This window comes from Stenotrophomonas maltophilia group sp. msm4 (genome assembly GCF_032025605.1).
Lineage (GTDB): Bacteria > Pseudomonadota > Gammaproteobacteria > Xanthomonadales > Xanthomonadaceae > Stenotrophomonas > Stenotrophomonas sepilia.
Genome location: NZ_JAVSKK010000002.1, coordinates 888904 through 945401 on the forward strand (window position 1 = coordinate 888904; position 56498 = coordinate 945401).

At 67.8% G+C, this 56498-nt stretch carries 54 protein-coding genes and 1 pseudogene (2 of these 55 only partly in view); 13 read left to right on the top strand and 42 right to left on the bottom strand.

What is annotated here, in order from left to right; all coding sequences use genetic code 11:
* A protein-coding gene (locus ROV93_RS13345) for a M20 family metallopeptidase (protein ID WP_072168610.1) crosses the window boundary here: on the bottom strand, window positions 1-1341 show its 5' portion. It extends 153 nt beyond the left edge of the window; 1341 of the gene's 1494 nt are visible here — the first part of the coding sequence; its start codon is at window positions 1339-1341; its stop codon lies off the left edge, out of view.
* 199 nt (window positions 1342-1540) lie between these two features.
* Here ROV93_RS13345 and ROV93_RS13350 point away from each other — a divergent pair, with 199 nt between their 5' ends.
* From ROV93_RS13350 to ROV93_RS13365, 4 genes are all read left to right on the top strand, one after another.
* On the top strand, window positions 1541-1867 hold the full coding sequence (locus ROV93_RS13350; RefSeq protein ID WP_032953992.1) for a helix-hairpin-helix domain-containing protein: 327 nt from the start codon (window positions 1541-1543) through the stop codon (window positions 1865-1867).
* Window positions 1868-2219: 352 nt separating this feature from the next.
* A complete protein-coding gene (locus ROV93_RS13355; RefSeq protein WP_072168611.1) occupies window positions 2220-3305 on the top strand; it encodes a L,D-transpeptidase in 1086 nt (361 codons plus the stop codon).
* Between the two features lie 17 nt (window positions 3306-3322).
* Window positions 3323-4048, top strand: a complete 726-nt coding sequence (locus ROV93_RS13360) for a murein L,D-transpeptidase catalytic domain family protein (RefSeq protein WP_069139006.1) — start codon at window positions 3323-3325, stop codon at window positions 4046-4048.
* 34 nt (window positions 4049-4082) lie between these two features.
* The gene (locus tag ROV93_RS13365; RefSeq protein WP_072168612.1) at window positions 4083-4691 is read left to right on the top strand and encodes a HutD family protein; all 609 of its coding nucleotides are present in this window, start codon (window positions 4083-4085) and stop codon (window positions 4689-4691) included.
* A gap of 115 nt (window positions 4692-4806) precedes the next feature.
* Here the strand turns inward: ROV93_RS13365 and ROV93_RS13370 are convergent, their stop codons facing one another.
* The 6 genes from ROV93_RS13370 to ROV93_RS13395 all read right to left on the bottom strand — a co-directional run bounded on the left by ROV93_RS13370 (window position 4807) and on the right by ROV93_RS13395 (window position 9812).
* Complete coding sequence (locus tag ROV93_RS13370; RefSeq protein ID WP_180890429.1) at window positions 4807-6411, bottom strand: sulfite reductase subunit alpha; 1605 nt, start codon at window positions 6409-6411, stop codon at window positions 4807-4809.
* The gene (locus ROV93_RS13375) at window positions 6408-7379 is read right to left on the bottom strand and encodes an FAD:protein FMN transferase (protein ID WP_072168614.1); all 972 of its coding nucleotides are present in this window, start codon (window positions 7377-7379) and stop codon (window positions 6408-6410) included. The genes ROV93_RS13370 and ROV93_RS13375 overlap by 4 nt, the downstream gene beginning before the upstream one ends.
* 52 nt (window positions 7380-7431) lie before the next feature.
* Window positions 7432-8235: a DUF4198 domain-containing protein gene (locus ROV93_RS13380; protein WP_180890430.1), complete on the bottom strand. Its 804-nt coding sequence runs from the start codon at window positions 8233-8235 to the stop codon at window positions 7432-7434.
* 75 nt (window positions 8236-8310) lie between these two features.
* Complete coding sequence (locus ROV93_RS13385; protein ID WP_072168616.1) at window positions 8311-8829, bottom strand: DUF2271 domain-containing protein; 519 nt, start codon at window positions 8827-8829, stop codon at window positions 8311-8313.
* A gap of 40 nt (window positions 8830-8869) precedes the next feature.
* Entirely contained in the window at window positions 8870-9508 is a 639-nt protein-coding gene (locus ROV93_RS13390; protein WP_069139011.1) for a PepSY-associated TM helix domain-containing protein, read from the bottom strand.
* Between the two features lie 166 nt (window positions 9509-9674).
* Window positions 9675-9812 carry a hypothetical protein gene (locus tag ROV93_RS13395; RefSeq protein ID WP_180890432.1) on the bottom strand — a complete coding sequence of 46 codons (138 nt, stop codon included), beginning with the start codon at window positions 9810-9812 and terminating at the stop codon, window positions 9675-9677.
* A gap of 165 nt (window positions 9813-9977) precedes the next feature.
* Between ROV93_RS13395 and ROV93_RS13400 the strand changes: the two genes are divergently transcribed.
* The 3 genes from ROV93_RS13400 to ROV93_RS13410 all read left to right on the top strand — a co-directional run bounded on the left by ROV93_RS13400 (window position 9978) and on the right by ROV93_RS13410 (window position 12300).
* Window positions 9978-11267, top strand: coding sequence for a site-specific integrase (locus ROV93_RS13400; RefSeq protein ID WP_080375619.1), 1290 nt, complete (start codon window positions 9978-9980; stop codon window positions 11265-11267).
* 345 nt (window positions 11268-11612) lie between these two features.
* Window positions 11613-11984: a type II toxin-antitoxin system RelE/ParE family toxin gene (locus tag ROV93_RS13405; protein ID WP_033474870.1), complete on the top strand. Its 372-nt coding sequence runs from the start codon at window positions 11613-11615 to the stop codon at window positions 11982-11984.
* Window positions 11977-12300, top strand: coding sequence for a DNA-binding transcriptional regulator (locus tag ROV93_RS13410; RefSeq protein ID WP_033474869.1), 324 nt, complete (start codon window positions 11977-11979; stop codon window positions 12298-12300). The genes ROV93_RS13405 and ROV93_RS13410 overlap by 8 nt, the downstream gene beginning before the upstream one ends.
* An 85-nt stretch (window positions 12301-12385) precedes the next feature.
* Here ROV93_RS13410 and ROV93_RS13415 read toward each other — a convergent pair whose 3' ends face one another.
* Window positions 12386-13276 carry an alpha/beta hydrolase gene (locus tag ROV93_RS13415; RefSeq protein WP_033474868.1) on the bottom strand — a complete coding sequence of 297 codons (891 nt, stop codon included), beginning with the start codon at window positions 13274-13276 and terminating at the stop codon, window positions 12386-12388.
* Between the two features lie 103 nt (window positions 13277-13379).
* On the opposite strand from ROV93_RS13415, the gene ROV93_RS13420 reads away from it, so the two are divergent.
* The 6 genes from ROV93_RS13420 to ROV93_RS13445 all read left to right on the top strand — a co-directional run bounded on the left by ROV93_RS13420 (window position 13380) and on the right by ROV93_RS13445 (window position 17483).
* Window positions 13380-14282 (top strand): LysR substrate-binding domain-containing protein, encoded by a 903-nt coding sequence (locus tag ROV93_RS13420; protein ID WP_033474867.1) that lies wholly within the window; start codon window positions 13380-13382, stop codon window positions 14280-14282.
* 74 nt (window positions 14283-14356) lie between these two features.
* Window positions 14357-14995 (top strand): TetR/AcrR family transcriptional regulator, encoded by a 639-nt coding sequence (locus tag ROV93_RS13425; protein ID WP_180890436.1) that lies wholly within the window; start codon window positions 14357-14359, stop codon window positions 14993-14995.
* 15 nt (window positions 14996-15010) lie between these two features.
* Window positions 15011-15706, top strand: coding sequence for a type 1 glutamine amidotransferase domain-containing protein (locus tag ROV93_RS13430; protein ID WP_033474866.1), 696 nt, complete (start codon window positions 15011-15013; stop codon window positions 15704-15706).
* Window positions 15703-16032: an aldehyde dehydrogenase family protein gene (locus tag ROV93_RS13435; RefSeq protein WP_033474865.1), complete on the top strand. Its 330-nt coding sequence runs from the start codon at window positions 15703-15705 to the stop codon at window positions 16030-16032. Before ROV93_RS13430 ends, ROV93_RS13435 begins: the two co-directional genes overlap by 4 nt.
* 46 nt (window positions 16033-16078) lie before the next feature.
* Window positions 16079-16489 (top strand): organic hydroperoxide resistance protein, encoded by a 411-nt coding sequence (locus ROV93_RS13440; RefSeq protein ID WP_033474864.1) that lies wholly within the window; start codon window positions 16079-16081, stop codon window positions 16487-16489.
* 16 nt (window positions 16490-16505) lie between these two features.
* Window positions 16506-17483, top strand: coding sequence for a zinc-binding dehydrogenase (locus tag ROV93_RS13445; RefSeq protein WP_033474915.1), 978 nt, complete (start codon window positions 16506-16508; stop codon window positions 17481-17483).
* Between the two features lie 103 nt (window positions 17484-17586).
* Here ROV93_RS13445 and ROV93_RS13450 read toward each other — a convergent pair whose 3' ends face one another.
* The 34 genes and pseudogenes from ROV93_RS13450 to ROV93_RS13615 form a co-directional block, all read right to left on the bottom strand.
* Window positions 17587-20010, bottom strand: a complete 2424-nt coding sequence (locus tag ROV93_RS13450) for a heavy metal translocating P-type ATPase (RefSeq protein WP_225546722.1) — start codon at window positions 20008-20010, stop codon at window positions 17587-17589.
* A 107-nt stretch (window positions 20011-20117) separates the two neighbouring features.
* On the bottom strand, window positions 20118-21887 hold the full coding sequence (locus ROV93_RS13455; RefSeq protein WP_033474863.1) for an oleate hydratase: 1770 nt from the start codon (window positions 21885-21887) through the stop codon (window positions 20118-20120).
* A gap of 24 nt (window positions 21888-21911) precedes the next feature.
* Window positions 21912-22778: a 3-hydroxyacyl-CoA dehydrogenase gene (locus ROV93_RS13460; protein WP_033474862.1), complete on the bottom strand. Its 867-nt coding sequence runs from the start codon at window positions 22776-22778 to the stop codon at window positions 21912-21914.
* A gap of 31 nt (window positions 22779-22809) precedes the next feature.
* Window positions 22810-23466 carry a TetR/AcrR family transcriptional regulator gene (locus ROV93_RS13465; protein WP_198421470.1) on the bottom strand — a complete coding sequence of 219 codons (657 nt, stop codon included), beginning with the start codon at window positions 23464-23466 and terminating at the stop codon, window positions 22810-22812.
* A gap of 43 nt (window positions 23467-23509) precedes the next feature.
* A complete protein-coding gene (locus ROV93_RS13470; RefSeq protein ID WP_033474861.1) occupies window positions 23510-23749 on the bottom strand; it encodes a DUF2274 domain-containing protein in 240 nt (79 codons plus the stop codon).
* Window positions 23746-25038: a TrbI/VirB10 family protein gene (locus ROV93_RS13475; RefSeq protein WP_033474860.1), complete on the bottom strand. Its 1293-nt coding sequence runs from the start codon at window positions 25036-25038 to the stop codon at window positions 23746-23748. The genes ROV93_RS13470 and ROV93_RS13475 overlap by 4 nt, the downstream gene beginning before the upstream one ends.
* Before the next feature lie 2 nt (window positions 25039-25040).
* Window positions 25041-26030: a P-type conjugative transfer protein TrbG gene (gene trbG / locus ROV93_RS13480; protein ID WP_033474859.1), complete on the bottom strand. Its 990-nt coding sequence runs from the start codon at window positions 26028-26030 to the stop codon at window positions 25041-25043.
* Window positions 26027-26731: a conjugal transfer protein TrbF gene (trbF, locus tag ROV93_RS13485; protein WP_312540091.1), complete on the bottom strand. Its 705-nt coding sequence runs from the start codon at window positions 26729-26731 to the stop codon at window positions 26027-26029. The genes trbG and trbF overlap by 4 nt, the downstream gene beginning before the upstream one ends.
* A 16-nt stretch (window positions 26732-26747) precedes the next feature.
* Complete coding sequence (gene trbL, locus ROV93_RS13490; RefSeq protein ID WP_180890442.1) at window positions 26748-28136, bottom strand: P-type conjugative transfer protein TrbL; 1389 nt, start codon at window positions 28134-28136, stop codon at window positions 26748-26750.
* Entirely contained in the window at window positions 28133-28459 is a 327-nt protein-coding gene (locus tag ROV93_RS13495) for a hypothetical protein (RefSeq protein ID WP_033474856.1), read from the bottom strand. Before ROV93_RS13495 ends, trbL begins: the two co-directional genes overlap by 4 nt.
* Before the next feature lie 12 nt (window positions 28460-28471).
* A complete protein-coding gene (gene trbJ / locus ROV93_RS13500) occupies window positions 28472-29215 on the bottom strand; it encodes a P-type conjugative transfer protein TrbJ (protein WP_033474855.1) in 744 nt (247 codons plus the stop codon).
* On the bottom strand, window positions 29212-31662 hold the full coding sequence (trbE, locus tag ROV93_RS13505) for a conjugal transfer protein TrbE (RefSeq protein ID WP_033474853.1): 2451 nt from the start codon (window positions 31660-31662) through the stop codon (window positions 29212-29214). Before trbE ends, trbJ begins: the two co-directional genes overlap by 4 nt.
* Window positions 31663-31675: 13 nt before the next feature.
* On the bottom strand, window positions 31676-31945 hold the full coding sequence (locus ROV93_RS13510; protein WP_033474852.1) for a VirB3 family type IV secretion system protein: 270 nt from the start codon (window positions 31943-31945) through the stop codon (window positions 31676-31678).
* Entirely contained in the window at window positions 31942-32334 is a 393-nt protein-coding gene (locus ROV93_RS13515; RefSeq protein ID WP_033474851.1) for a TrbC/VirB2 family protein, read from the bottom strand. Before ROV93_RS13515 ends, ROV93_RS13510 begins: the two co-directional genes overlap by 4 nt.
* Entirely contained in the window at window positions 32331-33377 is a 1047-nt protein-coding gene (trbB, locus tag ROV93_RS13520) for a P-type conjugative transfer ATPase TrbB (protein ID WP_033474850.1), read from the bottom strand. The genes ROV93_RS13515 and trbB overlap by 4 nt, the downstream gene beginning before the upstream one ends.
* Complete coding sequence (locus tag ROV93_RS13525; RefSeq protein WP_033474849.1) at window positions 33374-33838, bottom strand: CopG family transcriptional regulator; 465 nt, start codon at window positions 33836-33838, stop codon at window positions 33374-33376. Before ROV93_RS13525 ends, trbB begins: the two co-directional genes overlap by 4 nt.
* Window positions 33835-35847 carry a conjugal transfer protein TraG gene (locus ROV93_RS13530; protein ID WP_033474848.1) on the bottom strand — a complete coding sequence of 671 codons (2013 nt, stop codon included), beginning with the start codon at window positions 35845-35847 and terminating at the stop codon, window positions 33835-33837. The genes ROV93_RS13525 and ROV93_RS13530 overlap by 4 nt, the downstream gene beginning before the upstream one ends.
* A 235-nt stretch (window positions 35848-36082) precedes the next feature.
* On the bottom strand, window positions 36083-36355 hold the full coding sequence (locus tag ROV93_RS13535) for an EexN family lipoprotein (protein WP_033474847.1): 273 nt from the start codon (window positions 36353-36355) through the stop codon (window positions 36083-36085).
* Entirely contained in the window at window positions 36352-37296 is a 945-nt protein-coding gene (locus ROV93_RS13540) for a LysR family transcriptional regulator (RefSeq protein WP_033474846.1), read from the bottom strand. The genes ROV93_RS13535 and ROV93_RS13540 overlap by 4 nt, the downstream gene beginning before the upstream one ends.
* Window positions 37297-37358: 62 nt before the next feature.
* Window positions 37359-38213, bottom strand: coding sequence for a 3-hydroxyacyl-CoA dehydrogenase (locus ROV93_RS13545; RefSeq protein ID WP_033474845.1), 855 nt, complete (start codon window positions 38211-38213; stop codon window positions 37359-37361).
* A 32-nt stretch (window positions 38214-38245) separates the two neighbouring features.
* Window positions 38246-40231: an alpha/beta fold hydrolase gene (locus ROV93_RS13550; RefSeq protein ID WP_033474844.1), complete on the bottom strand. Its 1986-nt coding sequence runs from the start codon at window positions 40229-40231 to the stop codon at window positions 38246-38248.
* A complete protein-coding gene (locus ROV93_RS13555) occupies window positions 40228-41253 on the bottom strand; it encodes a DUF4105 domain-containing protein (RefSeq protein WP_237761517.1) in 1026 nt (341 codons plus the stop codon). The genes ROV93_RS13550 and ROV93_RS13555 overlap by 4 nt, the downstream gene beginning before the upstream one ends.
* Window positions 41254-41270: 17 nt before the next feature.
* The gene (locus ROV93_RS13560) at window positions 41271-42473 is read right to left on the bottom strand and encodes an acetate/propionate family kinase (protein ID WP_033474841.1); all 1203 of its coding nucleotides are present in this window, start codon (window positions 42471-42473) and stop codon (window positions 41271-41273) included.
* A gap of 17 nt (window positions 42474-42490) precedes the next feature.
* Window positions 42491-43243 (bottom strand): SDR family NAD(P)-dependent oxidoreductase, encoded by a 753-nt coding sequence (locus ROV93_RS13565; protein WP_033474840.1) that lies wholly within the window; start codon window positions 43241-43243, stop codon window positions 42491-42493.
* Between the two features lie 49 nt (window positions 43244-43292).
* Window positions 43293-44219 (bottom strand): annotated as a pseudogene (locus ROV93_RS13570) (bifunctional enoyl-CoA hydratase/phosphate acetyltransferase); the annotation flags it as partial.
* Between the two features lie 17 nt (window positions 44220-44236).
* Window positions 44237-46723 carry a DUF3141 domain-containing protein gene (locus ROV93_RS13575; RefSeq protein WP_081044024.1) on the bottom strand — a complete coding sequence of 829 codons (2487 nt, stop codon included), beginning with the start codon at window positions 46721-46723 and terminating at the stop codon, window positions 44237-44239.
* 22 nt (window positions 46724-46745) lie between these two features.
* Complete coding sequence (locus ROV93_RS13580; RefSeq protein WP_033474839.1) at window positions 46746-47927, bottom strand: acetyl-CoA C-acetyltransferase; 1182 nt, start codon at window positions 47925-47927, stop codon at window positions 46746-46748.
* A gap of 68 nt (window positions 47928-47995) precedes the next feature.
* Window positions 47996-48742 carry an acetoacetyl-CoA reductase gene (gene phbB, locus ROV93_RS13585; RefSeq protein ID WP_033474838.1) on the bottom strand — a complete coding sequence of 249 codons (747 nt, stop codon included), beginning with the start codon at window positions 48740-48742 and terminating at the stop codon, window positions 47996-47998.
* A 5-nt stretch (window positions 48743-48747) separates the two neighbouring features.
* Window positions 48748-49200, bottom strand: a complete 453-nt coding sequence (locus ROV93_RS13590; protein WP_033474837.1) for a hypothetical protein — start codon at window positions 49198-49200, stop codon at window positions 48748-48750.
* Window positions 49201-49243: 43 nt separating this feature from the next.
* On the bottom strand, window positions 49244-50374 hold the full coding sequence (locus ROV93_RS13595) for an ABC transporter permease (protein WP_033474836.1): 1131 nt from the start codon (window positions 50372-50374) through the stop codon (window positions 49244-49246).
* 1 nt (window position 50375) lies between these two features.
* Window positions 50376-53117: a ribosome-associated ATPase/putative transporter RbbA gene (gene rbbA / locus ROV93_RS13600; RefSeq protein WP_033474835.1), complete on the bottom strand. Its 2742-nt coding sequence runs from the start codon at window positions 53115-53117 to the stop codon at window positions 50376-50378.
* 6 nt (window positions 53118-53123) lie between these two features.
* Window positions 53124-54212 (bottom strand): HlyD family efflux transporter periplasmic adaptor subunit, encoded by a 1089-nt coding sequence (locus ROV93_RS13605; RefSeq protein ID WP_033474834.1) that lies wholly within the window; start codon window positions 54210-54212, stop codon window positions 53124-53126.
* Window positions 54209-55717, bottom strand: a complete 1509-nt coding sequence (locus ROV93_RS13610) for an efflux transporter outer membrane subunit (RefSeq protein WP_237761518.1) — start codon at window positions 55715-55717, stop codon at window positions 54209-54211. Before ROV93_RS13610 ends, ROV93_RS13605 begins: the two co-directional genes overlap by 4 nt.
* 1 nt (window position 55718) lies before the next feature.
* Window positions 55719-56498, bottom strand: partial view of an alpha/beta fold hydrolase gene (locus tag ROV93_RS13615; protein ID WP_312540110.1) — the end only. 957 nt of this gene lie beyond the right edge of the window; the window shows 780 of its 1737 coding nt (coding positions 958-1737); its start codon lies beyond the right edge, outside the window; the stop codon is at window positions 55719-55721.

The window sequence follows — 56498 nt, forward strand, 5'->3', positions numbered from 1 at the left end:
GTTCGGGCCGTGCGCATTGGAGTGCGGGCCGAGCACGCCGGTGATCATGAACTGCGCACCCGGGAACTTCTCACCGAGCATGCCCATGAACGGGATCGAGCCGCCTTCGCCCATGTACATTGCCGGCTTGCCGAAGAAGGCCTGGCTGGCATCGTCGATGGCCTGGGTCAGCCACGGCGCCATGGCCGGGGCGTTCCAGCCAGTGGAGGCCTTTTCCAGGTCCAGGGTGACCTGCGCGCCGTTCGGCGGGTCGCGCAGCAGCGCTTCCTTCAGCAGCTCGCCGCAGGCCTTGCCATCGGCGGTCGGCGGCAGGCGCAGCGACAGCTTCACCGAGGTCTGCGGGCGCAGCACGTTGCCGGCCGATTCCAGCGGCGGCATGCCGCCCACGCCGGTGACCGACAGCGCCGGGCGCCAGGTGCGGTTGAGCACCAGCTCGGTCAGGTCCTCGTTCATCGGACGCAGGCCGTCGACCATGGGGAACTTCTCGAAGATCTCGGTATCCACCACTTCGGCCGCGCGCCTGGCCTGTTCCAGCCGTTCGGCCGGAATTTCCACGTTCATGCCGTCGATCAGGATACGGCCGGTGTCCTGGTCCTCGATGCGCGACAGCAGCTGGCGCAGCAGGCGGAAGCTGGACGGCACCACGCCGGAGGCATCGCCGGAGTGCACGCCTTCGTTGAGCACCTTCACAGTGAAGTTGCCGCCGGTCAGGCCGCGCAGCGAGGTGGTGCACCACAGCTGGTCGTAGTTGGCGCAGCCCGAATCCAGGCAGACCACCAGCGAGGGCTTGCCGATCCGCTCGGCCAGGTGGTCGACGTAGGCCGGCAGGTCGTAGCTGCCGGACTCTTCGCAGGCCTCGATCAGCACCACGCAGCGGGCGTGCGGCAGGCCTTGGGCCTGCAGCGCCAGCACGGCGGCCAGCGAGCCGAAGATGGCGTAGCCGTCGTCCGCACCGCCGCGGCCATACAGCTTGTCGCCGCGAAGGACCGGCGTCCACGGGCCGAGATCGTCATCCCAGCCAGTCATTTCCGGCTGCTTGTCCAGATGGCCGTAGAGCAGGATGGTGTCGTCGCCGGTTTCGGCGCCGGTCGCTGGAATTTCCAGGAAGATCAGCGGCGTACGGCCTTCCAGGCGCACCACTTCAACCTTCAGGCCGGGCAGCTGCTGGGCCCTGGCCCAGTTCTCCATCAGGGTGACCGCCTGTTCCATATAGCCGTTCTGCACCCAATTGGCGTCGAACATCGGCGACTTGTTGGGAATGCGGATGTAGTCGACCAACTGCGGGACGATTTCGCTGTCCCACTTGTCATTGACGAATTGGCCGAGCTTGGCGCTGTCCATCTGAAACTCCGGTTGCATGGGCTGATCCGGCCATTCTACGCCTGTGCCACGGGTAGGGTTTTTCCTACATCACGTCGGGTATTTGGCTGGCTTACGGAAATCCGGGAAACCGATAGGCTGTGCACATGTGGTGACGGACACTGTTCCTGCCGACGGGATTGCCGGTCGGGGCGGCCAGAATCACAGGGAGATACACGTCGTGCCTTGGAGTGTCGTGTTGAGGGCACTGGTGCTGGTAGTGGGGATCGCTGGGGCGCATGCCGCCGAACCGATCGACATCAACCGCGCCGATGCCCAGGCGCTGCAGCAGGGATTGACGATGGTCGGGGCCGCCAAGGCCGAGGCGATCGTCGAGCACCGGCGCAGACACGGCCCGTTTCATCGCGTCGAGGACCTGGCGCAGGTGAAGGGGATAGGGAAAGCGATCGTCGAACGGAATCGACAGCGGATCACCGTAGGCAACAGGTTGTTGCCGGCGGATCCGGTACCCGGATCGGTACCGGTGCGGACCGTACCCAGGCGCTGACAGCAGGAATCGTCGGAACCGGCAGGAGGCTGGTTCAGCGGTCGCGGACAGGAAGGCCGTGACCACCGACCGCCGCAGGACGCGGCACCAATCACCAGGATGGTGGCATCACAGACCTGTGGAAGGGGCTGAGATACAAACAGGACAGACGCGGCCGCGTGCAGGATGCAACGCTACCCCCACAGCGCAGGATGCGAGGGGGCGGCAGCAGGCCGACAAGGACGTAACGATTGCCCGGTAAGACACATGGCTGTGTCGCCGGGCAGTTTCATTTCCGGCGCCTGGTTTTGCCGCGGCCACCACGGGCCGATGGTGTACGGTGGCCGCTCTGCATGGAAAGGACCCCCGCTGGATGCTTCCGCACCGCCCCACGACCCTGATGCTCGCCCTTGCACTGGCCCTGCCGCTGCTGGCCCATGCCGCTGCGACGACACCGGCTGCCAAGCCCGCAGCTGCCACCGCCGGCACCGCCGAGGTGCGCGGGCCGACCGACCTGAAGCCGGGCGAATACCTGTGGCATCCGGAAATCTCGCCGACCGGCCCGATCGTGCTGGTGGTCAGCCTCGATGAGCAGCGTGCCTACGTCTACCGCAACGGTATTGCCATCGGCCTGACCACGATCAGCTCGGGCAAGGCCGGGCACGAGACACCGACCGGCGTGTTCACCATCCTGCAGAAGGACAAGGACCACAGGTCCAACCTCTACAACAGCGCGCCGATGCCGTACATGCAGCGGCTGACCTGGGATGGCATCGCCCTGCATGGCGGCAGCCTGCCCGGGCATCCGGCCTCGCACGGCTGCGTACGCCTGCCGCAGGCCTTCGCGCAGAAGCTGTTCCGCGAAACCCAGCGCGGCGACACGGTGGTGGTGGCCGATGCCAAGAGCTCGCCGATGACCCTGGCCTATCCGTCAGTGCTGGCGCCGGTCAATGCACGCGGCCAGGCCCTGCCGGAGACGGAGGGTGGGGCGTCGGCACAGGCCTGGTGGAACGACAGCGCGGCGCCGGCCGGGCAGGTCGGCATCCTGGTCAGCCTGCACGACCAGCGCCTGTACGTGCTGCGCGATGGCGTGATGATCGGCGAGTCGCCGCTGAAGGCCGACGCGCTGCCGGCCTTCCAGGGCACCACCCTGTTCGTGATGGGGCAGGGTTACAGCGATACGCCCAGCCCGCTGGACGCGAACCAGCGCCTGCACCAGTGGACGGCCTACCCGTTGCTGGGCCAGGACCGTGCCCAGGCCACGCCGGACCTGCTGGCCACGCCCTCGCTGCCGATGGCGATGCCGGCCGAGTTCGCCCGCCAGCTGTACCGGGTGCTGGTGCCAGGCACGACCCTGCTGGTGACCTCGCTGCCGGCGGTCCGCCCAAGCCCGGCTGAATCCGGAATGCAGCCGGTCTTGGAATCCGAGCCGCCAGGGTCCACCCTCAAGGGCAACTGAGTCCCTTCGTTGTGCCCATGACTGCATCCCGCCTGTGCCGGCTGGCCGCGTTCGGCTTGCTGGCGACCTCGGCCAGCGCCCCGGCGCTGGCACAGACGCCCGCCCTCGCCACCAGTGCCGATGATCTGGCTGCCTTGCTGTCGCGCAGTGCGCCCAAGGCCGACCGCCACGTGTTGCAGCTGGCGGCGCACGCCATGCGCTGTGCGTTGCAGCGGCCGGAGCTTGGCATCAACGGTGATCGACTGAGCGTTATCGATTACTCGCGGCCGTCCACCGAGCCGCGCCTGTGGGTGTTCGACCTGGCCCACCAGCGCCTGCTGTTCGAGGAATGGGTGGCGCATGGCCGCAACAGCGGCGAGAACCGCACCGAGCACTTCTCCAACCGCGATGGCAGTTTCATGTCCAGCCTCGGCGCGTTCACCGCGCAGGAGACCTACATGGGCGGCAACGGGTATTCGCTGCGCCTGGCCGGGCTGGAACCGGGCTTCAATGACCGCGCGCGCGAACGCGCGATCGTCATCCACGGCGCGCCATATGTGAACCCGGCCACCGCGCAGCTGCAGGGGCGGCTGGGCCGCAGCCTGGGCTGTCCGGCGGTGCGCCTGTCGGTGGCCAAGCCACTGATCGATGCGTTGCGTGGCGGCACGATGGTGTTCGCCTATTACCCCGACCAGGACTGGTTGAAACACTCGCAGCTGCTGGCCGGCGGGTGCGGCGGCCAGGGCACGCTGGCCACGCGGTGATGCACGATGGCGCGCGGCGTGATGCAATGCGCCGATGAACGTCGACTCCCTGCTGCACACTCCGAGCCAGGTCATCTCCCGCCTGGACTACCGCCGCGAACGCTGGCGCAACGGCCTGGGCTGGACGCGCGAGATCCTGCGCCTGCCTGCGCAGGGCGACGACTGGGCGCTGCGCCTGTCGGTGGCCGAGATCGAGCTGGACGCCGCGTTCTCCGCGTTTCCCGGCGTGGAGCGCGAGCTGGTGCTGCTGCAGGGCAATGGCGTGCGCCTGCGCTTCGAGGATGGCCGCGTGGCCGAAGTCCTGCCGCCGCATGGGCGCGTGCGCTTTGCGGGCGAGGAAACGCTGCACGGCGAACTGGTCGACGGCACCACCCACGACTTCAACCTGATGTGGAAGCGCGACCTGCTGCAGGCCGAACTCCTGCATCGGCCGCTGGTGGGCTCGATGTTCTTCTTCTGCGAACCAGGCGTGGCCTGGGCGCTTTACCTGTTGGCCGGTCATGCCGAATTTGGGGCTGACAGCGGTCTGCCGCCGATGCACGCTGGCGATACCGCGTGGTTGGCGGCCGGTAAACGGCAAAGGCATGCGTTGCGGGGCGGGGGCGAGTTGCTGGTGATCCGGGTCAGTGCGGCGGCGGGATGATTCCTCGGCGCCGGTGGGCGCTATCCACGCATGGCGTGGATCTACGGGTGTGCGATTGCCACGCTGCCCGGACACGCCGTTCAGTAGATCCACGCCATGCGTGGATGCGGTGAGCTCAATACACATCGCGCCGGTAACGACCGGCCAGCAGTAGCGCTTCCTTGTCCGCAGTCCCCAGCACCTGCTCGATCACCGCATCCACCGCCGGGGCCATGCCCTGCAGGCTGCCGCAGACCAGGATCGTCGCGCCTTCATCCACCCACTGCCGCAGTGTTGCTGCTTCGGCCAGTAGGCGGTCCTGCACATAGCGATGCACACCGCCATCGCGGCTGAACACTGCATCCAGCCGCGCCAGCGTGCCGTCTTCCAGCATTGCCTGCAGCTCTTCGCCAAAATGGAAGTCATGCGCAGCAGTGCGCTCACCGAACAGCAGCCAGGTACGGCGCGCGCCACTGCGCACGCGTTCGTGCAGGTGCGCGCGCAGGCCGGCGATGCCGGTGCCGTTGCCGATCAGCAGCAGCGGTACCTCGGCGGCGACGCCGTGGAAATTGTCGTTACGGCGCAGGCGCAGCTGCACCGGCTCGCCGATGACCGCGTGGTCGCACAGCCAGCCGCTGCCGATGCCAGGCGTGCCGTCCGCGCGCAGCTGGCGACGCAGCAGCAGCTCCACCACGCCGTCGGCCATCACCGAGGCGATGGAGTACTCGCGATGCGGCAGCGGCTGCAGGGTCGCCAGCAATGCGGGCAGATCACCCGGGGGAACCAATGAAGGCAGGTGCGAGCGCGCGACGCGTGTCAGCAACGTCTGCCCGTCATCCAGCACCCTGTCCGCATCGAAGCGCTGTGCGTCCAGCCAGGCACGCACGGTGTGCGACGCATGCTGCGGGCCGATCTCGGCGATGTCGCCGGCCTGCCACTGCGCCTCTGCGCCGGCCGGTGGCTGCAGGCGCAACCAGTACACCGGACCGCCGGGGCTGCCCGGGTTCAGATGCTCGCGCTGCAGCAGCGTCCACGGCTGGTACGCGGCCGGGCTCCAGTCGGGCAGTTCACTGGCGCCGCCGCCGAGTTGCCCCAGCAACTGCTGCCAATGACGCAGCGCCGCCGGATCGGCGTTGTCGACTTCGATCGCATCGAACAGTGGATGCGCGCCATGCTGGCGCAGCCATTGGTCAAGCTGGTGGCCGAATCCGCAGAAGTGGCCATAGCTGCGGTCGCCCAGTGCGAGCACGCCGTACTGCAGGTGCTGCAGTGAAGGCGGCGAGACCATGACATCGCGCAGGAACGGCAGCGCGTGGTCAGGCGGATCGCCTTCGCCGGTGGTGCTGGCGATGAACAGCGCGCGCTGGCTGTCGGCCAGCAACGCGGCGTCGACGTCGTGCAGACCGCGCACGCGCACCGGCATGCCGGCGCCGCGCAGGGCTTCGGCACTGCGTTCGGCCAGCTCGCGGGCAAAGCCGGTCTGGCTGGACCAGACCAGCAGGAGGGGCGCGGTGTCTCCGGTTGCGGCATCGTCGCGCGCGCGCCCACGCCACCACAGTGCAGCGCAGGCCAGCGCATACAAGGCCGTGGCGAGTGCCGCGATCTGCGAGTGTCGAATCGGTGGCGCGCCCTGCCACCATGCCTCACCGAGATGCAGGCGCAGCAACGCCCCGCCGATCAGCGCCAACAGGAGCAGGGCCAGGGTGTTGCCGAGCCAGGCGCGTGACGGCCGGGTGCTCATGCATCCTGCTCGTCGAGCAGGCGCTGGAAGGCGCTGCTGAGGAACTCCCGCGCGCCGTCCGCTGCACGCTGCAGGTAGCGTGCAGCCAGGCCTTCGCGCTCGGCCAGTGCCATGCCCTGTTCGCGACCAAGGACGGTCAGTGCGGTGGCCCAGGCATCAGCATGCATCGCGTCGTCTGCCACCACGGTGACCGCTGCGGCGACCTGGCGCACCGGCCTGCCGCTGCGCGGGTCGAGGCTGTGGCTGTAGACCTCGCCATCGGCCTGGTACTGATGCCAGCGATCGCCGGAGGTGGCGACCGCCTTGCCATCCAACGCCAGCACCCGCAGTGGTGTTTCGCTGTGCGCGTCTTCTTCGGGTGCGGATTCCACCAGCACGCGCCAGGGATGGCCATCCGGTTTGCGGCCGTAGCCGGCCAGCTCGCCGCCGACTTCAATCAGCGCTGCCGCAATGCCTTGCTCACGCAGCCAAGCCGTAACGTGATCGACGCCGAAGCCCTTGGCGATCGCCGAGAGATCCAGTTCCAGTCCACCCGGTTGCAGCAGCGCATCGCCCTGCCACTGCAGGCGCCGCCAACCGCAACGCTCACGCGTGGCCTGCAGGGTAGCGTCGTCGGGCGGGCGGCGTTCGCCGGCGTGTGCACCGAAGCCCCACAGCGCAACCAGCGGACCGATGGTGGGGTCAAAGGCGCCGTCACTGGCGGCAGCGATGGCCTGTGCGCAGGCCAGAACGTGGCGGGTCTCGGCCGGCAGCACGCACCATTGGCCCGCGTTGGCGCGGTTGTAGCGACTCAGGTTCGAGCCGGGCTCCCATGTGCTCATCTGCGCCACCACCGCATCCAGCCGCGCCTGGATGCCGGCATGCAGTGGATGCAGGTCGCGCTGGCGCGGCGCGACCAGCGACACGCTCCAGGTGGTGCCCATGGTGGTGCCGCCGAGGCGGGCGATGTCGAGCTGGGGATCAGTCATGGTGATGCGTCGTGGCGGCGATGCCGGGGGGGGCCCGACATCGTGGTCCACATCACTGCGGCAGCACTTCCAGCGTGGCGACGTAGCTCAGGCGGCGCTTGGCGGCCTGCTTCACCGAGGTCTTGTTGTCTTCGGTGCCGGTTTCCAGCCAGTACATGCCGGCTTCCGGCCAGGTCACCTTGATCTCGCCCTTGGCGTCGCTGGTGAGCTTCAGTTCGTCCTGTGCGTTGCGGTAGCGGGTGGCGCCCCGCACGATCTCGAACTCCAGGCCAGCGGTCGGCTTGCCATCGACCAGTACGCGGAAGGTTGCTTCCTCGCCGGCGAACAGGTCGTTCGGGTGGCCAACAGCGACCAGCTCGATACCCCGGTTGGTCGGCTTCAGCGCGGTATCGTTCGGTGCACCGTTGGTGACGAAGGTCTCCACGCGGCCCACCGACTGGCTCAGTTCCAGCTTCTTCGCGTCCTTGGGCAGTTCGCCAAGGGTCGCCACGCTGCCGCGCCAGCGCTTGCGCTCGCCGTTCTGCTCGTAGGTGGCGAACAGGCCGTCATTGACCGACGCGATGCGGTAGGTGCCCGCCTGCTTCAGTTCGATGTCGAACACACTGCGGTACTTGCCGGTGGCCGCGTTCTGCGGCTGCACGGTGCTGCCGTCCGGCGCGGTGATCACCAGCGATTCCAGTCGCAGCGGCACGTGGTTGAAGTAGAACAGGTCGTTGGAGACCGCACCGTCGACGGTGACCCACGGTGCGTTGCCGGCGAGCACGGTCTGCGAGGGCAGCAGCCAAGCCTTGTGGGCCAGGGCGGAGAAGGGAAGGGCAGCGGCCAGGGCGGCGGCGAGGACGAGCGTGCGCTTCATGCGGAAGACTCCAGTGGATGCGGGGTGATGCGTCAAGGAGAAGGGGATTACGACTTAATCCCCTCCGTCCCCTTTTCAGGGTTTGACGGACAGGGTGACCTGACCCAGTTCGGTGGCGCCCTGCGCCTTGCCGCTCTGCGCGGCGGTGGCCGGCCAGGTGAAGGGGATCTTCAGCAGTTCGCGGCCGCCGACTTCGCGCACCGCCTCCACCACCAGGGTGTAGTTGCCCGGGGCCAGCTGCTTCAGTGCCGGCTGCCTGTCGCTGAACGACAGTGCGTGCTTGCCGGCCGGGCGGGTCGGGCCGGTCACGCCGTCCACCGGCACCTGCAGGGTGCGGCCGCTCTTGCGCCACCACTGGCGCAGGTCGGGCAGCCACTTGGTGCCGTGGCCTTCGCTGTTGCTGGTCTGCTGGTACCAGACCGACAGGTTGGCCGCGACCTTCTGGTCGGCGCCTTCCAGCCACACCGCCACATACGGGCGGTGGTACTCGGCCACGTTGAGCTTGGGCACTTCGACGTTGATGTCGAGGGTGGTGGCATAGGCCGGCGAGGTGGCCAGCAGGCCGCTGAGGGCGATGGTCAGGGTGACGCGCATGGGGCGGCTCCGGAGGAACGGATGGAATTCACGGTGGAAGTCAGTGGATCAGCAGCAGGGCGATCAACAGCGGGATCATCAGGCCGAGGCCGACCAGCGGCCAGGTCATGCGCCGTTGCCGCGCATGCAGGTGCAGCAGGAACAGGCCGGTGATGCAGAACACCAGGCAGGCCACGGCGAACAGGTCCAGGAACCAGCCCCATGCGGGGCCTGCGTTGCGGCCCTTGTGCAGGTCGTTGAGGTAGGAGACCACGCCGCGCGAGGTCGATTCGTACTCCACCGCGCCGGTTTCGCGGTCGATGCTCAGCCAGGCGTCGCCACCGGGGCGCGGCAGCGACAGGTAGATCTCCTCGGCCGACCACTCGGCCGGGCGTCCACCGATGGCGATGCCCAGCTGCGTGTCCAGCCAGTGCCGGGCCGGGCGCGGAATCGGCGCGTTGCCGTCCTCGCGCGTGCCCAGCTGGCCCAGCAGCGCGGCCGGCAGTTCCAGATGCTGGTTCTGCACCTCGGGCTTGGCCTCGATCTTCGCGGCATGGTTGAGAGTCAGGCCGGTCACCGCGAACAGCAGCATGCCGATCAGGCACACCGCCGAGCTGATCCAGTGCCACTGGTGCAGCGTCCGCAGCCAGAAGCCACGGTTCTGTTGCTGCTGCACGGTGGAAAGGGCGGGACGGCTCACGGCACGGTTCGAGGCGGACGGGGACTGCCCATTACATCATTGATGAGAATAGCTCGCAATTGCGTGTCGTTCTGTATCCCGGAGCTATTTCGGGATGCCGGCCAGCGGCCGGCACTACCGATCGGTGGATCCACGCCATGCGTGGAGCAGGAGCAGGGCGCGGCGATCAGAACTTCGCGTTCAGCGAAATCCAGTAGCTGCGCCGCTGGTCCTTGGTCGCATAGTCGTCCACGCAGTTGAATTCGCTCTGGCTGATCAACAGGCACGACTGCGAGACGAAATCCTTGTCGAACAGTTTGAACATAGGTTCCGCACCGAGATACGCGGGACTACGCCAGCCCTCGCCGCAGCGAGTTTTCCTAGGGATGACGCGGATTCACCATATCCCGGTGCTTTCTGCAACCCGACCTGATTCCCCCTCGCCAGGCTCCTACTTGGCCCCTGGAATCGGTCATCCCGAGGACTGTTCATGGCCAAGATCAAACTCACCAAATCCGTGGTCGATTCGGCGGAACCCGAAGCCCACGACGTTGAACTGCGCGACACCCTCGTGCCCGGCTTTCTCTGCAAGGTCACGCCGGCTGGTCGCAAGGTGTTCATGCTCCAGTACCGTACCAATGCCGGCGACCGCCGCAAGCCCTCGCTCGGTCTGTTCGGCGAACTGACCGTCGAGCAGGCCCGCACCAAGGCGCAAAACTGGCTGGCGGAAGTCCGCCAAGGCCGCGATCCCGGCGCGGCCAAGGTCGAGGCGCGCAAGGTGCCGACGATGAAGGAGCTATGCACGCGCTTCATGGAAGATCACTCGAAGCGCCACAACAAGAAGTCTTCGCAGAAGACCTACCAGACCTACATCGACAACCACATCATCCCGAAGCTCGGCAAGCTCAAAGTCTCTGAGGTCAAGCGCGCCGACATTGCCGCGATGATGAAGAAGATGGAACACATCCCGACCTGCGGCAATCGCACCTACTCGTTGCTGCGGGTGATGTTCAACCTGGCCGAAGTGTGGGGCTACCGGCCCGAAGGCTCCAATCCGTGCCGGCACATCAAGGGGCTTCCGGAGAAAGGCGAATCCCGGCTCATCACCGACGAGGAAATGGGCAAGCTGTTCGCCTACCTCGATCAAGCGGAGATCGAGCGCACCGTCCGCCCCGAAACCCTGCTGGCGATCCGCCTGCAATTCGAGTTCGCGGCACGCATGTCGGAAATCCTCTCTCTGCAATGGGACTGGATCGACTTCGAGAACCGCCGCATCAACTGGCCCGATAGCAAGACCGGCCCCATGTCCAAGCCCATCAGCGAGGAAGCGCAGCGGTTGCTGTCCAATGCCACGAGGTATGAAGATTCGCCCTACGTCATCACGGCCGCACGCGACCACAAGCGGCCCATGTCCAAGGGCGTTTACTACCATGCGTGGGTCACGCTCGCCAAGCGCGCCGGCCTGGCTCATGTCGGCACCCACGGCATTCGCCACCGCTCGGCCACCGACATTGCCAATTCCGGCGTGCCGATCAAGGTGGGCATGGCACTGACGGCGCACAAGACCGTGGGCATGTTCATGCGCTACGTCCACACCCAGGATCAGGAAGAACGCGAGGCCAGCGACGTGGTGGCGAAGCTGCGCAAGTTGATCGCCAGCGGCCAGCAGGCCGCGCCCGCGAAGGCCGAGGAAGCGACGGAACTGCCGCAGGCGCTGGCCGAGCTGTTCAAGCTGCTCAAGCGTTCGCCCGAACTGCTGGAAAAACTGGAAGCCGCGTGATGCCGGCCCAGGCTCTAGCGGAGAAATGTCGTGACGGCGACACGACATTTTCCGTCCTCGCCCAGCCCCGAATTGTCGTATCACCGATACGACAATTCGCGCGGCCGGTGGCTTTCGACTGCTACGCCGGAGCACGCCCCAGCGAGTTTCCGGCCGCGCCAGCCTGCGGCATCCTTCCTTCATTTGCGGATGGACGCCCGTGCCGCTTGAACTGACCGGCTTCGTTCCGCTGGGCGTGCCTGGCCGGGCCGTACCTGCCACGGCAAGCGAGCCTGCCTAGCGATCTGGCAGCATCCATCCCTTCATGGACAAGTCATGCCACTGAGTGGTATAGTGAGGACAGCGATGCACATCTTCAAAACCCGTCACTTCCAGCGGTGGATGCGCAAGACGGCATTGGGCGATTCTGATCTGCGCAAGGCTGTCCTTGAAATGACCGCCGGACTGATCGACGCCGATCTCGGCGGTGGCGTGGTGAAGAAACGTATCGGATTGGCCGGGCGCGGCAAGCGCGGCGGAGTGAGAACGCTGGTCGCCACCAACAAGGGCAACCGCTGGTTCTTCGTCTTCGGGTTTGAGAAGAACGAGCGGGACAACATCAGCGACGCCGAACTGCAAGCCTTGCAGGACTACGCCGCCGATTTGTTGGAGCGCACGGCCGCGCAACTGGATGCCGCCGCTGCCGACGGTACTTTGCTGGAGATCACCGATGACTGAAAAAGCCCAACCCAAGAGCCGCATTCTGGAAGCGGTGCATGAAGGCGCCCGCGATCTGCACCACCTGGGGTTTATCGACAAGCGCAAGATGCAGAAGTACGACCTGCTGTGCCTGGAGCCGGTGCAGGACTACGATGCCGCCAAGATCAAGGCGCTGCGCGAGCGCCTGCAACTGAGCCAGGCCGTGCTGGCCTCGGTGCTCAACACCAGCGCGTCCACCGTCCGTAAGTGGGAAGTGGGCGACAAGCGCCCCAGCGGCCCGTCGCAGAAACTGCTGGACATCATCGAACGCAAGGGCCTGGAAGCCGTGCTCTGAACGGCCGCAGGCGCATTGACGAACAGAACCCGCCAGCGATGGCGGGTTCTGCGTTTCAGAGGTCAGCGCGGCGACGCATTGGCGCTCACGCCGATGCGCAGAACCGCGAAACAGCCTCGGCGACCGCCTGCGGCGCCTCCCGCTGCGGAAAGTGGCCGACGCCATCGAGCACCTGTCGCTCGTAGCGGCCCGTAAAGAACGCTTCCCGCCCCTTGGAACTGTCGGGGTGGTTGCAGGTATCGGCCCCGCCGTGCAGCACCAGGGTCGGAACCGACAGGACGGGCGCGGGGTTCAGGCGCGCTTCGTCCTCCGCATAGGCCGGGTCGCCCTCTGCGAAGCCCCAGCGGTGGCGGTAGGAGTGCAGCACGATCTCGGCCCAGTCCTCGCCCTGGAATGCCCGCGCTGCCTCGTCGAAATCGGCAGGGTCGTACCAGCCGGCCGGTGCCCAGGTGTCCCACATCTGCCGGGCGAACGCCTCGCGTTCTTCCCGCACCACGCGCTCGCCGCGCGGCGTGGCCATGTACCAGTGATACCAGTAGTTGCGCGCCTGCGCCAAGGACATTGGCTGGTTCGGGTCGTTGGTGCCGTAGCCGACCGACAGCATCGCCAGGTGCGAGGCCACGCCATCGCGCAGGCCGCAGGCATTGGCGGCGGCCCGTGCGCCCCAGTCATGGCCGATCAGCGCGGGCTGCGCCAAGCCGAGCACGTCGATGAAGTCCAGCAGGTCACGGCCCAGGGCGGACAACTGGCCGCTGCGTGGCGCGCCGGCCTCTCGGAACCGGGTCGGCGCAAAACCGCGCAGCGCCGGCGCCAGCACCCGGTAGCCAGCGTCGGCCAGGATGGGCGCCACGGCCTTCCAGCACTCGGGGCTGTCCGGCCAACCGTGCAGCAGGATGGCGGTTCGCGCTCCCTGCCGGTTCCATTCGAGATAGGCGATGTCGAGCCGTTCGGTCGTGGCGACTTGATAGTCCTGCATGGGTTTGTCTCCCGTCGTGAAGATGCGCCAGCGTAGCTGGACGACTCCATTTGATTGGAGAATAATCATTCATCATTGATGATTTTTCGTGTTGAATTACTGAATGAACCTATCTCCCATCGCCGATGGCCCGCCGCTGGAAACGGTACTGCTGCGCACCTTCCTCGAAATCGTGGACAGCGGCAGCTTCGCCACCGCCGCCGAGCGGCTGGCGCTGACGCCTTCTGCCGTCAGCGGGCACATGCGGCGGCTGGAACAGATCGCCGGTGCCAGCCTGCTGGCGCGCACCACGCGCCGGCTGGAGCTGACCCAGGCGGGCGATACCCTGTACGCCTACGGCCGCAACATCCTCGATCTGGAGCGCGAGGCCCGCGCCAAGCTGCGGGGCACCCCGCTGCGCGGGCGTCTGCGCATCGGCGCCTTGGAAGACTTTGCCGGTGCCTGGCTGCCCCAGGTGCTGCAACGCTTTGCCCAGTGGCATCCCGAAGCCACGGTGGAATTGAAAGTCGGCATCACCGCCGACCTGCTGCGCCAGCAGGAACGTGGCCGCCTGGATCTGGTGTTCGGCAAGCAATGCAGCCGGGTCGAAGGTAGCGGCACGCTGCTGTGGGAAGAACCGCTGGTGTGGGCGTTTGCCGCCGATCACCCGTTGCCGGCGCAAGCACCGTTGCCGCTGGCGGTCTTTCCCGAACCGTGCGTCTACCGGGAGTCGGCGGTCACGGCGCTGGGCCAGACGGATCGCACCTGGCGCATCGTCTTCGAGAGCAGCAGCATGGCAGGCTGCCTGTCGGCGGCGCGGGCAGGTTTCGCCGCCACGGTCATCGCCGACAGCCAGCGCGGCGAAGGCTTGCGCGTGCTGGGCGGTGAGGATGGCCTGCCCGAACTGCCGGCGGCGCGCTTCTACGCTTTCGCCGGCAAGGACAGCCCGGCCAGCACGGCGCTGATCGAGGCGGCCCGACGCGCCGGCCAAAGCCGGTTTACTCCGCGAGGGCTGCGGGACCGATAGGCGCTATGGCTGTCTTCGTGTTGATTGAATCCGAGATATAGACGACCGGTCTATTTTAATGCATAATGCCCAGCATGCACCTGACCAAGAAAGCCGAAGCGACACGCCAGCACATCCTCGATACGGGGCACCGGCTCGTGCTGCACAAAGGGTTTTCCGCGTTGGGGCTGCTCGAAATCCTCAAGGCCTGCGGCGTGCCCAAGGGCTCGTTCTATCACTACTTCCCGTCGAAGGAAGCCTTCGGGTGCGAGCTGCTGCAACAGTACGTCGATGGCTACGCGCGCAAGCTCGATGGCCTGCTTTCGGTGCCCGGCAACGGCAACGAGCGCCTGATGCGGTATTGGGATGCCTGGATCGCAGATCCCGCCGATCCGGCACAGGGATGGGCCGACGAATGCCTGGTGGTGAAGCTGGCGGCGGAAGTGGCCGACCTTTCCGAAGACATGCGCCGGGTACTCGATGCCGGTGTGCAACGGCTTCTGGCAAGGATCGCGGCACTGATCGACGAAGCCCGCGCGGACGGCTCCTTGCCTGCTGGCTCACCATCGCCGGCATTGGCCCGGGTGGTTTACCAGATGTGGCTGGGCGCGGCGCTGCTGGCGAAGTTGAGCCAGGACAAGACGCCTTTGACGCAGGCGCGCGACGCCACGGGGCAGTTGCTGGCCTGCGGCACGGCACGGCACATCGCGGCCGACCAAGCACTTTCCCGATAACGCCTGGAGCTTTTTATGAAAATCCTGTTCGTACTCACTTCCCACGACCGCCTGGGCGATACCGGCCACAAGACCGGTTTCTGGCTGGAGGAGTTCGCCGCCCCCTACTACGTGTTCAAGGACGCCGGCGCCGCCATCACGCTGGCTTCGCCCGCAGGCGGCCAGCCGCCGCTGGATCCCAAGAGCGACGAACCCGATGCGCAAACGGCCGCGACCGAACGCTTTCGCCAGGACGTCCAGGCGCAAGCGGCCCTGGCTGCCACCGTACCGCTTGCGCAGGTGGACGCCGCGGATTTCGATGCGGTGTTCTACCCCGGCGGCCACGGCCCGTTGTGGGATTTGGCCAACGATCCCGCCTCCATCGCCTTGCTCGAAGCCTTCGAGCGCGCCGGCAAACCGCTGGGCCTGGTCTGCCACGCGCCGGGCGCGCTGGTGAAGGTGCGTGCAGCGAACGGCCAGCCGCTCGTCGCGGGACGCCGTGTCACCGGCTTCACCAACAGCGAGGAAGCGGCCGTGGGTCTGAGCGCCGTCGTGCCATTCCTGATCGAAGACGAATTCATCCGCTTGGGCGGCCACTACCAGAAGGGCCCGGACTGGCAGGCGCACGTCGTCACCGATGGCCGCCTGGTCACCGGGCAGAACCCAGGCAGTTCCGAGGGCGTGGCCCAGGCGCTGTTGTCCCTGCTGGCGCGGGACGTAGAAGCGTCATGAATGCAGACAACGCGCATCCGCGTCCGCTGGCGGCCTATTACTTCGGAAACGATCCAGCCAGGCAGCAGGCGTTTCTCGACCGCACCACCTCCGGCGCCGCGGTCATCAACGACGTGATGACGCATGCCGTGGTCGAAAGCGTGCCTTTCGGCGGCGTGCGCCCGTCCGGCATGGGCGCCTACCACGGCATCCACGGCTTCCGTCGCTTCAGCTACGCCAAGGCCGTGGTGGTGCAAAGCGCCGATGGCGCGTCCAACCTGCGCTTGCGCGCACCGTATGCCGACGCGCTGGCGCAGGCGCAGGCCGCGCTCGCCGGCGTTGCGTGACGTTCCGCTTTCATCCTTTGCCTCTCTCATCCAACAGGAGCCAGCCATGAAGATCTTCTACAAGACCCGCGCCACCGCCACGGGCGGCCGTTCCGGCCGCACCGCGCTGGACGACGGCAGCCTGGCGCTCGACCTGGCCACGCCCGGTTCCGGCAAGACCGGCGCCAACCCCGAGCAGCTTTTCGCCATGGGCTACGCCGCCTGCTTCGACAACGCCTTGCCCGTGGCCGCCAAGCAACTGGGCCTGGCGCCGACCGGGACGCGCACCTCGGTGGAGGTCGGCATCGGCCAGACGGCCACCGGCGGCTATGCACTGGACGTGGACTTGCATGTGGAAGTCCAGGGCCTGGACGAGGCCGCTGCGCGCAAGCTGGTGGAGGCCACGCATCAGGTGTGTCCGTATTCAAATGCCACGCGCGGCAATATCGACGTGCGCCTGCATGTTTCCGTGGCCTGAGCAGGAGAACAGCATCATGCGCAGTGCCATCCACACCACATTTGGCGAGCCTGCCGACGTCCTCGAACTCGGCGACCGTCAGGTGCCGCAGCCTGGCGCGGGCGAAGTCCGCATCAAGACCTCGCTGGCGCCGATCCACAACCATGACCTGTGGACGATCCGCGGCCGCTACGGCTACAAGCCGGAACTTCCCGCCATCGGCGGCAGCGAGGCGGTCGGCATCGTCGATGCACTGGGCGAGGGTGTCGAAGGCGCCACCGTCGGCCAGCGTGTTGCCGTGGCCTCGGCACACGGTACCTGGGCCGAGTACTTCCTGGCCCCGGCGCGGCTGCTGGTGCCGGTGCCGCAGGCCCTGCCCGACGAGACCGCCGCGCAGCTCATCGCCATGCCGCTCAGTGCGTTGATGCTGCTGGAGTTCCTGCACGCCGAGCCGGGCCAGTGGATCGTGCAGAACACGGCCAACGGCGCGGTCGGCAAGACGCTGGCCATGCTGGCCGCCGCACGCGGTGTGCAGGTGCTGAGTCTGGTGCGCCGCGACGCGGGCGTGGACGAACTGGCGGCCCTGGGCATCGGCAACGTCATTTCCACTGCGCAGCCGGAGTGGCAGGAACGCGCCCGCGCGCTCCTTGGCTCCACCCTGGCCCACGCGGCCGTCGACTCCATCGGCGGCGCGGCCAGTGCAGCGCTGCTGGGCCTGCTGGGCGAAGGCGGCACGCTTGTTTCCTTCGGCACGATGGCAGGAGAGCCGATGCAGATCGACTCGGGCTCACTCATCTTCAAGCAGGCCACGGTCAAGGGTTTCTGGGGCAGCAAGGTCAGCCAGGCTTTGTCGGCGGATGACAAGCGCCGGCTGGTGGGCGAACTGTTGCAGCGCACGCTGGCCGGTGAACTGTTGCTGCCGGTCGAGGCGATCTACGACCTGGCCGATGCAGCCCAGGCCGCGGCCGCCAGCCTGCAACCGGGGCGCAAGGGCAAGGTCTTGCTGAAGCCATGAGAAAGGGGTTTTCCCATTCGCTGTGTTTTGGCGATCGTGCCTGTGGAATGCGCCTCTTCTTGAAACCCGATCCCCGCGATGAACGTCTCCAGCATGTGCGGGATCAGCCAGTTCGGCCTGGATTGATACGCTGGGCGCGCAGCCGCAGCGCATTGCCCACCACCGAGGCCGAGCTCAGGCTCATGGCCAGGGCCGCGAACATCGGCGAGAGCAGCCAGCCGGTCAGCGGGTAAAGCACGCCGGCGGCCAGCGGCACGCCCAGGCCGTTGTAGACCAGCGCGAACGCCAGGTTCTGGCGCATGTTGGCCACCGTGGCCTGCGACAGCCCGCGCGCCACGGCGATGCCGCGCAAATCGCCCTTGACCAGGGTCACCTGGGCGCTGTTCATCGCCACGTCGGTGCCGGTGCCCATGGCGATGCCGACGTCGGCGCGCGCCAGCGCCGGGGCGTCGTTGATGCCGTCGCCGGCCATCGCCACCACCCGACCCTCGGCCTGCAGGCGCTCGACCAGCGCCAGCTTGTCCTCGGGCTTGACCTCGCCGTGCACCTCGTCGATCCCCAGGCGCGCGGCCACCGCGCGGGCGGTGGTCACGCCGTCGCCGGTGGCCATGACGATGCGGATACCCGCCGCGTGCAGCGCCGACAGGGCTTCGGGCGTACTCGCCTTGACCGGGTCGGAAACGGCCAGCAGCCCGGCCAGCCGATCCTCCACGGCCAGGTGCATGACGCTGGCGCCTTCCCGGCGCAGGGCCTCGGCCGGCGCCGCCAGCACCTCGACGGCCACGCCGAGCCGGGCCATCAGCGCGGTGTTGCCCAGCGCCAGCGAACGGCCGGCGACGCGGCCTTGCACGCCGATGCCCGAGCCCGAGTCGAACTGCTCCACCGCATCCAAGGCGATGCCCTGTTCGCGCGCCTGGCGGACGATGGCGTCGGCCAGCGGGTGCTCGCTGCCCTGGTCCAGGCTGGCCGCCAGGCGCAGCACCTCCTCGGCGGCGAAGCCCTCGGCGGGCACCACCCGGTCGAAGGCCGGGCGGCCCTCGGTCAGCGTGCCGGTCTTGTCCACGATCAGCGTGTCGACCTTGCGCAGGTTCTCGATGGCCGCCGCGTCGCGGAACAGGATGCCCTGGCTGGCGCCACGCCCGGTCGCCACCATGATCGACATCGGCGTGGCCAGGCCCAGCGCGCACGGGCAGGCGATGATGAGCACCGAGACCGCGTTGATCAGGCCGAACACCCAGCCCTGGGCGGGGCCGAACAGCCCCCAGGCGAAGAAGGTGACGATGGCCACGCCGACCACGGCCAGCACGAACCAACCGGCCACGCCATCGGCCATGCGTTGCAGGGGCGCCTTGGAGCGCTGCGCCTGGGCGACCATCTGCACGATCTGCGACAGCACGGAGTCGGTACCGACCCGCTCGCAGCGCATCAGCAGCGCGCCGCTGGTGTTGAGGGTGGCGCCGATCAGCCGGTCGCCTGCGCGCTTGGTCACCGGCAGCGGCTCGCCGGTCAGCATGGACTCGTCGAGCGCGCTTGCGCCTTCGAGCACGATGCCGTCGACCGGCACCTTCTCGCCGGGCCGCACGCGCAGGCGGTCGCCCACCTGCACGTGGGTCAGCGGCACGTCCTCCTCCGTGCCATCCTCGCGCACGCGCCGGGCGGTCTTGGGCGCCAACCCCAGCAGTGACCTGATCGCTGCCGAGGTCTGCGAACGCGCGCGCAGTTCCAGCATCTGTCCCAGCAGCGTCAGCGAGATGATCACCGCCGCCGCCTCGAAGTAGACGTTGACCCGCCCCATCGAGACGAAGGACGCGGGGAAGACGCCCGGCGCCACGGTGGCCACCACGCTGTAGACGAAGGCTGCGCCGGTGCCCAGGCCGATCAGCGTCCACATGTTGGGGCTGCGATGGACCAGCGATTGCCAGCCGCGCTGGAAGAACGGTGCGCCGGCCCAAAGCACCACGGGCGCGGCCAGCACCAGTTCCACCCAGCTCTGGGTCGCCATGTCGAACAGGTGCAGCCGGTGGCCGGCCATTGCCAGCAGCATGACCACCACCGACAGCGGCAGCGTCCACCAGAAGCGGCGCGAGAAGTCCTTCAGCTCGGGGTTGTCGTCGTCTTCCAGGCTGGGCAATTCCGGCTCCAGGGCCATGCCGCACTTTGGGCAGGTGCCGGGGTGGTCCTGGCGGATCTCCGGGTGCATGGGGCAGGTGTAGAGCATCCCGGCGCGAGACGGCGCCCCTGTTGCCTGCGAGGCAGAAGCGGCCGGTGCGGCATGTTCGCCATGGTGTGCCCCGTGCCCGCCAGGGGCGGATGGCACCGCAGCGGTCGCCTGCACGGGCGCGAGATACCGATCGGGCTCGGCGACGAACTTCTCAAGGCAGCGGGCGCTGCAGAACACCTGCGTGGCCCCGGCATGCTCGACGCGGTGCGGCGAGTCCCCGGATACCGCCATGCCGCAGACCGGGTCGTGCAACGGCGTGACCTGGTGCGCGCTGCCAGGGCCGTGCGCACCAGGGCCATGCTCCACCTGTGGGCTGGTGGTCTTGTCGCTTGTGCTTGCCTGACCGGCAGGCGGATGAGGTGTGTGCATGGAGCCTCCCGGCATGAGGCCGTGCGTCTACACGCGCGGCGTTTTCAATCTTCGGTGACCAGCTTGAACTCCCGCAGCAGCGCGCCGATCTGGGTCTTGTCGAGCCGGTTCATCAGCAGGTTGCGCAGGAACGCCGGGCCGGGAATGTCCAGTACCTTGCCGTCGCGCAGGCGGCCGGTCGCCGCCAGCAGCGTGCGCACGTCGTAGGTGGAATTGAACACCTCTGGCACGCCGCGCTCCACACCCAGCAGGGTATACACCGCTTCCATAGGCGTGCGCACCGAGTATTCGGTGGTGAAGATGCAGTCGCGCTGCCGGGACTCGGCGAACTGGCCGATGAAGGCGAAGTTGACCGCGCCTTCCGGCACCACGTCGGGCCGGTCGCCGGCCTGGCGCGGCATGAAGAACGCGGTGATGTACGGCATCATCACCGGCACCGTCTTGGCGCCGGTCGCGGCCAGTTCGTCGATCTGCTCCACCGGCACGCCTAGGTGGTACAGCCACTCGCGGGTGATCTCCTCGCCGGTGCACGCCTGCATCGGCTTTTTGACGTAGTCGCCGGGCGTGTCCACGAACAGCGAGTACACCCAGACCACGATCTGGTCCTTGGGCTGTTTCTTGAAATGTGGCTGGCGGTTGACCGTCCAGCTCAGCAGCCAGCTCGAATCCTTGACGCTGACGATGCCGCCGGTGACCACCTTGCCGCTGAACGGGTCGCGCCTGGCGATCTTCTGGATGTACTGCGGGATGCGCGCGTCCAGCGTGGTGACGGTGGCCGACTCCCACTTGGTCTCGGGAATATGCGCGCCGAACACATCCGGGCGGCCGAAGTCCGGTGCCCTGGCCGCGATGCGGCGCCACAGGTCCCAGGCCGGGGCCGGGCCTTCATCGAGCCTGGCTGGGGTGTGGTGGTCGCCGTTGTCCGAGTTCTCGGTCAGCGAGCCGATGGTCATGAACACCAGGTCGTCCGGGCCAAGGTCCACGCCACCATCGGCGCCGTCGCGCTTCCAGTGGATGCGGGTGGCCTGCTTGCGGCCCGGGGCGATGTCGAAATCGACGTCGGTCACCTCGGTGCCGTACTGGAACTTCACCCCGTGGCCTTGAAGCCACTTCACCAGCGGCAGCACCAGCGACTCGTACTGGTTGTACTTGGTGAACTTCAATGCCGAGAAGTCCGGCAACCCGCCGATGTGGTGGATGAAGCGGTGCAGATACAGCTTCATCTCTAGCGCCGAGTGCCATTCCTCGAAGGCGAACATGGTGCGCCAGTAGAGCCAGAAGTTGCTGTCGAGGAAGTCGCGGCCCAGCACCTCGTCGATGCGCTTGTTCTCCATCTCCTCGCGCGTGGCCAGGAACAGCTTGATCACGTCCTTCTGCGCCTGCTCGCTGAGCGTGAACAGGCCATCGGTGCGCGCATCTTCGCCTTGGTTCACCGTGGCGCGTTGCAGCGAGTAGTTGGGATCGTCCTTGTTGAGCCAGTAGAACTCGTCGAGCACGCTGGCACCTTCAATCTCCAGCGAGGGGATCGAGCGGAACAGGTCCCACAGGCACTCGAAGTGGTCCTCCATCTCGCGCCCGCCGCGGATCACGAAACCCTTCTCGGGCACGTCCAGCCCATCGAGCGCACCGCCGGCGATCGCCTGCTGCTCCAGGATGGTGATGCGCTCGCCGGGCATGTGTCCGTCGCGCACCAGGAAGGCCGCGCCGGCCAGCGAAGCCAGGCCCGAGCCGACGAACCAGGCGGTCTTGTTCTCCACCCCGGCCGGCTTGCGCGGGCGGGCGAAGGCTTCGTAGTTGCCGCTGCTGTAGTACATGCGTTGTCCTTTCCTTATGAGGGGTCAGTTCGGGGTCTTGTCGTAGCGGTAGAAGCCCTCGCCGGAGGCGACGCCGAGCTTGCCGTGGTCGATGTAGTGCTCCTTCAGCCAGGCCGCCAGCTGCTGGGTGTGGGTGTTGCCGTGGGACAGGATGTTGTAGGGCGTAGTCAGGCCGATGATGTCGTAGATCTGGAACGGCCCCAGCGGCGCGCCGGTGGCGATGCGCCAGACCTTGTCCACGTCGTGCGGGTCGGCATAGCCGCCGGCGGCCAGCTCGGCGGCCGCGTTGAGCAGCGGCACCAGCAGCGAGTTGAGCACGTAGCCCGCTTTTTCTTTATGCAGCGCGATGGGCACCATGCCGATGTCGGCGGCGAAAGCCAGCAGCGCGTCGAACACCTTCGGGTCGGTGTCCTGCGTGCCCATCACCTCGGCGGTGTTGTACTTCCAGATCTGGTTGGCGAAATGCAGGGCGATGAAGCGGTCGGGTCGGCCGGTGGCGTCCTGGATCGCGCTCGGCAGCAGCGTGGACGAGTTGGTGGCGAAGATGGTCTTCTCCGGCGCCAGCCGGTCCAGCCTGGCGTAGGTCTGGCGCTTGAGTTCCAGCACTTCGGGGATGGCCTCGATCACCAGGTCGGCATCGGCCACGGCCGCACCCAGGTCGGTGTGCAAGGCGATGCGCGCCAATGCGGCGTGCAGCTTGTCGCCGTCGGCGCCGGCCACCTCCTCCTCGTAGGTTTCGACCAGCCCGTCCAGGCGCTGCCGCGCCTTGGCGATGGCCGCCTCGTCGATGTCGTAGACCGATACCTCGAAGCCGCTGTAGGCGGTCTGGAACGCGATCTGCGAACCCAGCACGCCCGTGCCCAGCACCGTCACCTTGTTAATCTTGTCCAAAGCACAACTCCTTGTATCGAAGGGAACAGGGCTAGGCTGGCCCTTCGGTAGCCAGGCCCGCGAAATAGCCGTCCACGATTTGCCGGACCTGCGCGCGCAGGTCGTCCATCGGGACATGGCCGGGATGGGCGCCGGTGGAGGCGCGCGAGACCGCCAGATGCGCAGCGCCGAAGATCGAGATGCTGGCCACTCGCGCCAGCTCCGGGCGTGCCGGCAGGCCGCGCGCGCCGGCCTGCTCGAGCAGGCCGGCGGCCACGGCCGCCTCCAGCCCGGCCAGCAGTGCCAGGCCTTCGTTGCGGTATTTCTCGCCCGGGGCGCCGAACATCAGCTGGCGCTGGTAGACCGCCAGGTTCTCCGCATGCCGGCCGCCCAATTGCAGGATGGGCGCGACCATCGCCACCGCGATGTCCACCGGGTCGCGCAATCCACGGGCCCGCGCGGCGCCCTGTGCCAGCGCCGCGCGCAACGCCTGGTTAAGAACCATCAGCAGCAGTTCGTCCTTGGAGGACGCGTAGCGGAACAGCGTGCCCGCGCCGACGTCGGCGCGCTCGGAGATCGCCTGCGTGGTGACGCCGGCATAGCCATGCGCCTCGAACAGCGCTGCGGCCGCCTGGAAGATGCGGCCATGCTTGTCCTGCATGTTGCGGTCGCGCCGACCGGGTCGGGCGAGCGCGTCGGTCGTGATCATGGATGGCGATTGACTGAGTTTGCTCATTTATGAGTGTACTCAATTATTGTCGCAATCGCGCCCGGTTTCTCCTGCCGCCCGGAAACCCCCGATCCCCCGCGATGAACGCCTCCAGCATGTGCGGGATCAGCGTCGCTGCATCGACCGCCTCGCCATACGTCTGCGCGTGCAGCGCGGCGTAGCGGTCGAGGTCGGCTTTCAGGCCGGCCGGGCAAGCGAAGGTCAGCTTGACGCTTTCGGTCTTGGGCAGCGGCCCCAGCCGCAGCCTTTTGGTCGTGCTCATCGCGAAGCCCCCCGATTGAAGAACAACGGCTGGTACGGCCGCAGCACGAGATCCCGATTGACGATGATGCGAACCGGCAGGCCCGGTCGCTCGGTCAAGGTGGGCTGGATGTTGAGGTTGCGCCGGGTCATCTCCTGGCCGACCTGATTGATGCTGTCCTGCGCACTGTCGCGCCCGGCGATGATGATGCGATCGCCGTCCTGGCGGTTCTCCGGCGCGGCCAGCTCGGCGCCGACGCCTAACAGCGTGGTCAGCACCGCACCGGCGAAGATGCGATCCCAATGCCAATCGACGCCATCCTCCAGGCCCGCGTAGCCGGCCGGGTCGGTGCCGGCCAGGTTGTCGAGCGTGAGCGAGGACGTGTCGGGCAGGATGATCCGGTTCCAGACGACTTGAACGCGGCTCTGCCCGTAGCTGACCTGGCTGTTGTAGCGGCCGAGGATGCGCGAACCCTGCGGAATCAGCAGGAAGCGCCCGGTGGCCGTGTCATAGACCGGCTCCGTCACTGTGGCGATCACGTCGCCGGGCAAGTCCGACTTGATGCCCGTAACCAGCGCCCCGGCGACCACCGTTCCGGCCATCACCTGATACGGCGATGCGGGCATTTGCAGGTTGCCGGAATTACGGGTTTCCGTGGTTCCGGCTTGCTGGAACGCCTCTTTCTGGTCTTGCCTGTTCTGCACGGCCGTCGGGTCGGCGGGCTGGGCCGCCGTCGAAGCCGGCCCGGCTGCCATCGGGTCGAAGGCCGCATTGGCGGCGAAGCCCGGCGCGGCGGCCACCTGCGACTGCGCCACCGGCGCGGCTTGCTGGGTGCCGGTGCGGAAAAATACCGACGATGCAGCCGCTTCCTCGGCCTCCTTTAACCGCGCCAAGCGTTCCGCCTCGGCCGGGTCGTGACCGGGTGTGGCGTAGGCGGCCACGGCCGGCTGCTGCGAGTTCACGATGGCCGGCCCAAGGTCGCCCGGCAGCGGCGGCCCCAGCTCGGGCACGTCGGGGAGCAAGGTCGGCGGCAGCTTGGAATAGTCGGCCGGAAGCTGGTCGAGTCCTTCGGAGCGTGAAACGCGATCCACGTTGTAAAGCTCGGTCTGCTCGTTGGCCGCGCGCCGCTGCGGTTGCAAAGACCACATCAACGCGCCGAGCACGGCGACCGACAGGCCGCCGGCGAGGATGGCCAGCGTGCGCCGGTTCAGCCGTGTGACCGGACGCGGCTGGGCGCGCAGCGCCACCGCCTCGGGTTCGACCTTGCCCGCCTGCGGCACGGCAACGTCGGGAGTGTCGTCCTGGCTCATGGTCAGTTCCTCCGCGTACCATCCGTGCGCTCGATGCGCACCACGTCGCCCTTATCCCCGCCCAGGCGCAGTTCAGCCGCACCGAACAGCCGATCAACGATGTAGTACGGCGGGCGGAAGCGGTAGTTCACCAGTTGCCCGTCGCCCTGCGCGCCGATGACGAACAGCGGCGGCAGCTCGCCTTGGGCGATGCCCGGCGGGAACTGGATATAGACCTTCTCGCCATCGTCGAAGGCGCGCAGCGGCTTCCACGGTGGATTGCTGCCGCTGATTGCATAGCGAAAACGGATGTTCTCCAACGACAGGCCCACATCTACCGGCGCGGCAGCGTTGGCAGCCTGTGCTTGGCGCTGCAAGGCCAGCATCCGATCCCTGGGGTAGTCCCAGGACACCGATGCCATCCATGCCTTGTCGGTCGAGATCAGTTCCAGCAGGTACGTCCTGCGGCTGGTGGTGATGACCAGATTGGTCTTCAAGCTGGAACGGATAGGCTTGACCAGTACATTGACGCGCAGATCGGCCCCGCTGCCGCTGGAGGTGTCGCCCACGATCCAGCGCACGGTATCGCCCGCAGCGACCGTCACCAGTTCCTCGCCGGGCTGGAGCGCGATCACCGTCACGCGGCCCACCGACGCATAGACCTGGTACAGCGCACCGTCAGTGAACGGCCAGACCTGGATCGCATTGACGTAGCCCTCACGGGTCGGTGCGATGCGCGCCTCCGCGTTGGCGCGGGAGACGCGCACCTTCTCGTCGGCAGGCTCTGGTGCAGGTTCAGCGTCCTCGGCCTCGGGCAACGGCTTCAACTGCGCCGGCATCGGCAGCGGTTCGGGGACGGCGACGACTTCCATCGGCATGGGCGGTTCGGGCAATGGCTGGGCCAGCACCGGCTCATCGAGCGAGATGGTCGGCGGCGGTTTGCCCTGCGAGGCGCAGCCGGCCAAGGCAAAAAGAATCCCCGGCAAGGCGGATTTGCGGAAAAGCGCATTCATGGCTTCACTCCTTCAGAAGAATCCAGTTCACGGCGCCACGACAGGCCGTTGACGTAGATGCCCAGCGGGTTGCGGCGTAGGCGCTGTTCGGTGCGCGGGGTTTGCAGGACGATGGACACCACGGCCGTCCATCGCTCCAGCCCCGCAGCTGCGCCATTGACGTAGCGGCGTTCCGTCCAACGCACGTTGAAAGACGTGTCGCTGGCGCGCACGACGCTGGTGATCTGCACCGTCACCGACTCCTTGCCAATGCGGGCGAACGGATCGTTGGTGCGGGCATGGTCGTTGAGCACCGCCGCGCCCCGGTCGGTGGTGTAGTCGTATGCATCGAGCCAGTTCTGGCGCACGACGACCGGGTCGATGGACAGCGATCGAACCAGGCCGATGAAGTGCGCCAGATGGAAAGCGATTTGTGCATCGGCGGGCCGGTACGGCGTAGCGGCTTCGCCGACCGCACGTACCTGGCCGGCCTGATCGACCTCGATGACATAGGGCGTGACGATGGATTGGGCCGAGCGCCACACCAGGCCGCCGGCCATCAGCAGCGCGAGCACCAGGCAGCCGAAGGCCATCAGCCGCCAGTTCTTCGCCTGCACACGGGCCGAGCCGATACGGTCGTCCCACACCTGGGCGGCAGCTTGATAGGGAGTAGCAGGCTGCGGCGTGTCGGCATAGCGCACCTGCGGTCGCTTGAATCGCATGGGGTTCTCCTTAAAGTCAGCTATCGGAATCGCGCAGGCTCGGGCCTTGCCCGGAGCCGCCGCCATCGCCACCGCGCAGCGTGTGGGCGGCAGTGGTGGTGGCCTGGGTGAGTCGTTGGCGGCGTTGCAGGCGCTTTGCCCAGCCGGGTTGTTCCTGCTTCTGTGCGGTGGCCGTGGTGCCAGCGGCATCACCCGTGGCGGCTGGCCCAGTAGTGCCACCGCCTGAGCCACCATCTGCGCCAGAGCCTTGCCAGCCTGCTTTGAATGGCGCAGCGGCCTTGGCTGCCGCCGTTTTGATGCCAGCACCGGCGCGCTGGCCTGCCGCCTGTGCACCGCCCTTGGCGACATTACCCAGCCCTGCCATCGCTCCCTTGGCTCCGCCGCCCGCAGCGGCGGAACCAGCTTGGAATGCCGACTTCGCGCTGCCAGCCGCCGAGGTCGCGGCCCGCGCGCCAGCCCCGGCGAGTTTGGCGGCAGCCGGTGCCATGCGCGCTCCGGCCATGACCGCACCGCCCACGCCGGTGGCAGTGGCCCCCACGGCCACCGCCGCGCCTGCGGCACCAATCGCAGCACCGGCCATCGCCCCGGCACCCAACTGTGGTGCGCCGGAGACCAGCCCGGTGGCAATGCCAGGGCCGAAGATTCCCAACGCCAGCAGCGTGAGCGAGGCCAGCATGATGACCACCGCATGGTCGATGGACGGCTCGGACGGATGCACCTGGAACTCGGCGAACAGGCCTGAGCCGATACCGACGATGACGGCCAGCACCAGCACCTTGATGCCTGAAGACACGACGTTACCCAGCACTTTCTCGGCGAGAAAGCTGGTCTTGTTCCACAGTGCAAACGGCACCAGCACGAAGCCCGCGAGCGTGGTCAGCTTGAACTCGATCAGCGTGATGAAAAGCTGGATCGCCAGCACGAAGAAGCACAGGATCACCACCGCCCAGGCCAGGAACATGACGACGATGGGCGTCATGTTCACGAATACCTCGGGGAAGCCCGCCATGTCGCTGATCTGCTCAAGGATGGGGGCCGCCGAGTCGATGCCGGTTTTGGCCAGGCGTCCTGGTTGCAGGAACTCGCCCATGCTCATCGTCGAGCCGCTGGCCGTCAGGCCCAGGCCCGCGAACGAGCGGAAGACGATGCTGGCCAGCCAGTTGAAGTTGTTGATGATGTAGGCGAAGGCACCGACGTAGACCACCTTGCGCAGCAGCTTGGCGATCACGTCATCGCCCTGGCCGGTGGCATGGCTCATCGCCCAGTAGAGCCCGGCGATGGTCATGTCGATGACGATCAGCGTGGCGGTGAGGAACGCGACTTCTCCCTGCAGCAGCCCAAAGCCCGAGTCGATGTAGCGCGAGAAAGTATCGAGAAAGCGGTCGATCACCGTCACGTCGTTCATGGCACGTCCTCCGGCGATGCGGGTGGCGCGTCGCCTTCGTGTACGTCGTCGGCGGGCGTATCGAAGCTCGGCGGAATCGGCGGCAAGTCGGCCAGCGCCCGGTACTCGTCTGGCCCGGTCTGGCCGGCGAAGAAGCGCTGCCGGAAGGCTTCGGCGGTGGCGCGGCAGGCGCCTTCGCCTGCGGCTTGCAGGTCGGTTGCGCATCGGGCACGCAGCGCCTTGAGCCGCACGGGATCGGCGGCCAAGGTGGCGGCCAGGTCTTCGGTCGGCTGCTGGCTGCAAGCGACCAGCAGCACGGGCAGCAGGAAGAAAACGCATCGCATGGCCGTCTCCCGTCAGTTGCCGTAGAAATCCACACGCTGCGGCGTGTACGGCGTGCCATCGCCCAGGAATCGGCGCGTTACTTCCCGGCCGCGCTCGACAGCCGCCGCTTGGCGTGCCAGTTCCAGTGCGGCGGCGCGTTCCTGCGTGATCTGGAGCTGCTGCGCCTGGATCGACTGCTTGGCCTGCAGGGCCAGAAGCTGGTTGGTCGCCTGCATGGCTTGCAGCGCGCCGGTGGCGGACTGGCTCTGGCTGACCAGATCGGACAGAGCGCTCTCGTCTTGCGCCAAGTTCTGCGACACCTGCGCCTGCATCCGCATCGCGGTGTGCAGGCCGTTCAAGGTGTTCGTCCAGCGTTCCTTCGCATCGCGCAGCATCTGGTCGCCGCTGACGGTTGCGGCATACTGCTCCGGGTACAGCCGGGCGAACGTGGCATCCATGCTCTGCACGTCGTAGGCTAGGCCGCGCGCCTCGGCGATCAGGCGCTCGGTCGTGGCGAGCGTCGAGCGCAGGCGATTGACGATGTTGAAGTCCAGATTCGCGAGGTTGCGCGCCTGGTTCATCAGCATCTGCGCTTCGTTCTGAAGCTGGTTGATCTGGTTGTTGATCTGCTCCAGCGTGCGCACGGCGGTCAGCGTGTTCTGTACGAAGTTCGACGGGTCGAACACCGTCAGCGCGGATGCGGGCTGCACGGCCAGCAGCGACACCGACAGCACGGCGGCGAGCGAGGCAGACAGCAAACGGGGTTTGGTCTTCATGGTGAAACCTCCGGTCGTTGAGACGCGAGGAAGGAAGCCGCTGGCGGTGAGGACGGCAGCAGGTCAGCAGCCCAATCGAGGCCGCGATGGCGCAGCCACGCACCGGCGAAGCCGGGAGCGCCGGCTTGTGTCAGCACGCGGTCGATGTCGCGTTGGTCTTGGGGAGTGGATGCGCCCGCGAAAGCGAGCGCGGCCTGCCCCAGGTCGAGGTCGAACACGCGATTGCCGAGCCGCGATTGGTAGTAGTAGTCACGTTTGGGCTGGGCGTTCGCGACGATCTCGATCTGTCGGCTGTTGAGGCCGAAGCCCTCGTAGATCGGACGCATCTGCGGCTCGGTGGCCTGCGGGTTCGGTAGAAAAATCCGACTGGCGCAGCTTTCGATGACGGCTGGCGCGATGGACGACTCTTTGATGTCCGCGAGGGATTGCGTATCGAAGACGACGGAGACCTGCTTTTTCCGCAAGGTTTTCAGCCACTGCCGCAGCCGTGCGGCGAACACCGGGTCATCCAGGAAAGTCCATGCTTCACTGAGGAAAAGCATGGTCGGAGCACCATCGAATCGCTCTTCCAGACGCGCGAACAAGTAATTCAGCACGGCCAGAACAGCGGCCTTGCTGTGCATCAGCTCCTCCATCTCGAAGCACTGCACGTCCGCCATGCCCAGCCGGTCGTGGTCGGCGTCCAGCAGCTTGCCGTGGGCGCCGCCGAGCACGTAGGGCGAAAGTGCCTGGCGCAGCGCGTTCGATTGCAGCAAGACGGAAAGCCCCGTCATCGTGCGCTGCGCCACGGGCGCACCGGCCAGGCTTTCCAGCGCCGACCAGATCGCCGCCTTCTCGTCGGGGCCGACTGCCACGCCTTCGCGTATCAACCGACCTTCGACCCAATCGGCGGCCCAGGTGCGGTAGCCCTCGTCGTCGATCCGCGCCAGCGGTTGGAAGGCAATGTCGCCATCCGCGCCCAAGTCGTAGTGCTCGCCGCCCAGGCCCAGGGTGGCAGCACGAATGGATCGGCCCACGTCGAAGGCGAAGATGCGCGAGCCGGGATAGCGGCGGAACTGCATCGCCATCATGGCGACCAGGACCGATTTGCCCATGCCGGTCGGGCCGACGATCATCGTGTGTCCCACGTCGCCGATGTGCGTGACCAGCCGGAACGGCGTCGCGCCATCGGTGCGCGTCACGATCAGCGGCGGGCCGTCGAGGTGGTCGTTCTTCTCCGGCCCGGCCCATACCGCCGAGAGCGGCATCATGTGCGCCAGGTTCAGCGTCGAGACGATGGGCTGTCGCACGTTCGCATAGGCGTTGCCCGGGATCGAGGACAGCCACGCATCCACGGCGTTGAGCGTTTCGGGGATCGTCACGAAACCACGGCCCTGAATGACGCGCTCCACCATGCGCAGCTTCTCGTCGGCCACGGCCGGGGCGGCGTCGAGCACCGTCACCGTGGCGGTGAGATAGCCGAAGGCGACTTGATCGCTGCCCAGCTCCTGCAAAGCCGCATCAGCATCGGCGGCCTTGTTGCTGGCGTCCGTATCGACCAGCGGGCTTTCCTGCTGGAAGATCGTTTCGCGCAATAGCGCGACGACGTTCTTGCGTTTGGCGAACCACTGGCGGCGCAGGCGGCCGAGTTCCTTTTCCGCCTCGGCTTTGTCCATGCACAGGAAGCGCGTACTCCAGCGGTAGCCGAAGCCAAGGCGATTGAGGTCGTCCAGCAGACCCGGCCAGGTGGACGTCGGGAACCCGCGCACCGACACCACGCGCAGGTGCTGGACGCCCAGTGCGGGCGCCAGACCGCCGACCAGCGCGGAATCGGCCAGCAGCGCGTCGAGGTGGAACGGCACTTCGGGCACGCCCACGCGGTAGCGGCGCGTCGAGACGGTGGCGTGCAGATAGGTCAGCGTCTCGGCATCATCGAGCCAGGCGATTTCCGGCATTACGCCGTCGAGCAGGTCGAATACGCGATCGGTTTCCGCCACGAACGCACTGAGGCGACCGCGCCAGTCCACGCCGTCGCCGGGTGCGTTCTCGTAGAGCATCTTCGCGGCGCGAGCGCGGGATTCCTCCGGCGGCAGGTATGCGAGCGTCAGGTGATAGCCGCTCTCGAAGTGATGGCCCGACTCCTCGAAGGCGGCGCGCCGCTCCTCGTCCACCAGCCATGACAGTGGTTCGGGAAACTCGGAGCGTGGATAGGTAGCCGCTGCGCAGCGCTCGGCCTCGATGAACAAGGCCCAGCCCGATCCCAGCCGGCGCAGCGCGTTGTTGAGCCGCGCCGATGCGGCGATCAGCTCGCCTTGCGTGGCGCTGTCCAAGTCGGGGCCGCGAAAGCGGGCCGTGCGTTGGAAACTGCCGTCCTTGTTTAAGACGACACCCGGCGCGATCAGCCCGGCCCAGGGTAGCCAGTCGGCGAGCAAGGCGGGCCGCTGGCGGTATTCGGCAAGATTCAGCATCGCGGCATCTCCCTCACGCGTCCAGCAGCGGCTTGTGCTTGATGTGCCGGGCGAAGACCTGCATGAACTGCGGATCCACGCGCGCGCCCCAGACGGCCAGCGAATGGCCGACGATCCAGAGCACCACGCCGGGAATCCACAGTTGCAGGCCCAGCCCGACGGCGGCGGCCAGCGTACCGTTGGCGATCGCCACGGTACGCGGCGCGCCGCCCATCAGGATCGGCTCGGTCAGCGAGCGATGCAGCGGCACTTCAAAGCCCGGAAGATCGTTGGCCGCACTCATACGACCGCCCCGCCGGAGAAGCTGAAGAACGACAGGAAGAACGACGACGCGGCAAACGCAATGGACAGGCCGAAGACGATCTGGATCAGCTTGCGGAAGCCGCCCGACGTGTCGCCAAAGGCGAGCGCCAGGCCGGTGGCTATGATGATGATGACCGCGACGATGCGCGCCACCGGCCCCTGAATCGACTCCAGAATGGATTGCAGCGGCCCTTCCCAGGGCATCGAGGAACCGGCGGCTTGGGCCGTGCCGGCCAGAAACAGCAGCAGCGCGGCCAGCAGCAGCCCTTGCCCCGCAGGACGGGTCAGACTGCGCAGCCGGGCGAGGCTGGACAGGCGGGGAAGCGGATTGACGGAAAAGCGGAAAGCGCGAACGTGCATCTGCGTCATGGCAGTTCTCCAGGTTGGTGAGGGGACGGGGAAGAAAGTGGCGGCAGCTCGGGAAACGGTGTTTCGAAGGCGTCCGCCAGGCGATAGCCCACTCCGTCGAAGCCGACGACGCGGGCGATGCTTCCGACGCGGCGCTTGCGGCCGCGCCCGGCGATGTGGATGACGACGTTGACCGCTTCGGCGATCAGCGCCCGCGGCGGGTTCACCGCGACTTCGAGGATCAGTTGCTCCAGCCGCAGCAGCGCGCCCAACGCGGAACCGGCATGGATGGTGGCAATGCCGCCGGGATGCCCCGTTCCCCACACTTTGATGAGGTCGAGGGCTTCGCCGCCGCGTACTTCGCCGACGATCACGCGGTCGGGGCGCAGCCGCATCGTGGCGCGCACCAGCTCGGTCATGGACACCACGCCGACGCGGGTGCGCAGCGGTACATGGTCGCGGGCCGCGCATTGCAGCTCGATGGTGTCTTCGAGCACCAGCACGCGGTCGCCGGTGGCGGCGATCTCGGCCAGCAAGGCATTGGCGAGCGTGGTTTTGCCGCTGCTGGTCGCGCCCGCGATCAGGATGTTCTGGCGCTCGTGCACGGCGCGGCGCAGGAAGTCCGCGTGTCCGGCGGTCAGGATGCCGTCGGCTACATAGTGATCCAGGCCGATGATGCTCACGGCCCGCTTGCGCAGCGCGAAGGCCGGGCCGGGCGCGGCCGGGGGCAAGATGCCCTCGAAGCGTTCTCCCGTCTCCGGCAGCTCGGCGGTCAAGAGCGGCTGGCCGCGATGCACCTCCGCACCGACATGGGCGGCGACCAGGCGGATGATCCGCTCGCCATCGGCCTCGGGCAGTTCGACGCCGACAGGCATCCGACCAGACGACAGGCGATCCACCCACAATGTCCGGTCGGGGTTGAGCATCACCTCCACCACGTCCGGGTCTTCAAGCGCGGCAGCGATCACTGGCCCCATCGCCGTGCGCAGCATCTGGATGCGGCGATCCTGGGACGCCGCTGCCGACGAATGCGGTTCGGGCGGGATCTGGGGGACGGCGCTCATGAGGAACGCTCCTGCGCTTCGGCCAGCGCCGCGGCGTCATCCATCCGCATCGGGTTGGGATGCAGTTCTTCCACCACGTCGCGCACCAGGCTGCGGCCACGCAGCAGGTGGCGGCCGAGCTGTTCGACGAACTGCTCAAAGCGCGCCTTACCCTGCGCGCGGGCAGCATCCTGATGGGCTTCGGGCACCGGCGTGCTGACAGTCAGGTAGTAGCGGACGAACAGCGCGAGCGTTTCGATCTGGATGTTCTGGTCACGCTCCAGGCGCTCGGCCTGCCGCGACAGGCGATCCAGCCGCTTGGCGATGGCGGCCTCACGCTGGTCGCCCGCGTCCGGCGACAGCCAGGACGCCAGCGCCGCCGCAACGATGGACGACTTCGACACGCCTTTCTTGGCGGCCAATTCTTCCAAGCGCTTTGCGTGCTCGTGCTGAATGAACAGGTTCAATCGGTATTGGCTCATAAGTCGATGCCGTCGTTGGGGTCGAGGGAAGCCAGCCGGGCCGTGCGCTGCATGGCCGGGTCGAACTGGCCGGGGAGAGAGGCCATGTAAGGCAGCGGCAGGTCGTCGTCGTCATCGAGCAGCCCCAGGTCGTTGCCTGCGATCAGTGGCTCGGGGCTGTATTCGGTGACTTCGGTCAGCTCCGGCTGGCGGCGCGGGCCGCCGTCATCGGGGCCGCCCAGGGCATCGGCGGATGCCGTGGCCGGCGCGGCGGGGACGGCGGGAATCGCCAAGGCGCTCCAGTCGTCGGGGCGAGCCGGCGGCGCGTCGGCGTACTGCCCGGCCGCGAGTACGGGCAGCGGCAACACGCGACGCTTGAAGTTGGTGTCGGCGTAGTAGCGCAGCTTCTTCGCCTTGATCGGCGGACTGCTTCCCACCATCACCACGGATTCATCGGGCGGAAGCTGCATCACCTCGCCCGGCGTCAGCAGCGGCCGCGCCGTTTCCTGCCGCGACACCATCAGGTGCCCGAGCCACGGCGCCAGGCGATGGCCGGCGTAGTTGCGCTGCGCGCGCAGTTCGGTGGCCGTACCGAGCGTTTCGGAAATGCGCTTGGCCGTGCGTTCGTCGTTGGTGGCAAACGTCACGCGTACATGGCAGTTGTCCAGGATCGAATGGTTCTGGCCGTAGGCTTTGTCGATCTGGTTCAGGCTTTGGGCGATGAGGAAGCTGCGGATGCCGTAGCCGGCCATGAAGGCCAGCGCCGTCTCGAAGAAGTCCAGGCGCCCCAGCGCCGGGAACTCATCGAGCATCAGCAGCAGCTTGTGGCGGCGCTCGATACCGTCGGAACCGTCGAGCGATTCGGTCAGTCGTCGCCCGATCTGGTTGAGGATCAGACGGATCAGTGGCTTGGTGCGGCTGATGTCCGAAGGCGGCACCACCAGGTACAGCGATACCGGATGTTCGGATGCGATCAGGTCGGCGATGCGCCAGTCGCAGCGCGACGTGACTTCGGCCACCGTGGGATCGCGGTACAGGCCGAGGAACGACATGGCGGTAGAGAGCACGCCCGATCGCTCGTTGTCCGACTTGTTGAGCACTTCACGCGCGGCGGACGCGACAACTGGGTGCGGTGCATCGCCCAGGTGCCTGGTCGTCATCATCCGATGCAGCGTCAGCTCGAAGGGACAAGCCGGGTCGCTGAGGAAGTTCGCCACGCCGCGCAGCGTCTTGTCCTCGCCCGCGTAGAGCACATGCAGGATCGCGCCGACCAGTAGCGCGTGACTGGTCTTCTCCCAGTGGTTGCGCTTCTCCAGCGCGCCTTCGGGATCGACCAGGATGTCGGCTATGTTCTGCACGTCGCGCACTTCATGCGCGCCGCGCCGTACCTCCAGCAGCGGGTTGTAGGCCGCCGACTGCGCATCGGTCGGGTTGAACAGCAGGCAATGCGAGAAGCGCGAACGCCAACCGGCCGTGATCTGCCAGTTCTCGCCCTTGATGTCGTGGATGACGGTAGATGCCGGCCACGACAGCAACGTCGGCACCACCAGACCCACGCCCTTGCCCGAGCGGGTGGGCGCGAAGGTCAGGACGTGCTCCGGCCCTTCGTGGCGCAGGTAGTGGCCATCATGCTGGCCGAGAAACACTCCAGCGGGCTGTGTTAACCCGGCCTTGCGAATGTCGGCGGCATCGGCCCAGCGGGCAGACCCATAGGTCGTCACCTGGCGCGCCTGGCGCGAGCGCCACACCGACATGGCGATGGCGACCGCCACGGCAAAAAGGCCGCTGCCCACCGCGATCATGCCGCCGGTGTCGAAGACCTGCGGCGCGTAGGCGTCGAAGAAGAACCACCACTCGAACAGCTTCCACGGGTAGTAGATCGGCGTGCCGTACAAGTCGAACCAGGGCGAGCCAAGGCGTAGCTGATAGCCCAATGCAGCGGCTGTCCATTGCGTGGCACCCCACACACCGGCGATCACGATGCCGAAGACGGCGGCGATCTGCCCGAACAACACGCCCTGAGCCTGCATACCTTGGCCTCCGATTTCTCCTGCGCTGATTCCTCGTGGAAAACGCGGCACATCGGCGTGCCGCAGGCGTCAGGATCGGTGCCGATTCAGTGCCGGTCAAAGACCGTTATCGGCAGCAAGGTGATGCAAAAAGCATGGTTTCATGCAGGGAAGAGACCAGTCAAAACGCCGCAGGCGTGGGCGCGCTGCGGCGTGTCGAGAAAGAAAATCAGGATGTGCAGCAAGCCGCTAACGGTCAGAACTTCGGCGGCGTTTCAGGTGGCGTGTAAGGCACCTTGCCGTCGCCGAAGAAGCGCTTGTTCGTCGCTTCGGCCACGCGGTTGCACAGCACGTCGCCCATCGTCGGGCGCTCGGTCTTGCACTGGCGGCGCAGTTCCTTCAAGCGTTCGGGGTCGGAGGCCAGTTCTTCCACGGTCGGCATATTGGCTCCCTGCTTCGGTGGCTCGGACGGGCGGCAGGCAGACAGCACAGCCAACATCAGAACAGGCGCGATCAGCTTCACGATCATGGCTCGAATTCCTCTTGGGGGTCAGGTTCAACAGGTGGTGTGGATCTGTGGCCTTCTGGTGATTCGATGGCCTGCACCCGCTCGATGAAACGCGCCAGCACGTCGGAGGATTCACCTTCGCGGTACAGCACGTAAGTGGTCAGCATGGGGGAGCGCCCCGCCAGCGGACGGGCGACCACACCGGGTTCGCGGCTGCCCGTGATGTGTGGCGCTCCGGCCAGACCCAAGGCAAAGCCCGCCGCGACCAGTGCCATCATCAGGTCGAACGACGCCACACGCTCGGCAATCAATGGCTCCATGTCCGCACGTCGCAGCACGCGATCCACCTGACGGGCATAGCCCTCGCAAACCTGCGGATCGCACAGCACCAGGGGATGGCGCAGCACCTCTTCCAGCGGAATGCGCTTGTGCCTGAGCAGCGGGTGACGGGCAGGAACTGCCACCATCAATGGATCGCTCCATACCGCTACTGTTGCGATGCCTTCGCCTACCTCGTCGGACTGCGCAAAGCCGACGTCGTACAGATCGTCATTCATCCCTTTGATCTGCTGCGACAGCGGCACCTCGAACAGACGGATCTCGACTTCTGGCTCCTCCTGCCGACAAAGGGCCAGCAAGCTCGGTAGACGCGACGGGGTGATGCCATCGGACAGGGCGATGCGCAATTGGCCGTGGAAGCCGTTGGCCGCCGCCTTGACGCTGTCGCGGGCCTGCTGCAGGGCGGTGAAGACGCGTGGCACATGTTCATGGAACAACTTGCCCGCACGGGTCAGGCGCGTGCTCCGGCTGGTACGAACGAACAGTTGTTCGCCCAGCTCTTCTTCCAGTTCCTTGATGGTGCGTGACAGTGGCGATTGCTCGATATGCAGCCGCTCGGCGGCTCGGGCGAAGTGGAGTTCTTCGGCAACCGCAAGAAAGCAGCGAAGGTGTCGAAGTTCCATTTCTTCCTCCATGGTGCATCACGTGAGTCGCTGCAGCGTTGGTGACGGCCGTGCCCGCATGATCAGGACTCGTAACGATAGAATCCTTCGCCGGTCTCCACGCCGAGCTTGCCGTGGTCGATGTAGCGTTCCTTGAGGAGACGGGCGAACGCCTGCTGCTTTGGCCCGCCGGCCAAGGAAATGTGGTACGCGGTGCCCAAGCCGACGATGTCGTATATCTCGAACGGTCCTCTCGGCGAACCCGTGGCGATCTTCCAGGTCCTGTCGATGGCCTCATGCTCGGCGATGCCATCGACCAGGAGTTCGGAAGCCGCGGACATCAGCGGTACCAGCAGCGAATTGAGCACGTAGCCGGCTTTTTCCTTATGGATTTCGACCGGCACCATGCCGATGTCGTTGGCAAAGCGAACCAATGTCGAGAACACTTCGGGGTCGGTTCCGGCGTGCCCCATGACTTCAGCCACGTTGTGCAGCCAGATCTCGTTGGCGAAATGCAGTGCAATGAAGCGCTCCGGGCGGCCGGTCGCGTCGGCCATCGCGCTGGGCAGCAGGGTCGAGGAATTGGTGGCGAAGATCGCCGTCGCCGGTGCCAGGCGCCCCAGTTCGGCATATACCCTGCGCTTGAGCTCCAGCTGTTCCGGAATGGCTTCGATGACCAGATCGGCGTCCTTGACGGCCGCGGCCAGATCAGTGGTCCAGCGGATGCGCCCCGCCGCTGCCGCCAGCGCCTGCGGATCGGCGCCGTCGATGTCTTGCAGGTAGCGCCGCTGCAGCCAGCCGATGACCTTGCCGGCCTTGTCCAGGGCGGCCTGGTCGGGAACATAGGCGCTGACGTCGAAACCCTTGAAGGCGGTCTGGAAGGCGATCTGCGCGCCGAGGACGCCGGCGCCGACCAGGGTGACATGCCGAATGCTCATGGGACTACCTCTACGATGGACAGGGAGCGCTGCTACGGTGGTGGGAACGATTTGCCATGCATGGCCATGTCTTCGCGCAGGATGCGGAGAAGTTCGAGGACGGATTGCGCGGTGCCCTGCACGCTGTGGTCGGCGTCGATCACCCTTTCGGACAGGGCGCCCGGCAGGTGCGCGCTGCGATACGGCACCAGGCCGTCGTCGGATGCGGCCAGGCTGACGGCGGGGTCGCGGCGGGCGATGATCGAGTGGTAGGACACGCGGGCGGAGATCGGCAGGTCGGCGGCCGCTCGCATGAAGGCATCGTCCTCGCGCAGGTTGTCGATGCTGTTGGGCAGCAGCGAGAGGCGTTCCAGTGCCTGTTCGCGCGGGACGCCCTGGGCCATTTCGGACAGGCTTTCCAGCACCGTCAGTGGCATGCGCACCATTCGCGAGGCGAGCCGGGCCAACCGGTCCGCGGCAACGGGGGTGCCCCGGTGCGGGGCGGCGATGAAGACGGCCCGCCCGACGTTGTCCATCGGCTCGAAGCGCAGGGCCGCGTCCACGCGCGGGCGCAGTCGTTCGATTCGCTCCGAGTCCAATCCGCTTTGCTCGACCGCCCAGTTCCACAGCTTCTGGTCGGCCGAGGACACCATCAGCCGCGCGATGACCCCGCCCATGCTGTGCCCGACCAGGACCATGTTCTGGGAGGCGGCGGCCGTTCCCTGCGGATCCAGGTGGGCCAGCGTGTTGCTCACCGACTCGCGCAGCCACGCGTGGTTGAGGACGATCGGCATGTTGGTGGGGTAGTAGGCCAGCCAGATCTGGAAGTGCTCCCGCACATCGTGGTCGGCCTGCAGTTCGTTGGCCACGTCCACCCAGGCCTCCGGGCTGCTCGCCAGGCCGTGCAGCAGCAGGACGATGCGACGGTTCGGATCCCATGGTTGCAGCAGGTACAGGTGCGGTCGCTCGATGCCCTCGCCGCGACCGAACAGGGTGCGCAAGGACTGCCGATTGAAGCCGGATCGAGCAAGCCACAGGCCGTAGCCGGCGGTGAAGTTGGCGGCCAGGGGAACCCGTTGGCCCTGCAAGGCGATGCTGTCCTGCAGGTAAGGGTCATGGGCGCTGACGAGTACCGTCCGGGTGCCGAGCACGCCGTCCAGGTCATCGCCCTGGAAGCGAAACAGTGCGGTGACACCGGGGGACGGCATTTCGCTCCAGCCGCGCGCTGCGGCCCCGTCGCCGTCGAGGGAGGGCGCAGGTCGCCCGGCTTTGTCGGGCAGGCGAACGGCGGGTTCGACCGAGGCGACCAGTTCGGCGCCGAAGCCGTCGCGGCGCCACGTGTTGCGCAGACCGGTGAAGGCCAACTGCCTGGCGGGCAGGAGTTCGTGCGGCAGTCGTGTGCCCTCGGGAAGACGGATGCCGCTAAGGTCCAGATGCAGATTCCAGCCGGCGTAGGCGATTGGCTGATCGTTGCGCGGGACGTCCTGCGCCGCATGGATGCGCCCCTGCTCGTCCAGCACGTCGAACAGCAGGGTCGAGGCCTGCTGGACCGCGTGGTTGTACCAGTCGCGTGCCTGAGTCTGGCGATCCTCGAATGCGCGTTCACTGGGATCGCGCCGGGTGAAGAACAGATAGGCGTAGGCGTGGCGGGCGCTTTCCATCCAGGCCTGCATGCGCGCTTCGGCGTGCGCAGCGTCCGATGGCGTCTGCATGGCCGCTTGCAGCCAAAGCTCGGACAGCGCCGACAGGCGCTGCTCGTCGGACAGCGTGGTCTGCTGCGCCGCCGCGTCGATGCAGCCCAGCGAAGGTTGGCTGCAGCACGCATCGAGCCCCGCCACGCGCAGCGTCTGCACGGTTGCGGCACTGAGCCTGCCGGTGGTGAGGATGTCGCCGCGCTGCATCGCAATGTACTCGCCCGCGCTCATCGGGTCGAATCTGACCGCCGGCTGCAGTTCGCGGTACACGGCGCAACCGTTGAACAGCGGCAGCACCACGGTCGCCAGCAGCACGAGGCGGAGGGAGCGTGCATGCCGGGTCATCGGGAAGGCTCCGTGCCTGGAACGCCATGCCGGATGGCTTTCGGGAAATCCTCCGCGGTACCCGCGAAAGCCTGCGCGCGCGCCACAATGTGGCCGCGCGCGTGCAGCGTCCGAAAGTCGTACCCCGGCACCAGGCCCTGGTGATCGTGGGCATAGCGGGCGAAATGCCCCGACAGCAACAGCCGGTAGTCCGGCGGCAACGACGGCGACAGGCGCTTGGCTAGCCCGAACACGATGGTCGTGCAGTTGCTGGTCAGGGTGTTGTAAAAGCGCGGCCGGCGGCGAATGTCGTCGGCCTGCTCGAGATAGCCAAGGAAGGCGCTGCGCAGCGCTTCCGGCGCCAGGTCGAGCCGATACAGGTAGACGTCCTCGCCGCGCACATTGGTCCGCACCCGGACGATGTCGTTCTCGTCGGCGGCGATCAGCACGGCCTCGAACTTGCGGAACAGGCCGCCCAGGGCGGAGAAGGACTCGCCGCGTTCCTTGCGGATCTCCAGCGAGAACACGAGTTGGCGCCCGTCGTCGAAACCGAACGACACCAGGGTGTGCGCGACGTGCGGCCCCATCCAGTACGACAGGATCAGATCGGCGGAGACCAGCCGGTCGAGATCGTAGCTGCGGGTTTCCCAGCGTGCGGTGTAGTCGCCTTCGTCGCGCCAGTCGAAGTTGCGGACATCGTGCAGCACCACCTGCGAGCCGGATATCTCTGCCCGCAGCAGGCGATCGACGTCATCGGCCCAGTCGCGCTCGTGCGATGGCGCCAGCGTCTGCCACCAGCCCAGCAGGAGCGCGGTGGCCAGGACCAGCAACGGGATGGCGAGCGGTGCGCGTGCGCGAAGACGCAGGCCCAGCGATACGCCACAGGCGACACACCACAGCGCGGCCAGCGAACCGCGTACCGGCGGTGTCCCCGGACCCTGGAACCACAGCGCCAACGCGCCCCAGGCTGCCAGCAGCGGCACCACCAGCGCGAGGCAGATCGCCCGGAGTCGCCGGAAACGGTTGCCGACTCGATGGCTCACGGGCATGGCGGCGCCACTCACCCGGCCACTTGAAGTGCATGGCCGGCGGCGATCCACTCCTCGTTGGTCGGCTCCACCGCGACCCGCACGGGGCTGTCGGAAGTGGAGATCAACGCTGCGTCGGCGGCGTTGGCTTGGTCGTCGAGTTGCACGCCGAGGAAGCCCAGCGCGCGGCAGACGCGCTCGCGTACAAAAGCGTTGTGCTCGCCGACGCCAGCGGTGAACACCAGCAGGTCGAGCCCGCCGAGCACGGCGGTGAGCGCACCGATCTCGCGCACGATGCGGCGCACGTACAGCGCGAGTGCGATGCGGGCACGCTCGCCGCGTTCGCCATCGTCGCCTTCGTGCTGCACGATCACGCGCGGCTCGGCCGAGATTCCCGACACGCCGAGCAGGCCGGAGCGGTGGTAGAGGATGCGGCCGACCTCTTCCAGCGACAGCTTCTCGATCTCCATCAGATACAGCACCGCGCCCGGGTCCAGCACGCCGGTACGGGTGCCCATCATCAACCCGTCCAGCGCCGAGAAGCCCATGGTGGTGGCCACGCTCCGCAGATCCTGCATCGCGCACAGGCTCGCGCCGCTGCCCAGGTGAGCAACGATGGTGCGTCCATGCGCGACGGCACCGTGGCGCTCGCCCAGGACCGCGGCCATGTAGGCGTAGGACAGGCCGTGGAAGCCATAGCGCCGCAGTCCGCGCTGCCACGCATCCCAGGGCAGCGGCAGCATCTGCTCGACCACTGGCAGGGTGTGGTGGAAGCCGGTGTCGAAGCAGGCGACCTGGGCGATGTCCGGGCGCTCGCGCAGCAGGATCTCGATGGCCTCCAGCGCGAACGGCTGGTGCAGCGGCGCCAGCGGGATGTAGCCCTTGAGGTCGGCCAGCACCTGGGCATCGACGCGCACCGGGTCGAAGTACTTGCTACCGCCGTGGACCACGCGGTGCGCGATCGCGGCCACGCCGCGCCCGTCGAGCCGGGCCAGGACGCGCTGCCGGATCAGCGCCAGCGCGTCGCGGTAGGGGTGGTCCGGGCCCAGTTCGATCGGGAACGGCGCCACGTCGGTCTCGCCGAAATCCGGCGCCGGCCCGCCGATGCCCTGCACCTTGCCGTTCCACAGCGGCCTGCGCGGCAGCGGCACGGCGCCGGCATCGAACACGGCGAACTTGATGCTCGACGAGCCGCAGTTGAGCACCAGCAGGACGTCTCGGGTGGGTTCGGACATGGATATGCGGCCTGCGTTCAGGCGGCGGTGTAGCCGCCGTCGGCGACCAGCGCGCTGCCGGCCAGGAAGCTGGCGCCATCGGACAGCAGGAAGGCGACGGCATGGGCGATCTCCTCGGCGCGGCCAAGCCGGCCGATCGCGTGCTTGGCCACCAGCGCCTGCCGCGTGGCGCCGTCCAGGTTGGCCAGGATCGCCGTCTCCACGTAGCCGGGGTGGATCGAGTTGATGCGCACGCCCTGGCTGGCATAGGCCAGCGCGGCCGAGCGGGTCAGGCCGGTCACGCCGTGCTTGGCGGCCACGTAGGCCGGGGCGCCGGCGTCGCCGACCAGGCCGAGGATCGAGGACATGTTGACGATGGCGCCGCCGCCGGCGGCCAGGATCGCCGGGATCTGGTAGCGCAGGCCGTACTGCACGCCGCTGAGGTTGATGTCGATGACCCGGCGCCATTCCTCGGTGGTGAGTTCACCGGCCGGCTTGAACGGGGCACCGATGCCGGCATTGTTGAACGCCAGCTGCAGCGCGCCGAATTCGCGCACGGCCAGCGCCACCGCCGATTCGGCGTCCTCTGGGCGCGAGACGTCGCCGGCGTGGGCCACGGCGGTGCCGCCGTCGGCGACGATGGCCCCGGCCACGCGCCCGGCGGTGCCGGCGTCGATGTCCGAGACCACCACACGCAGGCCGTTGGCGGCCAGCAGCCTGGCGGTGGCCTCGCCGATGCCCGAGCCGGCGCCGCTGACCAGCACCACGTCACCCTGGAATGTGTATTTCATGTCATCTCCTTCGTTTGATGGAACCGTCGTCGGCATCGGGGGCCGTTGTTCAGGGCGGGATCTGCCGGTAGCGGTGCGCCAGCAGCAGGGCGATCGCGCAGGAGGCCAGGCGCGTTTCGCGGCTGTCGGCACGGCTGGTCAGGATGATCGGCACTTTGGCACCGAGCACGACGCCGGCGCTCTCCGCGTTGCCCAGGTAGATGAGTTGCTTGGCGAGCATGTTGCCGCTCTCCAGGTCGGGCACCACCAGCACGTCGGCCTGCCCGGCCACCGGCGAGGCGATGCCCTTGGTACGCGCGGCGGCGATCGACACCGCGTTGTCGAAAGCCAGCGGCCCGTCGAGCACGCCGCCGGTGATCTGGCCCCGGTCGGCCATCTTGCACAGCGCGGCGGCGTCCAGCGTGGCCGGCATCGCCTGGTTGACGGTCTCGACCGCCGCCAGGATGGCGACCTTGGGCTCGGCCACGCCGATGACCTGCGCCAGTTCGATGGCATTGCGGACGATGTCGGCTTTCTGCAGCAGGTCCGGGGCCAGGTTGATGGCCGCATCGGTGACGATGAAGGGGCGCGGATACTGCGGCGTCTGCAATACGAAACAATGGCTGACCCGGCGCTTGGTACGCAGCCCGGTGGTGGAGGACACCACTGCCGACATCAGTTCGTCGGTATGCAGGCTGCCTTTCATCAGGGCCTCGACCTGTCCCTCGCGGGCCAGTTCGACCGCGCGCGCGGCGGCGGCGTGGCTGTGCGGCACGTCCTCGATGGCCAGGCCGGCCAGCTCCAGGCCGGCCTGCCCGGCGACCGCTTCCAGTTTCGGGCGCGGGGCGACCAGGATGGGCTCGATCAATCCCTCCGCCCTCGCCTCCAGGGTCGCCGACAGGCTCAAGGCATCGCAGGGATGCACCACTGCGACCCGGATCGCCGACTTGCCCGCGACGTGGGCGAGCAGGTGCAGCAGGCCTTCGTTGCCGGCGGCCTGGCCGGTTGTCGCGGTCATGGGCGGTTTCCTTTCTTGCCGGTGGCCTTCTTGCCGGGACGCCCAGGCGAACCGGAGGGGCCGGGACGGGTGGCGGGCTCGCCAGCAGTCCCCGATGGGACTGCAGCGCCTGCCGTGGTGCCGCGCTTTCGCGTCTGCGCAGTCCCGGGACGCGGCGCGTGCTTTGCCGCGGAAGCCGCTTTGGCGGTGGCGGCCTTGCCGACCTTCGCAGGCACGCTGGGCGCATGGGCAGGTGTCACCGGCACCGAGGCGGCCGGCGCGGCCGCAGCGGTCGCCGCTTGCGCGGCGTGTGCGAACAGGTCGAGCACGCGTCGCAGGCTGGCCTGCTCCTGGGCAGACAGGCTGCCGGCCAGTTCCACCAGACCGGCGATGATGTCGCTGGCGCGGTGGATGATGTCGGGTGGCGTGCCGGCCAGCAGGCGCGGGATCGCCGCCAGTGCGGCCTCGCCGTCGCGCCAGACCAGCAGGCCCTGCCGGCGCACCAGTTCGCGGAACCTCGCCAGGTCCGGCACGCCCAGGTCGGGGCGGTCAAGGCGCGGCTGCAGCAGTTCCCAGGCATGGCGGAAATGGCGTCCGTCGGCCTCGCCGCGGGTCTTGAGCACGAAGAACAGGCCGCGGATCACCGCCTCGGCCAGCCCGCCCCGGTCCAGGTCGGCCTCCAGCCGTGCCAGCTCGCCGGCCAGGAAGGCGCGGTGCTCGGGCGAATCGCCCGGATGCGTCCTGGGCGGCTGCGGCTGGTACAGGGTCTGCCCGGCCAGCGCCTGCAACAGGGGCGAGCCGAAGATCAGCTCGAACAGGCGTCCCTGCAAGGCGTCGCGATGGTCCCGGAACTGATCCAGCGCCTGCACGATCGTCTCGGACAGGCGCTCCTGCGCCAGCAGGAAGGGGTTGCCCGCGGCGGCCGGCGCACGCTCCTTGCGGATCTGTTCGGCGGCGGCGGCGACCGGCACGGCCAGTGGATGCTGGTCCGACCACCACTCGAAGCCGACCCGCAGCGGCTGCAGCGCCTGCAGCCAGCGCGCCGACCAGGGCGTGGAGATCGCCCGGATCCAGGGTTGCAGCGTGTTGCGGTACAGCGCCAGGTGGATCTCCGACAGGCGCGCGGCAGCCGCGAAGCGGCGGTCGGACGCGGGATCGGGTCGCACGATCTGGCCGACCTCCTCCAGGCTGCTGCCGCGGATGCGCATGAGGTACTCGGCGTCGTCGAGCTCGCCCGCCGGCACGCCGTCGGGACGGTCCTCGACCTCGGCGCGGTAAATCCCGGACGGCAGCAGGTCGATGATGTCGATGTTGGCGGCGAACTCGCGGTGTTCCTTGCGACCGACGCTGGCCGAGACGAAGATCCCCAGATGGCCGATGCTGTCGTGGGTGGCGTAGACGATGGTCTGGTCGTGGGCGACCAGGTCGTCCTTGTCGCGGTACAGGTCGGTGATCCAGCCCAGCGCCTGGCCGGGCGGGGTGATGTTGTCGCCGTAGGAGCAGAACACCACGATCGGCGAGCGTATGTTGCGCAGGTCCACGCGCACGCCGTCGGAGGTCAGCAGCTCGGCGGTGGCCAGCTTGTTGCCGATGAACAGGTTGTCGACGATGTACTGCATCTCCACGTCGTTGAGGAAGACGTAGCCGCCCCAGTACTTCTCGAAGCCCAGGTAGCGGTCGGCCTCGGTGTCGATGTTGGCGTACAGGTGGTACTGCTTCTTCCACAGGGTGTTGGCCGGGTCCAGGTGCTCGAAGTTCTGCACCAGCCAGGCGCCGTCGAAGCGCCCGGCGCCGATGTCGCTGGTCAGTGCGGTCAACCAGCTGCCGCCGGTCAGGCCGCCGCCGTAGCGCATCGGGTTGTCGCCGGCCCAGTACGAGACCGGCGCGCCGGCCAGGATGATCGGCCCGAACAGCTCCGGCCAGACCGCCGCGGTCATCAGCACCTGCCAGCCGGCCTGGCAGTTGCCGATCACCACGGGCTTGCCGTTGCCCGGATGCAGTTCGCCGACCTTGCGCACGAACGCGGCCTCGGCGCGCATCACGTCCTCGACCGTCTGCCCCGGCACCGGGTCGGGCAGGAAGCCGACGAAGTAGCACGGATGACCGGCCTTCATCGCCGCACCGATCTCGCTGTCGGGCTTGAAGCCACCGATGCCCGGGCCGTGGCCGGCGCGCGGGTCGACCACGACGAAGGGGCGCTTGGCCGGGTCGACCGGGGTTCCGGCGCCGGGCACGATGCGCGCCAGCCCGTAGTTGACCGGGCGCGGCAGGTCCAGGCCGGAGAGCACCAGTTCGGCCTCGAAGTCGAGCACGTTGGGCACGCGCTCGCGCAGGTGCGCCTGGTACTGGTTGCCGCGCTGGCGGCGTACGTCGGCATACAGCAGGCCGCGCTGCCAGGCGTCGATGGTGTATTCGGCCGCGGCGGCACCCAGCCGCAGCGGGTCGGTCGGCCAGTCTGCGGGGATGTTCCCGGTCGTCTTGTGGGGGGCGCGATCGTCGCTCATGTCGTCGGGGCCTGCGTCGGGATCAGCGTTCGATGGCGATGGCCACGCCCTGGCCACCGCCGATGCACAGCGTGGCCAGGCCCTTGCGGGCATCGCGGCGGATCAGTTCGTGGACCAGGGTGACCAGGATGCGCGCACCGGACGCGCCGATCGGGTGCCCCAGCGCGATCGCGCCACCGTTGACGTTGACCCTGGCCGTGTCCCAGCCCAGTTCCTGGTTCACCGCCAGCGCCTGCGCGGCGAAGGCCTCGTTGGCCTCGATCAGGTCGAGATCGCCGATGCGCCAGCCCGCCTTGTTCAGCGTCTTCTGCGTGGCCGGCACCGGGCCGATGCCCATGACCGCCGGGTCCACGCCGGCGCTGGCATAGCCGCGGATCCATGCCAGCACCGGCAGGCCCAGTGCCTCGGCCTTCTGCGCACTGGCCAGCAGCAGCACCGCGGCGCCGTCGTTGATCGTGGAAGCGTTGCCGGCGGTGACCGTGCCGTCCTTCTTGAACGCAGGGCGCAGCTTGGCCAGCGCCTCGGCGGTGGTGCCGGCGCGCGGCTGCTCGTCGGTGTCGAACAGCACCGGGTCACCCTTGCGCTGCGGGATTGATATCGGGGTGATCTCGTCCTGGAAGCGGCCGGCTGCGATGGCCTCGGCGGCCTTGCGCTGCGAGTCGGCGGCGAAGGCGTCCTGCTGCGCGCGGGTGATGCCGTAGCGCTCGGCCAGGTTCTCGGCGGTGATGCCCATGTGGTAGTCATTGAAGGCGTCCCACAGGCCGTCGCGGATCAGGCTGTCCTCCAGTTGCGCATGGCCCAGGCGCAGGCCGGTGCGCGCCTTGGGCAGCACGTAGGGCGCCAGGCTCATGCTCTCCTGGCCGCCGGCCAGGACCAGGTCGGCGTCGCCCAGGGCAATCGCCTGCGCGGCCAGGTGCACGGCCTTCAGGCCCGAGCCGCAGACCTTGTTGAGGCTCAGCGCCGGCACCGTGTGCGGCAGGCCCGCCGCGATCGCGGCCTGGCGCGCCGGGTTCTGGCCGCTGCCGGCGGTGAGGATCTGGCCCAGGACGACCTCGTCGATCTCCGCGGGCGCGATGCCGGTCTTCTCGACGATGCCGCGGATCAGCGCCGCGCCCAGGGCGTGGGCCGGCAGGCCGGACAGCGTGCCCTGGAAACTGCCGATGGCGGTGCGGGTGGCCGCCAGGATTGCAATGTCGTTGCTCATCTCATGTCCTTTTCTTTGCGGGAGGGCGCCTGACCGCCGGCGCGACCGGCGCCGCGGCGGGCGCGGCGTCAGTACATGTGCTGGCCGCCGTTGATGGACAGGTTGCTGCCGGTGAGGAAGCCGGCGGCATCGCCGGCGACGAAGCCGATCAGCGCGGCGATCTCGTCCGGTTCACCCAGGCGACCGACCGGGATGCCAGCGATGATCTGGTTGCGCACGTCCTCGGGCACGGCCATCACCATCTGCGTGGCCAGGTAGCCTGGCGAGATGGTGTTGACGGTGATGCCCTTGCGCGCCACCTCCTGGGCCAGCGCCTTGGTGAAGCCGTGAATGCCGGCCTTGGCCGCCGAGTAGTTGGTCTGGCCGAACTGGCCCTTGGAGCCGTTGATCGAGGAGATGTTGATGATGCGGCCCCAGCCGCGTTCGAGCATGCCGTCGATGAACACCTTGGTGACGTTGTACATCGAGTCCAGGTTGACCCGGAGCACCGCGTCCCAGTTCTCCTTGCTCAGCTTGCGGAAGGTCGCGTCACGGGTGATGCCGGCGTTGTTGACCAGGATGTCCACCACATGCCCGTCGGCGGCGATGCGCTCGGCCATGGCCTGGGTCGAAGCCCAGTCGGCCACATCCACGTCGTAGCACTGGAAGGTGTAACCGGCATCGGCCTCTTTGCGCAGCCACAGGTTGGCGGCTTCGTCGCTGCGGGCGTGGGTGACCAGCACCGTATGTCCGGCATCGTGCAGATGGCGGGCGACGGCCTCGCCCAGCCCTCCCATGCCGCCAGTGACCAGCGCAGTATGTGTTGTGCTGCCCATTCCGATCAGTCTCCCTTGGGCGCCTTGCGCTGGGTGGCCTCGGTCGTCTGCGACCACAAGGCATTCCACTGCTTGAAGACGTCGGCGAAGGGCGACGCGGAGTTGTCGCTGCCGAGCGCGCTGCTCACGGCCTTGTGCCAGCTCTCGATGGCCTGCTGCAGTCCCGACGTGAAGGCCGCCTGGTTCTTGATCGCGACCTGTTGGAACGTCTGCACGTGCGCAACGCGGCCCTGGAACTGACGCCAGAAGGCTTCAGGCGGCAACGACGCCAGTGCCTGCCAGTTTGCCGAACGCAGCACGCCTTCGATCTCGGCCGAGGTTTCCGCGATCCCCTGCGAACTGGCCTCCTTCACCGAGTCCAGCCATTGATGGCTGCTTTCCTGCAGCAAGCGAGTCAGGCGCAACTGCAGTTCGGCGTTGGCCTTGAGGAGGTTCAGGGGAAGCGTTTCGGTGGTCATGGGTAGTGCCTCACTGAGTGGAAGTCCCGAGTCAGGGACGGATTCAGGCCATCTGGCTGATGGTCCTGCGGAAACGGGTGAGCGCGAGCGCGAACAGGGCCGAACCGATCAGCGCCAGGGCCAGGAAGGGCTTCCAGACCACGCCGATGCCGGCGCCGCGGTAGAGGATGGCCTGGGCCAGTTCCACGAAATGCGTGGTGGGCGCGGCCAGCATGATGTCCTGCACCAACTGCGGCATGCTCTCGCGCGGGGTCATCGAGCCCGACAGCAGTTGCAGCGGGACCAGCACCAGCACCATCAACATGCCGAACTGCGGCATGTTGCGCGCCAGCGTGGCCAGGAAGATGCCCAGCGAGGTGGTCGCGAACAGGCACAGCGCCGCGCCGACCACGAACAGCGCCAGCGAACCTTCGATCGGCACGCCCAGCAGACCCCGCACCACCAGGTTGAGCGAGACGAAGGCGGTCACCAGCACCACCAGCCCCATCGACCAGACCTTGGACAGCATGATCTCGGCCGGGGTGACCGGCATCACCAGCAGGTGTTCGATGGTGCCGTGCTCGCGCTCGCGGATCAGCGCCGCGCCGGTGAGGATGATCGAGAGCATGGTGACGTTGTTGATGATCCGCATCAGCCCGCCGAACCAGGTCTTGTCCAGCGACGGATTGAAGCGCGCGCGCAGCGCCAGTTCGATCGGCATCGCGGTGCTGCCGCGCTGGCGCCGCACGAACTCGTTGACCTCCAGGTTGATGATCTGCTGCACGTAGCTGTTGCCGGTGAAGGCCTGGCTCATGCGGGTGGCATCGATGTTGAGCTGCAGCGCGGGTTGCCGGCCGGCCAGCACGTCGCGCTGGAAATTGGGCGGGATGTCGAGCACGAAGGTGTAGGCGCCCGAGTCCATGCCGGGATCGACCTCGCCCAGCGAGATCATCGCCGGCGGCGAGAACTGCGGGGGATAGAACGCCGAGGCGATGCGTTGCGACAGCGCCGAGCGGTCCTCGTCGACGATGGCGATCGGCGCGTTGTGCAGGCTCTCGGGCATGGCCGTGGCGGCGGTGTGGATCGACACGGTGAACACGTAGGCGATCAGCACCAGCAGGATCGGGTCGCGCGCCAGGCTCCACAGCTCCTTGATGCCCAGGCGATAGACGTTGGCCAGGTGGGGGAGTTTCACGTCAGCGCTCCTGTTTGCGGGTCAGGGCGATGGCCAACCCCAGCACTACCGGCACGGCCAGCAGCAGCGGCCACAGCGCGCCGCCCAGGTCGCGCAGGTGCAGCGCCTTGCTGAACACACCGCGGCTGATCGCGATCATGTGGCTGGCCGGATAGGTTTCGCCCACCACCCGGCCGACGCCTTCGAGCGAGGAGATCGGGTCGACCAGACCGGCGAACTGGGTCACCGGAATGACCGTGCCCACCACCACCAGGAACATCGAGGCGATCTGGCTGCGGGTGACCGTGGAGGCCAGCAGCCCGAAACCGGTGGATACCGTGGTGAAGATCAGCGCCGCCAGCGTCAGCGCCAGGAAGCTGCCGGTGATCGGCACGCCGAACACGGTGACCGCCAGCAGCGCCATGGCCAGGAAGTTGAGCATCGCCAGGGCCACGTAGGGCAGTTGCTTGCCCAGCAGGAACTCGCTGCGGGTGACCGGGGTGACGTAGAGGTTGGTGATCGAGCCGCTCTCCTTCTCGCGCACCACGGCGAGCGCCGTGAGCATCGCCGGCAGGATCAGCAGCAACAGCGGCACCACCGCCGGCACCATCGCCGGCAGGCTGCGCACGTCGGGGTTGTAGCGGTAGCGCGATTCGATGGCGATCGGGCTGGCCAGCTGCATGCCGAAGCGCTCGCGCGCCTGCTCGGCCAGCCAATGCAGGTGGATGCCCTGCAGGTAACCCTGGATGGTCTCGGCGCGGGTGGGCATGGCGCCGTCGAACCAGGCACCGACCTGGACGCTGTTGCCACGCAGCACGTCGCGGGCGAAGCCCGGCGGGATCTCGATGGCCAGCGCCAGCTCACCGCTGCGCATGCGTCGGTCCAGCTCCTCGTAGTCGGCCAGCGGCGCGCGTTCGATGAAGTAGCGCGAGCCTTCCAGGCTCATCGCGTAGCTGCGGCTGAGGCTGGTTTGGTCATGGTCGAGCACCGCGTAGCGCAGATCCTCCACGTCCAGGCTGATGCCATAGCCGACCACGAACATCAGCAGCAGCGAACCGACCAGCGCCAGCGTGGCGCGCACCGGATCGCGCTGCAGTTCCAGCGCTTCGCGCCAGACGTAGCTGATCATGCGCTGCAGGCTGAAAGGCTTGCGACGGGCGTCACGATGGCCATCGGCGCGGGGCTGCGCGGGCGCCGCGTCGTCGCCGGTCTGCCCGGGCGTGCCGCCGCCGGCCTCGACCAGATAGCCGATGAAGGCCTCTTCCAGTGTCTGCGCACCGCGCTTGGCCACCAGCGCGGCCGGGGCATCGCTGTCGAGCACCTTGCCCGCATGCATCATCGACATGCGGTCGCAGCGCTCGGCCTCGTTCATGAAGTGGGTGGAGATGAAGATCGTCACCCGGTCGCGCCGCGACAGCTCCACCAGCAGGCGCCAGAACGCATCGCGCGCGACCGGGTCCACGCCCGAGGTCGGCTCGTCGAGGATGAGCAGCTCCGGCTTGTGCACCATCGCCACCGCCAGCGACAGGCGCTGGCGCACGCCCATCGGCAGGCTGGCGGGCAGGCTGTGCACGACCGCCTCCAGGCCGAAGCGTTCGACCATCTCCTGCACCCGCGCCGGGATGTCGTCCTCGGGCACCTTGAACAGGCGCGCATGCAACACCAGGTTCTGCTGCACGGTCAGTTCGGAGTACAGCGAGAACGCCTGTGACATGTAGCCCACCCGGCGGCGGGTGTCGATGTCGTGCGGGTCGACCTCGTTGCCGAACAGCCAGGCGCGGCCCTCGCTGGCCGGCAGCAGGCCGGTCAGCATCTTCATCGTGGTCGACTTGCCGCAGCCGTTGGAGCCGAGGAAGCCGAAGATCTCGCCGCGGCGGATGCGGAAGGACACATGATCGACCGCCACGAAGTCGCCGAAGCGCATGGTCAGGTCCTGGGCCTCGATGGCGATGTCGCCGTCATCGCCGCTCAATGGCGGGATCACGACCGGCTGGTGGTCGCGGGTTTTTTCTTCCGGCAACAGGGCGATGAAGGCCTCTTCCAGCGAAGCCGAGCCGGTCCGCGCCAGCAGTTCGGCCGGCGTGCCGGTGGCCAGCACCTTGCCGTCGTCCATCGCCACCAGCCAGTCGAAGCGCTGCGCCTCGTCCATGTAGGCGGTGGCCACGACCACGCTCATCTCCGGGCTCTGCCGCCGGATCCGCGCGATCAGGTCCCAGAACTGCGCCCGCGCCAGCGGGTCGACGCCGGTGGTCGGCTCGTCGAGCAGCAGCAGGTCGGGGTCGTGGATCAGCGCGCAGCACAGCCCGAGCTTCTGCTTCATGCCGCCCGAGAGCTTGCCGGCCGGGCGCGAAAGGAACGGATACAGGCCCGTGGCCCGGGTCAGCTCGTCGATGCGGCGGCGGCGCTCGGCCGCGCCGTGGCCGAACAGGCGGGCGAAGAACTGCAGGTTTTCCTCGACCGACAGCGTCGGATACAGGTTGCGGCCCAGGCCCTGCGGCATGTAAGCGATGCGCGGGCAGACCGCGTTGCGGTGGCCGCGCCGGGCCATGTCACCGCCCAGCACCTCGACGCGGCCGGCCTGGATCCGGCGGGCGCCGGACACCAGCGCCAGCAGGCTGGACTTGCCGACCCCGTCCGGGCCGATCAGGCCGACCATGCGGCCGGCGGGAATGTCCAGATCGACGCCATCCAGCGCGGACACCTTGCCGTAGTCCAAGCGCACGCCCTGCAGTTGCACGACGGTGGGCGCGTTCGGCTTGGTCATGTCCGCTTACTCCACCGGCACATTGGCAACCAGATCGGCGGGCCAGGCCTGGTCGCTGTCGAGCCGGATCCAGGCCACCCCGGGCACTCCGGTCTTGACCTGCTCCAGATGCCGACGCAGAAGATCCTCGGGAATCTGCGCACGCACGCGGAACATCAGCTTCTGGCGCTCGTTGGCGGTCTCCACCGTCTTGGGCGTGAACTGGGCCTGGCTGGCGACGAAGGAGATCGTGGCCGGGATCACGTATTGCGGCGCGGCGTCGAGCACGATCCGCACCTCGCTGCCGATGGCGATGCGGCCGGCGCTGGTCTCGGGCACGAAGAAGGTCATGTAGACGTCGGACAGGTCGAGCAGGTTGAGCACGCGCCCGCCGGCGCCGAGCACTTCGCCCGGCTGCGCCACGCGCACCTGCACCCGGCCGGCGCGCGGCGACTTGAGCGCGCTGTCGTCGATGTCGGCCTGGATCCGCGCCACCGCGGCCTCGGCCGCGCGGACCGTGGACTGCGCCCCGACCAGCTGTGCCTCGGCGGCGCGCACGGCCGCCTGAGCAGCGGCGGCCTGGGCCCGGGTCGCCGCGACCGCCGCTTGGCTGGCGCGTGCCCGCGCGCGGTCGTCGTCCAGTTCCTGGGCCGAGGAGGCGCCCTCCACCGAAAGCGTCTCCGAACGTGCCAGCCGGCGGCGCGCGGCATCGAGCTCGGCCTCGCGCTGGGCGACCAGCGCCTGCGCGGTGGCCACCTCGCTCTGCCGCAGCGCGATCTGCGCCTGGGCCGCGGCCACGCCGTGCTCGGCCTGTTGCCGCCCGGCCTCGGCCTGGTCGTACTGGGCGCGCAGGGTGTCGGTCTGCATCCGCGCCAGCGTCTGCCCGGCCTGCACGAAGTCGCCCTCGCGCACCAGGATCTCCTCCACCCGGCCGGGCAACTTGGTGGCCACGTCGATCTCGGTGGCCTCGATGCGCCCGTTGCCGCTGGCGAATCCCTCGCCCGGACCGTGGTCGGACCAGCGCTGCCAGCCCCACCAGGCCAGCACCGCGACGGCGACGACCAGCGTGGCGGGGACGATGCGTTTCTTGGAAAAAAGGGACGATGCTTTGCTCATGGTATGTCCGACGCCCGTTGCGAATGGGTGGAAAGGCCTGCTTCAGCGCCACCGGAGCGCTGGCCAGGCCCGCCTCCGAGCGCGCCGTACAGCGCGACCTGGCTGGACAGCAGCGCACGGCGCACCTGCACCAGTTGCTGCTCGGCGTCCAGCAGGTTGCGCTGCGCGTCGAGGACTTCGAGATAGGCGGCCGAGCCGTTGTCGTAGCGCAGTTGGGCCAGCCGGGAGCGTTCGGCCAGGGCCTGGCGCGCGACGGTCTGCACCTGCAACTGCTCGGCCAGCCAGTGGCGGGCCGCCAGCGCGTCGGCGACCTCGCGGAACGCGGTCTGGATGGATTTCTCGTACTGGGCCACCGCGATGTCGCGGCGCACTTCGCTGAGCTCCAGGTTGGCGCGGCGACGGCCCGCGTCGAAGATCGGCAGCGACAGCGTCGGCAGAAAGGTCCACGCGCGGCTGCCGGAATCGAACAGGCCATCGAGCTCGGCGCTGGCCGTGCCCCAACTGCCGGTCAGGGCGATGCGCGGGAAGAACGCCGCGCGCGCGGCGCCGATGTTGGCATGGGCGCCACGCAGCTGATGCTCGGCGGCGATGAGGTCTGGGCGACGGACCAGCAGGTCCGAAGGCAGCCCTGGCTGCAGCGCCGCCAGCACCGTGTCCTCGTCGAACGGCGCGCGGGCTGGGAGTGCGCCGGGATCGGCGCCGACCAACTGGGCCAGTGCGTGGTACTGGCTGGCGCGCGCGCGTTCGAGCTGGGCCAGCAGCGCCTGCGCCTGGGTCAACAGGGTCTGCACCTGGGTCAGGTCCAGCCGGGAGGTCGAGCCGACTTCCTGGCGGCGCTGGAAGATGCGGTAGGACTCCGCGCGCGAATCCACGGTGCGGCGCGCGATCGCCACGCGCTCGTCCAGTTCACGCAGCCCCAGGTAGCCATCGGCGACCTGGACGATCAGCGCCAGTTCGACCGCCTGACGGCCGGCATCGGTGGCCAGCCACTGCTGCAGTGCCGCATCCTTCAGGTTGCGTATGCGGCCCCACAGGTCCAGTTCCCAACTGCTCAGGCCGACTTCGGCGCGGTATTCGCTGCCGACCACGGACTGCCCATAGTAGTTGAGATCGCCCGGCACCCGCGCGCGCGCGCCCTGCACGCCCAGGCCCAGGCCCGGGAATTGATCGGCGCGCTGGATCTGGAATGCGGCCCGGGCTTCCTCGGCCCGGAGCGCGGCGACGCGCAGGTCGCGGTTGTTGCCCAGCGCCGTCTCGATCAGGCGCTGCAGCAGCGGATCGGTGAAGTAGTCGCGCCAGGGCGGCAGATCCTCGCGCCCTGGCGTCGATGCGCCCACGGCGGACGCATAGCTCTGCGGTACCGGCGCGACGGGCGGTTCATACTCCGGCGCCAGGCTGGCGCAGCCGGCCAGCAGCGCCAGCGCGGTGCTGGCCAGGATCGGCCGGGCCCGCAGCGGCGGCGGACGGCGCTTGCCACCTGTGGCGACGGCTGGCATATCGTTCATGTCATGTCTCCAGCACGTAGTGGCCCGGCGCCGCGTACTGCGGCTTGTAGCCCTTGGAGGGCGCCCCGATCGCGGGCGGCTTGACGGGCGTTCCCGAGCGTTCCTGCAGCCACGCGATCCAGGCCGGCCACCACGACCCGTCCTGTACCGGCGTCTGCTCCAGCCAACGGTCGGGGGGCACGTAGCTGGCGCCGGCCGCACGCGTACCGATCCGGTAGCTGCGTCTGGGCCTGCCCGGTTCGCTGACGATGCCGGCGTTGTGCCCGCCGCTGGTCAGCGCGAAGGTGATCTCGGTGGGCGTGAGGTAATGCAGCTTGTACACCGAGCGCCAGGGCGCGACGTGGTCGGTGAGCGTGCCGACGGCGAACGTCGGCAGACCGATGTCGCCCAGCGAGACCGGACGGCCGCCGACCGGGTAGCGCCCCTCGCTGAGATCGTCGTCCAGGAACAGCCGCCGCAGGTACTGCGAATGCATCTTCGCCGGCATCCGGGTCAGATCGGCATTCCAGGCCATCAGGTCGTTCATCGGCCTGCGGTCGCCGAGCAGGTATTCCTGCACCATCTTCGACCAAAGCAGGTCATAGGAGCGCAGCATCTGGAAGGCGCCGGCCATCTGGTCGCCGCGCAGATAACCGGCCTCGGCCATCTGCGCTTCCAGCATGGACACCTGGCTTTCGTCGATGAACAACCCGAGTTCGCCGGGTTCGCTGAAGTCGGTCTGCGCCGTGAACAGGCTCAACGAGGCCAGACGCTCATCGCCATCGCGCGCCATCGCCGCAGC

Bases quoted from the DNA above. Each gene is read 5' to 3' on its own strand.
- ROV93_RS13355 (WP_072168611.1), top strand. From the start codon at position 2,220: ATGCTTCCGCACCGCCCCACGACCCTGATGCTCGCCCTTGCACTGGCC.
- ROV93_RS13360 (WP_069139006.1), top strand. From the start codon at position 3,323: ATGACTGCATCCCGCCTGTGCCGGCTGGCCGCGTTCGGCTTGCTGGCG.
- ROV93_RS13365 (WP_072168612.1), top strand. From the start codon at position 4,083: ATGAACGTCGACTCCCTGCTGCACACTCCGAGCCAGGTCATCTCCCGC.
- ROV93_RS13370 (WP_180890429.1), bottom strand. From the start codon at position 6,411: ATGAGCACCCGGCCGTCACGCGCCTGGCTCGGCAACACCCTGGCCCTG.
- ROV93_RS13375 (WP_072168614.1), bottom strand. From the start codon at position 7,379: ATGACTGATCCCCAGCTCGACATCGCCCGCCTCGGCGGCACCACCATG.
- ROV93_RS13380 (WP_180890430.1), bottom strand. From the start codon at position 8,235: ATGAAGCGCACGCTCGTCCTCGCCGCCGCCCTGGCCGCTGCCCTTCCC.
- ROV93_RS13385 (WP_072168616.1), bottom strand. From the start codon at position 8,829: ATGCGCGTCACCCTGACCATCGCCCTCAGCGGCCTGCTGGCCACCTCG.
- ROV93_RS13395 (WP_180890432.1), bottom strand. From the start codon at position 9,812: ATGTTCAAACTGTTCGACAAGGATTTCGTCTCGCAGTCGTGCCTGTTG.
- ROV93_RS13400 (WP_080375619.1), top strand. From the start codon at position 9,978: ATGGCCAAGATCAAACTCACCAAATCCGTGGTCGATTCGGCGGAACCC.
- ROV93_RS13405 (WP_033474870.1), top strand. From the start codon at position 11,613: ATGCACATCTTCAAAACCCGTCACTTCCAGCGGTGGATGCGCAAGACG.
- ROV93_RS13410 (WP_033474869.1), top strand. From the start codon at position 11,977: ATGACTGAAAAAGCCCAACCCAAGAGCCGCATTCTGGAAGCGGTGCAT.
- ROV93_RS13415 (WP_033474868.1), bottom strand. From the start codon at position 13,276: ATGCAGGACTATCAAGTCGCCACGACCGAACGGCTCGACATCGCCTAT.
- ROV93_RS13420 (WP_033474867.1), top strand. From the start codon at position 13,380: ATGAACCTATCTCCCATCGCCGATGGCCCGCCGCTGGAAACGGTACTG.
- ROV93_RS13425 (WP_180890436.1), top strand. From the start codon at position 14,357: ATGCACCTGACCAAGAAAGCCGAAGCGACACGCCAGCACATCCTCGAT.
- ROV93_RS13430 (WP_033474866.1), top strand. From the start codon at position 15,011: ATGAAAATCCTGTTCGTACTCACTTCCCACGACCGCCTGGGCGATACC.
- ROV93_RS13435 (WP_033474865.1), top strand. From the start codon at position 15,703: ATGAATGCAGACAACGCGCATCCGCGTCCGCTGGCGGCCTATTACTTC.
- ROV93_RS13440 (WP_033474864.1), top strand. From the start codon at position 16,079: ATGAAGATCTTCTACAAGACCCGCGCCACCGCCACGGGCGGCCGTTCC.
- ROV93_RS13445 (WP_033474915.1), top strand. From the start codon at position 16,506: ATGCGCAGTGCCATCCACACCACATTTGGCGAGCCTGCCGACGTCCTC.
- ROV93_RS13455 (WP_033474863.1), bottom strand. From the start codon at position 21,887: ATGTACTACAGCAGCGGCAACTACGAAGCCTTCGCCCGCCCGCGCAAG.
- ROV93_RS13465 (WP_198421470.1), bottom strand. From the start codon at position 23,466: ATGATCACGACCGACGCGCTCGCCCGACCCGGTCGGCGCGACCGCAAC.
- ROV93_RS13470 (WP_033474861.1), bottom strand. From the start codon at position 23,749: ATGAGCACGACCAAAAGGCTGCGGCTGGGGCCGCTGCCCAAGACCGAA.
- ROV93_RS13475 (WP_033474860.1), bottom strand. From the start codon at position 25,038: ATGAGCCAGGACGACACTCCCGACGTTGCCGTGCCGCAGGCGGGCAAG.
- trbG (WP_033474859.1), bottom strand. From the start codon at position 26,030: ATGAATGCGCTTTTCCGCAAATCCGCCTTGCCGGGGATTCTTTTTGCC.
- trbF (WP_312540091.1), bottom strand. From the start codon at position 26,731: ATGCGATTCAAGCGACCGCAGGTGCGCTATGCCGACACGCCGCAGCCT.
- trbL (WP_180890442.1), bottom strand. From the start codon at position 28,136: ATGAACGACGTGACGGTGATCGACCGCTTTCTCGATACTTTCTCGCGC.
- ROV93_RS13495 (WP_033474856.1), bottom strand. From the start codon at position 28,459: ATGCGATGCGTTTTCTTCCTGCTGCCCGTGCTGCTGGTCGCTTGCAGC.
- trbJ (WP_033474855.1), bottom strand. From the start codon at position 29,215: ATGAAGACCAAACCCCGTTTGCTGTCTGCCTCGCTCGCCGCCGTGCTG.
- trbE (WP_033474853.1), bottom strand. From the start codon at position 31,662: ATGCTGAATCTTGCCGAATACCGCCAGCGGCCCGCCTTGCTCGCCGAC.
- ROV93_RS13510 (WP_033474852.1), bottom strand. From the start codon at position 31,945: ATGAGTGCGGCCAACGATCTTCCGGGCTTTGAAGTGCCGCTGCATCGC.
- ROV93_RS13515 (WP_033474851.1), bottom strand. From the start codon at position 32,334: ATGACGCAGATGCACGTTCGCGCTTTCCGCTTTTCCGTCAATCCGCTT.
- trbB (WP_033474850.1), bottom strand. From the start codon at position 33,377: ATGAGCGCCGTCCCCCAGATCCCGCCCGAACCGCATTCGTCGGCAGCG.
- ROV93_RS13525 (WP_033474849.1), bottom strand. From the start codon at position 33,838: ATGAGCCAATACCGATTGAACCTGTTCATTCAGCACGAGCACGCAAAG.
- ROV93_RS13530 (WP_033474848.1), bottom strand. From the start codon at position 35,847: ATGCAGGCTCAGGGCGTGTTGTTCGGGCAGATCGCCGCCGTCTTCGGC.
- ROV93_RS13535 (WP_033474847.1), bottom strand. From the start codon at position 36,355: ATGATCGTGAAGCTGATCGCGCCTGTTCTGATGTTGGCTGTGCTGTCT.
- ROV93_RS13540 (WP_033474846.1), bottom strand. From the start codon at position 37,296: ATGGAACTTCGACACCTTCGCTGCTTTCTTGCGGTTGCCGAAGAACTC.
- ROV93_RS13545 (WP_033474845.1), bottom strand. From the start codon at position 38,213: ATGAGCATTCGGCATGTCACCCTGGTCGGCGCCGGCGTCCTCGGCGCG.
- ROV93_RS13550 (WP_033474844.1), bottom strand. From the start codon at position 40,231: ATGACCCGGCATGCACGCTCCCTCCGCCTCGTGCTGCTGGCGACCGTG.
- ROV93_RS13560 (WP_033474841.1), bottom strand. From the start codon at position 42,473: ATGTCCGAACCCACCCGAGACGTCCTGCTGGTGCTCAACTGCGGCTCG.
- ROV93_RS13565 (WP_033474840.1), bottom strand. From the start codon at position 43,243: ATGAAATACACATTCCAGGGTGACGTGGTGCTGGTCAGCGGCGCCGGC.
- ROV93_RS13575 (WP_081044024.1), bottom strand. From the start codon at position 46,723: ATGAGCGACGATCGCGCCCCCCACAAGACGACCGGGAACATCCCCGCA.
- ROV93_RS13580 (WP_033474839.1), bottom strand. From the start codon at position 47,927: ATGAGCAACGACATTGCAATCCTGGCGGCCACCCGCACCGCCATCGGC.
- phbB (WP_033474838.1), bottom strand. From the start codon at position 48,742: ATGGGCAGCACAACACATACTGCGCTGGTCACTGGCGGCATGGGAGGG.
- ROV93_RS13590 (WP_033474837.1), bottom strand. From the start codon at position 49,200: ATGACCACCGAAACGCTTCCCCTGAACCTCCTCAAGGCCAACGCCGAA.
- rbbA (WP_033474835.1), bottom strand. From the start codon at position 53,117: ATGACCAAGCCGAACGCGCCCACCGTCGTGCAACTGCAGGGCGTGCGC.
- ROV93_RS13605 (WP_033474834.1), bottom strand. From the start codon at position 54,212: ATGAGCAAAGCATCGTCCCTTTTTTCCAAGAAACGCATCGTCCCCGCC.
- ROV93_RS13610 (WP_237761518.1), bottom strand. From the start codon at position 55,717: ATGAACGATATGCCAGCCGTCGCCACAGGTGGCAAGCGCCGTCCGCCG.